At 60.6% G+C, this 57252-nt stretch carries 52 protein-coding genes and 1 pseudogene (2 of these 53 running past the window's edge); 26 read left to right on the forward strand and 27 right to left on the reverse strand.

The annotated features are described in order from the left end of the window. The 5 genes from cobG to FBY04_RS02130 form a co-directional block, all read left to right on the forward strand. A protein-coding gene (gene cobG, locus FBY04_RS02110; RefSeq protein ID WP_256666721.1) for a precorrin-3B synthase crosses the window boundary here: on the forward strand, positions 1–715 show its 3' portion. The gene continues 614 nt to the left of window position 1, outside the view; the window shows 715 of its 1329 coding nt (coding positions 615–1329); its start codon lies off the left edge, out of view; it ends in the stop codon at positions 713–715. Further along, positions 708–1334 (forward strand): precorrin-8X methylmutase, encoded by a 627-nt coding sequence (locus FBY04_RS02115; protein ID WP_084319208.1) that lies wholly within the window; start codon positions 708–710, stop codon positions 1332–1334. The genes cobG and FBY04_RS02115 overlap by 8 nt, the downstream gene beginning before the upstream one ends. Next, complete coding sequence (locus FBY04_RS02120; RefSeq protein WP_084319357.1) at positions 1334–2065, forward strand: precorrin-2 C(20)-methyltransferase; 732 nt, start codon at positions 1334–1336, stop codon at positions 2063–2065. Before FBY04_RS02115 ends, FBY04_RS02120 begins: the two co-directional genes overlap by 1 nt. Continuing rightward, complete coding sequence (cobJ, locus tag FBY04_RS02125; protein WP_145314368.1) at positions 2065–3774, forward strand: precorrin-3B C(17)-methyltransferase; 1710 nt, start codon at positions 2065–2067, stop codon at positions 3772–3774. Before FBY04_RS02120 ends, cobJ begins: the two co-directional genes overlap by 1 nt. Positions 3775–3948: 174 nt before the next feature. Then, complete coding sequence (locus tag FBY04_RS02130; protein WP_235864385.1) at positions 3949–4758, forward strand: hypothetical protein; 810 nt, start codon at positions 3949–3951, stop codon at positions 4756–4758. Positions 4759–4824: 66 nt separating this feature from the next. Here the strand turns inward: FBY04_RS02130 and FBY04_RS02135 are convergent, their stop codons facing one another. The 14 genes from FBY04_RS02135 to gcbA all read right to left on the reverse strand — a co-directional run bounded on the left by FBY04_RS02135 (position 4825) and on the right by gcbA (position 23527). Beyond that, positions 4825–5421, reverse strand: a complete 597-nt coding sequence (locus FBY04_RS02135; RefSeq protein WP_007937197.1) for a MarC family protein — start codon at positions 5419–5421, stop codon at positions 4825–4827. Positions 5422–5485: 64 nt separating this feature from the next. Beyond that, positions 5486–8263, reverse strand: coding sequence for a hybrid sensor histidine kinase/response regulator (locus tag FBY04_RS02140; RefSeq protein ID WP_145314369.1), 2778 nt, complete (start codon positions 8261–8263; stop codon positions 5486–5488). A gap of 99 nt (positions 8264–8362) precedes the next feature. After that, positions 8363–9658 (reverse strand): phosphoribosylamine--glycine ligase, encoded by a 1296-nt coding sequence (gene purD, locus FBY04_RS02145; protein WP_084319205.1) that lies wholly within the window; start codon positions 9656–9658, stop codon positions 8363–8365. A gap of 156 nt (positions 9659–9814) precedes the next feature. Then, the gene (gene purH, locus FBY04_RS02150) at positions 9815–11422 is read right to left on the reverse strand and encodes a bifunctional phosphoribosylaminoimidazolecarboxamide formyltransferase/IMP cyclohydrolase (protein ID WP_145314370.1); all 1608 of its coding nucleotides are present in this window, start codon (positions 11420–11422) and stop codon (positions 9815–9817) included. Between the two features lie 81 nt (positions 11423–11503). Continuing rightward, positions 11504–11824 carry a DNA-binding transcriptional regulator Fis gene (gene fis, locus FBY04_RS02155; protein WP_007907419.1) on the reverse strand — a complete coding sequence of 107 codons (321 nt, stop codon included), beginning with the start codon at positions 11822–11824 and terminating at the stop codon, positions 11504–11506. Next, positions 11821–12831, reverse strand: a complete 1011-nt coding sequence (gene dusB / locus FBY04_RS02160) for a tRNA dihydrouridine synthase DusB (RefSeq protein WP_017336338.1) — start codon at positions 12829–12831, stop codon at positions 11821–11823. Before dusB ends, fis begins: the two co-directional genes overlap by 4 nt. A 185-nt stretch (positions 12832–13016) precedes the next feature. Next, positions 13017–14249, reverse strand: coding sequence for a DUF3426 domain-containing protein (locus tag FBY04_RS02165; RefSeq protein ID WP_084319202.1), 1233 nt, complete (start codon positions 14247–14249; stop codon positions 13017–13019). A 30-nt stretch (positions 14250–14279) separates the two neighbouring features. Next, positions 14280–15158, reverse strand: a complete 879-nt coding sequence (gene prmA, locus FBY04_RS02170) for a 50S ribosomal protein L11 methyltransferase (RefSeq protein WP_145314371.1) — start codon at positions 15156–15158, stop codon at positions 14280–14282. Between the two features lie 323 nt (positions 15159–15481). Continuing rightward, positions 15482–16840: an acetyl-CoA carboxylase biotin carboxylase subunit gene (gene accC / locus FBY04_RS02175; protein WP_084319199.1), complete on the reverse strand. Its 1359-nt coding sequence runs from the start codon at positions 16838–16840 to the stop codon at positions 15482–15484. 17 nt (positions 16841–16857) lie between these two features. Continuing rightward, complete coding sequence (accB, locus tag FBY04_RS02180) at positions 16858–17322, reverse strand: acetyl-CoA carboxylase biotin carboxyl carrier protein (protein WP_084319197.1); 465 nt, start codon at positions 17320–17322, stop codon at positions 16858–16860. A gap of 46 nt (positions 17323–17368) precedes the next feature. Beyond that, positions 17369–17821, reverse strand: coding sequence for a type II 3-dehydroquinate dehydratase (gene aroQ / locus FBY04_RS02185; protein WP_033059577.1), 453 nt, complete (start codon positions 17819–17821; stop codon positions 17369–17371). A gap of 131 nt (positions 17822–17952) precedes the next feature. Next, a complete protein-coding gene (locus FBY04_RS02190) occupies positions 17953–19692 on the reverse strand; it encodes a protein-disulfide reductase DsbD (RefSeq protein WP_145314372.1) in 1740 nt (579 codons plus the stop codon). A gap of 165 nt (positions 19693–19857) precedes the next feature. Next, a complete protein-coding gene (locus FBY04_RS02195; protein WP_084319192.1) occupies positions 19858–21804 on the reverse strand; it encodes a methyl-accepting chemotaxis protein in 1947 nt (648 codons plus the stop codon). A 52-nt stretch (positions 21805–21856) separates the two neighbouring features. Further along, positions 21857–23527, reverse strand: coding sequence for a diguanylate cyclase GcbA (gene gcbA / locus FBY04_RS02200; RefSeq protein WP_084319190.1), 1671 nt, complete (start codon positions 23525–23527; stop codon positions 21857–21859). 325 nt (positions 23528–23852) lie between these two features. On the opposite strand from gcbA, the gene FBY04_RS02205 reads away from it, so the two are divergent. From FBY04_RS02205 to FBY04_RS02250, 10 genes are all read left to right on the forward strand, one after another. Next, complete coding sequence (locus tag FBY04_RS02205; protein WP_145314373.1) at positions 23853–25004, forward strand: DUF2515 family protein; 1152 nt, start codon at positions 23853–23855, stop codon at positions 25002–25004. Further along, positions 25001–25684, forward strand: a complete 684-nt coding sequence (locus tag FBY04_RS02210; protein ID WP_145314374.1) for a hypothetical protein — start codon at positions 25001–25003, stop codon at positions 25682–25684. Before FBY04_RS02205 ends, FBY04_RS02210 begins: the two co-directional genes overlap by 4 nt. 15 nt (positions 25685–25699) lie before the next feature. Next, a complete protein-coding gene (locus tag FBY04_RS02215; protein WP_145314375.1) occupies positions 25700–26206 on the forward strand; it encodes an Hcp family type VI secretion system effector in 507 nt (168 codons plus the stop codon). Continuing rightward, positions 26203–26679: a hypothetical protein gene (locus tag FBY04_RS02220; protein ID WP_145314376.1), complete on the forward strand. Its 477-nt coding sequence runs from the start codon at positions 26203–26205 to the stop codon at positions 26677–26679. Before FBY04_RS02215 ends, FBY04_RS02220 begins: the two co-directional genes overlap by 4 nt. A gap of 153 nt (positions 26680–26832) precedes the next feature. After that, the gene (locus tag FBY04_RS02225) at positions 26833–27900 is read left to right on the forward strand and encodes a DUF2333 family protein (protein ID WP_084319184.1); all 1068 of its coding nucleotides are present in this window, start codon (positions 26833–26835) and stop codon (positions 27898–27900) included. A gap of 3 nt (positions 27901–27903) precedes the next feature. Beyond that, on the forward strand, positions 27904–28461 hold the full coding sequence (locus FBY04_RS02230) for an NUDIX hydrolase (RefSeq protein WP_084319180.1): 558 nt from the start codon (positions 27904–27906) through the stop codon (positions 28459–28461). Between the two features lie 282 nt (positions 28462–28743). Further along, positions 28744–29115 carry a translation initiation factor Sui1 gene (locus FBY04_RS02235; RefSeq protein ID WP_145314377.1) on the forward strand — a complete coding sequence of 124 codons (372 nt, stop codon included), beginning with the start codon at positions 28744–28746 and terminating at the stop codon, positions 29113–29115. Between the two features lie 218 nt (positions 29116–29333). After that, positions 29334–31247 (forward strand): arginine decarboxylase, encoded by a 1914-nt coding sequence (gene speA, locus FBY04_RS02240; RefSeq protein ID WP_084319177.1) that lies wholly within the window; start codon positions 29334–29336, stop codon positions 31245–31247. Positions 31248–31480: 233 nt separating this feature from the next. Next, positions 31481–32797: a type VI secretion system Vgr family protein gene (locus FBY04_RS02245; RefSeq protein ID WP_145314378.1), complete on the forward strand. Its 1317-nt coding sequence runs from the start codon at positions 31481–31483 to the stop codon at positions 32795–32797. Continuing rightward, positions 32794–33579, forward strand: coding sequence for a DUF4123 domain-containing protein (locus FBY04_RS02250; protein WP_145314379.1), 786 nt, complete (start codon positions 32794–32796; stop codon positions 33577–33579). The genes FBY04_RS02245 and FBY04_RS02250 overlap by 4 nt, the downstream gene beginning before the upstream one ends. Here the strand turns inward: FBY04_RS02250 and FBY04_RS02255 are convergent. Then, complete coding sequence (locus tag FBY04_RS02255) at positions 33573–34922, reverse strand: MATE family efflux transporter (RefSeq protein ID WP_145314380.1); 1350 nt, start codon at positions 34920–34922, stop codon at positions 33573–33575. The genes FBY04_RS02250 and FBY04_RS02255 overlap by 7 nt on opposite strands. A 120-nt stretch (positions 34923–35042) precedes the next feature. Continuing rightward, a complete protein-coding gene (locus FBY04_RS02260) occupies positions 35043–35336 on the reverse strand; it encodes a hypothetical protein (RefSeq protein WP_084319164.1) in 294 nt (97 codons plus the stop codon). Positions 35337–35608: 272 nt separating this feature from the next. On the opposite strand from FBY04_RS02260, the gene FBY04_RS02265 reads away from it, so the two are divergent. The 4 genes from FBY04_RS02265 to FBY04_RS02280 are packed head-to-tail and all read left to right on the forward strand — an operon-like array spanning position 35609 to position 37899. Continuing rightward, positions 35609–35911: a MazG-like family protein gene (locus FBY04_RS02265; protein ID WP_145314381.1), complete on the forward strand. Its 303-nt coding sequence runs from the start codon at positions 35609–35611 to the stop codon at positions 35909–35911. Beyond that, positions 35911–36660, forward strand: coding sequence for a methyltransferase domain-containing protein (locus FBY04_RS02270; RefSeq protein ID WP_145314382.1), 750 nt, complete (start codon positions 35911–35913; stop codon positions 36658–36660). The genes FBY04_RS02265 and FBY04_RS02270 overlap by 1 nt, the downstream gene beginning before the upstream one ends. Positions 36661–36672: 12 nt before the next feature. Beyond that, entirely contained in the window at positions 36673–37287 is a 615-nt protein-coding gene (locus FBY04_RS02275; protein WP_084319160.1) for a DUF4136 domain-containing protein, read from the forward strand. A 54-nt stretch (positions 37288–37341) separates the two neighbouring features. Further along, positions 37342–37899 carry a DUF4136 domain-containing protein gene (locus tag FBY04_RS02280; protein ID WP_084319158.1) on the forward strand — a complete coding sequence of 186 codons (558 nt, stop codon included), beginning with the start codon at positions 37342–37344 and terminating at the stop codon, positions 37897–37899. 132 nt (positions 37900–38031) lie between these two features. Here FBY04_RS02280 and FBY04_RS02285 read toward each other — a convergent pair whose 3' ends face one another. From FBY04_RS02285 to FBY04_RS02300, 3 genes are all read right to left on the reverse strand, one after another. Then, entirely contained in the window at positions 38032–40404 is a 2373-nt protein-coding gene (locus tag FBY04_RS02285) for an ATP-binding protein (RefSeq protein ID WP_145314383.1), read from the reverse strand. A 280-nt stretch (positions 40405–40684) separates the two neighbouring features. Continuing rightward, positions 40685–41539, reverse strand: coding sequence for a MaoC family dehydratase (locus FBY04_RS02295; protein WP_145314384.1), 855 nt, complete (start codon positions 41537–41539; stop codon positions 40685–40687). Between the two features lie 2 nt (positions 41540–41541). Then, the gene (locus FBY04_RS02300; RefSeq protein ID WP_145314385.1) at positions 41542–42894 is read right to left on the reverse strand and encodes a 3-oxoacyl-ACP reductase; all 1353 of its coding nucleotides are present in this window, start codon (positions 42892–42894) and stop codon (positions 41542–41544) included. Positions 42895–43139: 245 nt separating this feature from the next. On the opposite strand from FBY04_RS02300, the gene FBY04_RS02305 reads away from it, so the two are divergent. Both FBY04_RS02305 and FBY04_RS02315 read left to right on the forward strand, forming a co-directional pair. Next, complete coding sequence (locus FBY04_RS02305) at positions 43140–44417, forward strand: acetyl-CoA C-acetyltransferase (RefSeq protein ID WP_145314386.1); 1278 nt, start codon at positions 43140–43142, stop codon at positions 44415–44417. Positions 44418–44629: 212 nt separating this feature from the next. Continuing rightward, positions 44630–45421: a helix-turn-helix transcriptional regulator gene (locus FBY04_RS02315; protein ID WP_084319148.1), complete on the forward strand. Its 792-nt coding sequence runs from the start codon at positions 44630–44632 to the stop codon at positions 45419–45421. Between the two features lie 126 nt (positions 45422–45547). On the opposite strand, the gene FBY04_RS33110 is transcribed toward FBY04_RS02315, so the two are convergent. Together FBY04_RS33110 and FBY04_RS33115 are read right to left on the reverse strand one after the other, a co-directional pair. Continuing rightward, complete coding sequence (locus FBY04_RS33110; RefSeq protein WP_371927686.1) at positions 45548–46261, reverse strand: methyl-accepting chemotaxis protein; 714 nt, start codon at positions 46259–46261, stop codon at positions 45548–45550. A gap of 90 nt (positions 46262–46351) precedes the next feature. Further along, positions 46352–47440: pseudogene (locus FBY04_RS33115) on the reverse strand (cache domain-containing protein); the annotation flags it as partial. A gap of 470 nt (positions 47441–47910) precedes the next feature. Here FBY04_RS33115 and FBY04_RS02330 point away from each other — a divergent pair. Further along, the gene (locus FBY04_RS02330; protein WP_084319144.1) at positions 47911–48804 is read left to right on the forward strand and encodes a PA4780 family RIO1-like protein kinase; all 894 of its coding nucleotides are present in this window, start codon (positions 47911–47913) and stop codon (positions 48802–48804) included. Between the two features lie 195 nt (positions 48805–48999). Next, on the forward strand, positions 49000–50217 hold the full coding sequence (locus FBY04_RS02335; protein WP_145314388.1) for an MFS transporter: 1218 nt from the start codon (positions 49000–49002) through the stop codon (positions 50215–50217). Here FBY04_RS02335 and cueR read toward each other — a convergent pair. From cueR to FBY04_RS02350, 3 genes are all read right to left on the reverse strand, one after another. Further along, positions 50171–50584, reverse strand: a complete 414-nt coding sequence (cueR, locus tag FBY04_RS02340) for a Cu(I)-responsive transcriptional regulator (protein WP_084319140.1) — start codon at positions 50582–50584, stop codon at positions 50171–50173. The two genes, FBY04_RS02335 and cueR, sit on opposite strands and share 47 nt — an antisense overlap. Further along, positions 50581–52974 carry a heavy metal translocating P-type ATPase gene (locus FBY04_RS02345; protein ID WP_145314389.1) on the reverse strand — a complete coding sequence of 798 codons (2394 nt, stop codon included), beginning with the start codon at positions 52972–52974 and terminating at the stop codon, positions 50581–50583. Before FBY04_RS02345 ends, cueR begins: the two co-directional genes overlap by 4 nt. A 194-nt stretch (positions 52975–53168) precedes the next feature. After that, positions 53169–53552 (reverse strand): hypothetical protein, encoded by a 384-nt coding sequence (locus FBY04_RS02350; protein ID WP_145314390.1) that lies wholly within the window; start codon positions 53550–53552, stop codon positions 53169–53171. Between the two features lie 147 nt (positions 53553–53699). Between FBY04_RS02350 and FBY04_RS02355 the strand changes: the two genes are divergently transcribed. Beyond that, positions 53700–53897: a heavy-metal-associated domain-containing protein gene (locus FBY04_RS02355; protein ID WP_084319134.1), complete on the forward strand. Its 198-nt coding sequence runs from the start codon at positions 53700–53702 to the stop codon at positions 53895–53897. Positions 53898–54116: 219 nt separating this feature from the next. Then, positions 54117–55313 (forward strand): multidrug effflux MFS transporter, encoded by a 1197-nt coding sequence (locus FBY04_RS02365; protein ID WP_084319132.1) that lies wholly within the window; start codon positions 54117–54119, stop codon positions 55311–55313. Positions 55314–55321: 8 nt separating this feature from the next. Here FBY04_RS02365 and FBY04_RS32280 read toward each other — a convergent pair whose 3' ends face one another. From FBY04_RS32280 to FBY04_RS02375, 3 genes are all read right to left on the reverse strand, one after another. After that, positions 55322–55492, reverse strand: coding sequence for a hypothetical protein (locus FBY04_RS32280; RefSeq protein ID WP_167362912.1), 171 nt, complete (start codon positions 55490–55492; stop codon positions 55322–55324). A 131-nt stretch (positions 55493–55623) separates the two neighbouring features. Beyond that, positions 55624–56637, reverse strand: coding sequence for a zinc-binding alcohol dehydrogenase family protein (locus FBY04_RS02370; protein WP_145314391.1), 1014 nt, complete (start codon positions 56635–56637; stop codon positions 55624–55626). A 32-nt stretch (positions 56638–56669) separates the two neighbouring features. Further along, the gene (locus FBY04_RS02375; RefSeq protein ID WP_145314392.1) at positions 56670–56963 is read right to left on the reverse strand and encodes a putative quinol monooxygenase; all 294 of its coding nucleotides are present in this window, start codon (positions 56961–56963) and stop codon (positions 56670–56672) included. 118 nt (positions 56964–57081) lie between these two features. Between FBY04_RS02375 and FBY04_RS02380 the strand changes: the two genes are divergently transcribed. Next, positions 57082–57252, forward strand: partial view of a LysR family transcriptional regulator gene (locus tag FBY04_RS02380; RefSeq protein WP_145314393.1) — the 5' end (the start) only. The gene runs 759 nt beyond the window's last position; 171 of the gene's 930 nt are visible here — the first part of the coding sequence; its start codon is at positions 57082–57084; the stop codon falls past the right edge of the window.

Below are 57252 nucleotides of genomic sequence, written 5' to 3' on the forward strand. Positions count from 1 at the left end.
TCTGGATCTCGCTCGTCCCGACCAGACTCGAATGCGTCATTTGCTGGCCGAATTGCCGGTCTCGGATTTCATGGCGCAATTGGTCCAGCGCTTGAGTCAGCCACCGGTCGACGTCACAGGTTGGGACCGATCTGCATCTTCAATTGCGCTGCACATTGGCACTTATCCACAACGCCAAAACGGGCTCGTCTACATTGGCGCGGGCGTGCCATTGGGGCGACTGGATTCGGCCATGCTCAGAGGCGTTTCGCAGCTGGCCGGTGCCTACGGTGATGGCAGCTTGCGTTTCACGCCGTGGCAAAGCCTGCTTGTTCCCGGCGTTCAGTTCAAGGATGCGCCGGCGGTGACTGACGCATTGAACCGGCTCGGTTTTATATGCTCAGCCGATCAGTCGCTGGCTCACGTAATTGCCTGTACCGGTTCCACGGGGTGCGCCAAAGGCCTGGCCGACACCAAGGACGATGCCCTGCAACTGGCAGCGCTGTTGCCACACCATGGTCAGCGCTTGAGCGTTCATCTGAGCGGTTGTTCGCGTTCCTGTGCGGCTGCGCATGTTGCGCCGGTCACGCTGCTGGCGATCTCCCCCGGTCACTACGACCTCTATTTTCGCGATGCGGGGCAGCCGGGTTTCGGCGCCCTGCACGCACGCAACCTTACTATTGAAGCGGTCGCAGCCTTGCTCGACGCCCGCTCACGGAGCCCCCTTGATGCTTGATTACATCCGCGACGGTCAGGAGATCTATCGCAACTCCTTCGCGATCATTCGCGCGGAGGCCAACCTCGAACGAATCCCGGCCGATCTGGAAAAACTCGCGGTGCGGGTGATCCACGCCTGCGGCATGGTCGATGCGATTGACGGTCTGCAATTTTCCAAAGGCGCGGGCAAGGCCGGGCGCGATGCACTGGCCGCCGGTGCGCCGATTCTGTGTGATGCGCGGATGGTCTCCGAGGGCGTGACCCGCACGCGTTTGCCGGCGAACAACGAGGTCATTTGCACCCTGCGCGATGATAGCGTTCCTGAACTGGCCCGCGAATTGGGCAACACCCGTTCCGCCGCCGCGCTCGAGTTGTGGCGCCCGCACCTGGAAGGCAGCGTGGTGGTGATCGGCAACGCGCCGACCGCACTGTTTTATCTACTGGAAATGCTCGACGCCGGCGCCCCGAAACCGGCGCTGATCCTCGGTTTCCCGGTGGGTTTCGTCGGCGCCGCCGAATCCAAGGCAGCGCTCGCGGCGGACAGCCGTGGCGTGCCGTTTGTCATCATGCAAGGCCGGCTGGGCGGTAGCGCCATGGCCGCCGCCGCCGTCAATGCCCTCGCCACGGAGATCGAATGATGCAGCAACCTGGACGCTTGATCGGCCTGGGCGTCGGCCCCGGTGATCCGGAACTGATTACCGTCAAGGCCCTGCGCCTGCTGCGCGAATCACCGGTGGTGGCGTACTTCGTCGCCAAGGGGAAAAAGGGCAATGCGTTCGGCATCATCGAAGCGCATTTGCAGGACGCACAAACCTTGCTGCCGCTGGTGTATCCCGTGACGACTGAAGCGTTGCCGGCGCCGCTTTCCTATGAGCAAGTGATCAGCGATTTCTACGATGCGGCCGGCGAAGAACTTGCCGCTCATCTCGATGCCGGACGTGATGTCGCGGTGATCTGCGAGGGCGATCCGTTCTTCTACGGTTCCTACATGTACCTGCACGATCGTCTGTCCGAGCGTTACGAGGCTGAAGTCGTGCCGGGTGTCTGTTCGATGCTCGGCGGTGCTTCGGTGCTCGGTGCGCCGCTGGTGTATCGCAATCAGAGCCTGTCGGTTCTGTCCGGCGTGCTGCCTCACGATGATCTCAAGCGCCGCCTGGCCGACGCCGATGCGGCGGTGATCATGAAACTGGGGCGTAACTTCCCGAAGGTTCGTCAGGTACTGGAAGAGCTCGGCCTCGCCGAACGTGCGCTGTACGTCGAACGCGCAACCATGGCCAATCAGAAAATCGTGCCGCTGGATCAGGTCGAACCGATGTCCTCGCCGTACTTCTCGTTGATCATCGTTCCAGGTGAAAGGTGGCAAGGCTGATGACTCGTCCAGCTCCGGCGATTGTCATTCTCGGCAATGGCAGCCTCGCGACCGCGCGCAAGATTCAGCAGGTATACCCCGGCGCCCTGATCCACGGCCTGGCCGAACGGGTCGATGGCGCGGACCGCGTCTATCACGAATTCGGCGCTACCCTGCGCGAACTCTATCAGCAGGACACACCGATCATTGCCCTGTGCGCCGCCGGCATCGTGATCCGCACGCTGGCGCCGTTGCTGCTGGAGAAAGGCGCCGAGCCGCCGGTACTGGCCGTGGCCGAGGACGGCAGTGCGGTGGTGCCGTTGCTAGGCGGGTTGGGCGGGGTGAACGTGCTGGCGCGGGAAATTGCCGTTGCTCTGGATGTGGCGCCGGCGATCACCACCAGCGGTGAACTGCGCTTTGGCACCTGCCTGCTCAATCCACCCAGCGGTTATGTCCTGGGTGATCTGGAGCTGGGCAAGCGTTTCGTCTCCGATTTGCTTGCCGGTGAAACGCTGCGTATCGAAGGCTCGGCGCCGTGGTTGGGGCAGGCTCAACTGCCGGAGAACCCGCAAGCGCGGCTGGCCGTTCATGTCGGTCATGCCGAGCGAACGCCCGCGGCCAATGAGCTGTTGATCTATCCGCGCAACGTGTTGGTGGCGGTCAGTGCTGACGTGGGCAATTTGCCGAGTGCCGTTCGTGAGGTGCTGCATCAGGCAAAAATCGCGGTGCAATCGGTGGCTTGTCTGCTGGCAGCCGACGGCGACATGGCGAGCGCGGCGCTGCGTGAAGCGGCGCTTGAACTGGGTGTGCCGCTACGTTTTGCCAACGACGTCGGCTCAGTCAGTGAGCTGGCGCGCACCGCCATCGACCAGCCGGTTTCGAACTTTGGTGATGAGCAGGTGGCCGTCGTGGTTGCCGCGCAACCTCTGGACCCTATGTCGATTGGCCGCTCTCGCGGTCGTCTGGCGGTGATCGGTCTCGGCCCTGGCGCTGCCGAACTGATGGTGCCGGCGGTCAAGGCTGAGCTGGCGCGCGCCAATGACGTGCTTGGTTACGAAACATATGTGCGCATGGCCGGGCCATTCCGGGCCGACCAAGTGATGCATTGCACCGACAATCGCGAAGAAATGCAGCGCGCGCGTCACGCGTTCGAGCTCGCGGCGCAGGGGCGTTCGGTGGTGGTGGTTTCATCCGGTGATCCGGGTGTTTTCGCCATGGCTGCGGCAGTGCTGGAAGCGCTGCATGAGTCCTCCGATGCTGCGTGGCACAACGTTGATCTGGAAATTCTGCCTGGAGTTTCTGCATCGCTAGCGACGGCTGCACAGGCGGGCGCGCCGCTGGGGCATGACTTCTGCGTGCTGTCGCTGTCGGATAACCTCAAGCCTTGGGGCATTATCGAGAAGCGCCTGGACCTGGCGGCTCAAGCCGATCTGGCACTGGCTTTCTACAACCCGATTTCACGTTCGCGTCCATGGCAACTGGGCCAGGCGCTGGAGATCGTCGCTCGGCATCGTACGCCCGACACGCCTGTGGTGCTGGGGCGCGATATCGGCCGTCCGGGCCAGACATTGCGAGTGACAACACTCGGTCTGCTGACGCCTGATCAGGTGGACATGCGCACGATGGTACTTGTCGGCTCTTCCACGACGCGCGTTATTCCGCGTCCGGACGGTCGGGTCTGGGTGTACACGCCGCGTAGTTACGGCGATAAGCTTGTGCCTGTTCAATAACAGGTTTCTTTTTCGCCTCTTTTAATTGCCCGATCATCCGCGCCTTAGGCTAAAGATGATCGAGGTGATTTTCTTGTTTACATATGTAGTATCCAATTGAATTTGTAGGGTCGATGTTCTTTGGTTAGTTTGGTTGGCGCCCATGAGGGTAATAACTAACAATGGAATGTACATATGAGTATTGAAAAAAGTCGCGTTACCGTCGCTGAAAGTGTTGATTTTGTACGCGCGTGTATTAAGAAGCGCCAACTGGCTGGCATGATTCGCGCACGCTCGAGTGCCCCCACGATTACTTCGAGCCCGACAAAGGAGCTGGATGCGTTGGTGTTGGGGGATAGCCTTATCGGCTATGGCGGCAATATCAGTCTGGGTAATATGAGGGTTATCGAAGACATTATTACTATGTCGAAAATTGAGGCCAAGTATCAGGTTCCTGATCATAAGGATGCGAAGGGTCGTTATATCGAGTTTATTAATTGCATGGAGGCCTTGGGTTGCTTTGTGCCGGATTCGGGTTATTCCAAATACCGCTCAAGTTCGCTAAGCGTCACTATGGATAATGTGATGGTTGATATTATCCAGGCGGCAGTGGAAGCAGCAAAAGCTGCAATTCCAGGCGCTACGGTGCTTAGCGCTGTCACGAACTCCACGCTGACTGCGCTGAAAAAAGACCCTGAAGCGATCAATCTGTTGAACCTCGAATCGAAAGATGCCGAGGGCGTACGTTTATCCACAATCCCCTGTGAGCAGCTGCCTAACGGCCTGATTGTCGTTGCATTGGCGGCGGTGGATCATCGGGGCGGCAGTGACAATGGCGGTGTTCTTTTTGTTGACTGGAAGACCTCGGCGCTCGATGTATTCCAGGGCAAAGCGTGTTTGACCTTCAATCCTGCTCGCTATGCGGAAGTGAAGGACCTGGTTGAAGAGTATCTTGCCGGCCATCGAAAAACGCTGCTGTCCAAGCGGTTCAGCAGACGTCCATAAGGTTGGCTATCGCCAGAGGCGCAATGTCTCTGGCGTTCTTGAATGCACCTTGCGCAGGCCAATTCCCTAAGGCACCAGATAACCCTTCACGCCGGTAAAAATAATCTGCGCCGCCAACGCACACACGAACAGGCCCATCAACCGGCTGACAATCTGCAAACCCTGGTCACCAAGAATCCGCTCGATACGGTTCGACAGATAGAGCACCACGCCGACGGTGAAACTGGCCAGGGCGATGCTGAGGATGGCGGTGAGTTTGTCGTCCCAGTGCGGCTGGCTCACACCCATGACCAGCAATGCGCCGATGGTGCCGGGGCCGACGGTCAGAGGGATGGTCAGCGGTACGATGGTGACGTCCTGCTGCACGTTGTCGGTCTGCACTGCCGACTTGCCCTGGGCCATGCCCAGCGCCGAGATGAACAGCACGCTGCCGGCACCGATGCGGAACGCGTCCACGGTGATGCCGAAGACACTGAAAATCACTCGCCCGAACAGGTACAGCAAGACGCTGGACACCAGCGTGGCCGTCGCCACTTTCCACGCCAGCCGACGTTGTTCCTTGCGTGAATAACCGCGGGTCAGGCTGATGAAGCAGGACAACACGAAGAACGGGCTATAGAGCACCAGCATCTTCAGGTAAACGCTGAACAACACATGGAGCATGGGGCAAGCTCACTGGCGAGGGAAGTCGTGGGGGAGTCTATCAGGCGTGGTCGGGTCTGTCGGCTCAGGACGTTTGAGCCGTTGCCCGGTTCTGCTGATCGCGCTGGGCTACCCAATGCTCGATCAGTTCGCGCAACTGCGACAGTTCGACCGGCTTTGCCATGTGCCCGTCCATGCCAGCCTGGCGCGCACGCTCTTTATGTTCGGCAAGGATGTGCGCGGTCAACGCCACGACAGGGGTGCGAATCCGCTGGTTGCCGACTTCCCAGGCACGCAATTGCTGGGTGGCCGAGAAACCGTCGAGAATCGGCATTTCGCAATCCATCAGTACCAGGTCGTAACGCTGGGCCTTCATTGCCTGCAAGGCTTCTTCGCCATTGCTGGCGGTGTCCGGTTGCAGGTTGAGTTTGCCCAGCATGCCGCGAATGACCTTGGTCGAAATGCTGTTGTCTTCAGCAACCAGAATGCGGAAGTCGCTGGGCACTTTGACCGGCAGGGTCGGGCCCGCGGGCAGGTGCGGCGAAACGGCGAGGCCCTTGTTGCGCTGGTTCAGTTCATCCGCCAGCGTGGTCTTGAGGGTATAGCCGGCCACTGGTTTGGCGAGGATGCGCTTGATCCCGGAGTTGCGCGCGATGATCTTGCTCGGCGCATTGCTGATGCCTGTGAGCATGATCAGCAGGATGTCGTGGTTGAGGCTCGGGTCTTCCTTGATCTTGGCCGCCAGCTGCATGCCGGTCATGCCGGGCATGTTCTGGTCGAGCAGGACCACGTCGAAATAATCGCGCAGGTGTGCCTTGGTACGCAGCAGTGCCAACGCTTCCTTGCCGGACGGGACTGCACTGACATTCAGCCCCCAGGCGCTGCATTGTTGTACCAGCACTTTGCGACAGGTGTCGTTGTCGTCCACCACCAGTACCCGAGCGCCCTGCAGCGGGCCGTCGAGGTCGTTGGTCGGGTGTTCGAGGCGGTCAGGGTCCAGGGGCAGGGTCAGCCACAAGGTGCTGCCCTGGCTGGCGCCGCTCTTGACGCCGAATTCGCCTTGCATCAAACGAATCAACTGGCGGGCAATCACCAGTCCGAGGTTGCCGCCCAGTCGGGTGGTCGAGAGGAAGTTCTTGCTGTGCAGTTCGGCGTGCATCAGCGCGTCGCGCTCTTCGGCGTCCATCGGCTCGCCGCTGTCCTGCACGGCAATGCGCAGGCGTGGTTTGGCGCTGCGCTCGTCGAGGGCGACAACGATCAGGATCTCGCCTTCGTCGGTTTTCTTCAGGGCATTTTCCAGCAGGCTCAGCAAGGTCTGGCGCAGGCGCGTAGGGTCACCGCTGATGACCCGCGGTACTTGCGGCTGGATAAAGCTGATCAGTTCGACGTTCTGCTGTTCGGCCTTGGCGCGGAAGATGCTCAGGCAATCTTCGATCAGCGCATTGAGATCGAACTGCACATCGTCCAGCTCGATCTGCCCGGATTCGAGTTTGGATATGTCGAGAATCTCGTTGATCAGGGTCAGCAGTTCGTTGCCGGCACTGTGGATGGTTTGCACGTAGTCGCGCTGCTTGACCGACAGTGGTGTACCCAGCAACAGTTCGGTCATGCCCAGCACGCCATTCATCGGGGTGCGGATTTCGTGGCTGATCTTCGCCAGGAATTCGGCCTTGGCGTTGATCTCTGCGTTGCTGGCGGCGAGATCGCGGCTGATGCTGAAACGGTCTTCGGTGATGCTGCGCTGGCGTTCACTCAGGGCAATACTCATCAACAGGCCGCTGATGCAGATGAAAACCAGGAGGGCGATGATCAAGCCTTGCGGTTCAATCAGCGTCAGCCCCAGCAGGGCCGGCAGGATAATCAGCGTGCCGGCGTTGAACACCACCATGGCTGCCACGAATAGCCGCGCCGGGCGATAGCCTTTTTGCCAGTGCCAGGCGCTGACGAACAACATCGTCAGGCCCGCCAGGGCGACCAGCGTATAGGTGATGATGTTCAGCGGCAGCGTATTGACGAACAGTAACAGCAGGCCGCAGACGGTGATGAGCAGGATTTCGCCGAGCAGCAGTTTGTTCAACGGATGCGGGCCGAGCGGGGCGAAGAAGCGGTAGGCAAGCATCAGCCCGCACGGTGCGGTGAGCAGCAAGGCGAGGTAGGCGCCGGGTGTCTGCACTGAATGCCAGTCCGGTAACCATGGCCCCGCGAGGTTCAGCAGCAGCGCCAGGCTGAGCATCAACAATGCTTCACAACCTGCCAGCCACAGGCTGCTGCGTGATCGGGTGTAGGCGTACCGAATCAGGTTGTGCAGGACCAGCATGCCGATGCAGCCGAACAGCAGGCCATAAATCAACGTCTGACTCTGATTGGCGGCGGTCATGATTGCTGATTGCAGGGTGATGTAGGGGCGCATCTGGTGTTCGGAAACCAGGCGCAGGTAAACATCGAGGGGTTTTTCGCTTTGCGGCAACGGAAACATGAAGTCGCTGTTGGGTAATGGCCGTTCACCCTGAGGCTGTTCGGTGCCGGTGTTCAACTGATCAATCAGCTTGTCGCCGTCGAGCACATACAGATTGAGGTGCGACAGGTCGGGTGCAAATACCCGCAGTAATTGCTCGTGCTTGCCAGGTGAAAGCCTGAAGCGCAGCCAGAGCGCACCGCCGGGCTCGGCCGCGGTGAGGCGTTCGAGTTCGGTGGGGCTGAATTGGTTGGTGTAGCGCGCGGAGCGGATGTCGCTCAGTTGCAGGTCGCCCTGTTCGTCGAGCAATACCGCCCAACCACTGCCTTGCGCGGCCTGGGCCGGGAGCATGCAGAGCAAAGTCAGCAACGTGACAGTGAAACCTATGGCAATCCTGAGCCAGCGCACGGCGAAATCCCTTCGTAGGTTGATGCCAGAATATAACTATGCGCGGCGCCGGAATAGTCCGGCAAGGGGCTGAAACCCTTGCCCGACCGAATGGATCGATTATTCCTGATTTTCGCCACGCTCGCGGGCAATGGCGCGGTAGCCAATGTCCTTGCGATAGAAACAGCCTTCCCAGTCAATCTTCGCCGCCAGCTTGTAAGCCTGCTGCTGAGCAGCATCAACGCTGGCGCCCATGGCGGTAGCGCAAAGCACACGACCACCGGCCGTCACCACTTGACCGTCTTTCAGTGCCGTACCGGCGTGGAAGACTTTGCCTTCCAGCGCGGCGGCTGCATCCAGACCGTTGATGGCCACGCCTTTAGCGTAGTCGCCAGGATAGCCGCCTGCCGCCAGCACGATGCCGACGCTCGGACGCGGATCCCACTGGGCTTCGACCTTGTCCAGAGCTTGCGCCAGGGCGGCCTCGACCAGCAACACCAGGCTCGACTGCAAACGCAGCATAACCGGTTGGGTCTCAGGGTCGCCGAAACGGCAGTTGAATTCGATGACTTTTGGGTTACCAGCCTTGTCGATCATCAAGCCAGCATAGAGGAAGCCGGTGTAAACGTTGCCTTCTTCGGCCATGCCGCGCACGGTTGGCCAGATCACCAGGTCCATGACGCGCTTGTGCACTTCGCTGGTCACAACCGGTGCCGGGGAGTAAGCACCCATGCCGCCGGTGTTCGGACCGGTGTCGCCGTCGCCGACGCGTTTGTGGTCCTGGCTGGTGGCCATTGGCAATACGTTCTTGCCGTCGACCATGACGATGAAGCTGGCTTCTTCGCCGTCCAGGAACTCTTCGATGACCACGCGCGAACCGGCGTCGCCGAACGCATTGCCGGCGAGCATGTCGCGTACGGCGTCTTCCGCTTCGGCCAGGGTCATGGCAACGATCACGCCTTTACCGGCGGCCAGGCCGTCGGCCTTGATCACGATCGGTGCGCCTTTCTCACGCAGATAAGCCAGGGCTGGCTCGATCTCGGTGAAGTTCTGATAGTCGGCAGTCGGGATCTTGTGGCGTGCCAGGAAGTCCTTGGTGAACGCTTTCGAGCCTTCCAGCTGGGCAGCGCCCGCGGTCGGACCGAAGCAATCCAGGCCGCGGGAGCGGAACAGATCAACGACGCCAGCCACCAGTGGCACTTCCGGGCCGACGATGGTCAGGGAAACGTTCTTCTCGGCGAAGTCAGCCAGTTGCTCAAGGGCCAGCACGTCGATGGCGACGTTCTCGCACTTGGCTTCAATGGCGGTGCCGGCGTTGCCCGGGGCAACGAAAACTTTCTGCACGCGCGGATCCTGAGCCACTTTCCAGGCCAGGGCGTGTTCACGGCCACCGCTGCCAATGATCAAAACATTCATTTCAAAAACCTCGGATGACGCTAATTCTGGAGGCAGCACTAAGACTGCTTTTCTGTGGGAGCGGGCTTGCTCGCGAAAGCGGAGCGTCAGTCGAAACAAATGTCGCTGACAGATTGCATTCGCGAGCAAGCCCGCTCCCACATTTGAATCGGTTTATCAGTGACGGAAATGACGCATGCCTGTAAAGACCATAGCGATACCGGCTTCGTCGGCAGCAGCAATCACCTCGGCATCACGCATCGAGCCACCTGGCTGGATCACCGCCGTAATACCGACCTTGGCCGCATTGTCCAGACCGTCGCGGAACGGGAAGAACGCGTCCGACGCCATCACCGAACCAGCCACTTGCAGACCGGCATGCTCAGCCTTGATCGCGGCGATACGCGCCGAGTTCACGCGGCTCATCTGACCGGCGCCGACACCGATGGTCTGACGGTTCTTGGCGTAGACGATGGCGTTGGACTTGACGTACTTGGCGACTTTCCAGGCGAAGATCAGGTCGTTGATTTCCTGTTCGGTCGGTGCACGCTTGGTCACGACTTTCAGGTCGTCGGCGCTGATCATGCCGATGTCGCGGCTCTGCACCAGCAGGCCACCGTTGACGCGTTTGTAGTCCCAGGCAGCGGCGCGGTCAGCCGACCACTCGCCGCAGGCCAGCAGGCGCACGTTGGCTTTTGCCGCGACGATCGCGCGGGCTTCTGCGCTGACACTTGGGGCGATGATCACTTCGACGAACTGACGCTCGACGATGGCCTTGGCGGTCTCGGCATCCAGCTCGCGGTTGAAGGCGATGATGCCGCCGAACGCGGATTCGGTATCGGTGGCGTAGGCCAGTTCGTAGGCCTGACGGATGCCGCCTTCGGCGTCCGGGCTCACGGCAACGCCGCACGGGTTGGCGTGCTTGACGATCACGCAGGCCGGCTTGACGAAGCTCTTCACGCATTCCAGTGCGGCGTCGGTGTCGGCCACGTTGTTGTACGACAGCTCTTTGCCTTGCAGTTGGGTCGCGGTGGCGATGCCGACTTCGGCAGGCTTGGCTTCAACGTAGAACGCCGCGCTCTGGTGCGGGTTCTCGCCGTAGCGCATTTCCTGAGCCTTGATGAACTGGCTGTTGAAGGTGCGCGGGAACTCGCTGCGACCTTCAGTGCTGAGGGTGTCAGCGGCCTGGTTCACGGTGCCCATGTAGTTGGCGATCATGCCGTCGTAGGCGGCGGTGTGTTCGAACGCCTTGAGCATCAGGTCGAAACGCTGTGCGTAGGTCAGGCCGCCGGCCTTGAGGCCTTCGAGGACGCTGGCGTAGTCGCTGGTATTCACCACGATGGCCACGTCTTTATGATTTTTTGCTGCCGAACGGACCATGGTCGGGCCGCCGATGTCGATGTTTTCGATCGCGGTCGGCAGGTCGCAGCCTGGCTTGTTGATGGTGGCTTCGAACGGGTACAGGTTGACTGCAACCAGATCGATCGGCTTGATGCCGTGCTCGTTCATGATGGCGTCGTCAATACCGCGACGACCGAGGATCCCGCCGTGGATTTTCGGGTGCAGGGTTTTCACCCGACCGTCCATCATTTCTGCGAAACCGGTGTAATCCGCGACTTCCACTGCGGCAACACCGTTGTCGCGCAGCAGCTTGAACGTTCCGCCGGTGGAGAGGATCTCGACGCCCAGGGCTTCAAGCTCTTTGGCGAATTCGAGGATCCCGGTCTTGTCGGAGACGCTGATCAAGGCGCGGCGGATCGGCAGGCGGGTAGTCTGGTCGGTCATTTCAATTTCCATCAAAAGCAAAGGAGTCAGCAAAAAAGGCGACCGTTTTTACGCGGGCGCCTTTCTGGTTTGATTGAATGCTTACAGCAAATCGTACTGCTTGAGTTTCTTGCGCAGGGTGCCTCGGTTCAGTCCGAGCAGCTCGCTGGCCTTGGTCTGGTTGCCCTTGACGTAGTTCATCACGCACTCGAGCAGGGGCGCCTCGACTTCGGAGAGCACCAGGTTGTACACATCCGTGACGGCAGCGCCCTCAAGGTGGGCGAAATAATTGTGCAGCGCCTTCTCGACACTCCCGCGAAGGGTCTGACCTTCTTCGCTCGGCGTGTTGAGGTGCTGTTTCAAATTCACGTTGTCGCTCACGGGTGTTGTTCCACTCACTAAAGTCTCGGTCATCATCGTCATGCGGCCACCTCTTCTCCGTCCCCTGTCAGGCTCTTGTAACGTTCGGCGAAGAAGCCCTGAACGTTGGCGCATTGTGCTTCCGTATCTTCCAAACGATTGAAGTGGGCGCGAAACTCCCTGGCGCCCGGCAAGGTTGCGAGATACCAGCCCACATGCTTTCGAGCAATGCGTACGCCCATGACATCTCCATAGAAGACGTGCAGCGCAGCCAGATGCTCTAGCAGAATGCGTTCCACCTCGATCAGTTCCAGCGCCGGGAGTTTCTCGCCGGTACGCAGGAAGTGGTCGATCTCGCGAAAAATCCATGGCCGCCCCTGGGCAGCCCGTCCAACCAGCAATCCATCGGCCCCGGTTGCGTCGAGCACGTATCGGGCCTTCTCCGGTGAATCGATGTCGCCATTGGCGAAGACCGGAATCGACACCGCCTGCTTGATCGCGGCAATGGTGTCGTACTCGGCTTCACCGGTGTACAGATCGGCACGGGTGCGGCCATGAACCGCCAGCGCCGTAATGCCTGCCTGCTCGGCGATCTTCGCCACCGTCAGGCCATTCTTGTTGTCCCGGTCCCAGCCGGTACGGATCTTCAAGGTCACCGGCACATCAACCGCAGCCACCACAGCCTGCAGGATCTCGGTCACCAGTGCTTCGTCCTTCAACAGTGCAGAACCGGCAGCCTTGTTGCAGACCTTCTTCGCCGGACAACCCATGTTGATATCAATAATCTGTGCGCCCAGTTCGACGTTGGCCCGGGCCGCATCCGCCAGCATCTGTGCATCTCCACCGGCGATCTGTACCGAGCGTGGCTCGGGATCGCCTTCGTGGATCATGCGCATGCGCGATTTGCGGGTGTTCCACAAACTCATGTCGCTGGTGACCATTTCCGAAACTACAAGTCCTGCGCCCAGTCGCTTGCACAGCTGACGAAAGGGTTGGTCGGTGACACCCGCCATGGGGGCGAGAATCAAGCCGTTGTGCAATGTGTATGGACCGATGCGTACCGCCGACATAGGACTTTCCAGTTGTGGGGCCGGATCATGAGAGTTCGAAAAAGGGTTGGCATGATACCCGCTCTCGATGACTGGATAAAGGCTGAATTGAACAAAATCTGAACAGTTATTCTGTTATCGCCAGCAGTTTGGTCTGAGCGGTCGCTGCCAGAAATGTGCCGTCAAACCCGTAACACTGAACCGTTTCACTCGGGTGAATGAAAGCTCAGGCTGTAGTTCACGGCTTTGGCGCCTGGGTCGAGGATATCCAGGGCGATGTGGATCGGCGTTTGCGGGGGCATTTCCGCCATGCCTTCGAGATCGCCGTTGAGGTACTCGCCGGGCTTGAAGCGACGGCTGGCGATCAGGTGGCCGTTGAGGTCGGCAAAGCGCAACTCCAGCAGCGGGAACGGCTGGGAGAACGGCGCGCGGTTGTAGATGATCGCGTCGACCACCAGCGCACCATTGAAATCCGGGTGGCTGCGCACCACCAGGTTGCTGCTCTTGATTTTCGCGATGTCGACCTTGGACGGCACGGTGCAGCCGATTTGTGGGCACACCTGCTGGAACCACGGACGGTACTGATCCTGGCGCGCCAGTTCGTCGAAGTGGTAGGCGATGTACTGGCCGACGAGCGCGCCGGCACCGAGCAGAATCAGCAGCAACCAGAGAAAGCGTCGACCCCAGGGGGATCGGCGTTTCTGCCAATCGAGTTGCAGCGGGTCGTCGGTCAGGTCTTGCAGAACCTCGGCACGCATCGCCGGCTCGCTGCGTTCGCGACGCTTGCGCAAGGGTTCGATCGAGGGCAGGTCATCGTCGAACTCGTCGACGGTGTCGGCCGCTGACAGGCGTTCGTGATGAAGCGGGGCGTCGAGTGGGTCGTTCAGGCGCAGTTGCGGCGGCAGCGTCTCGTCGTCCAGTTCCAACGGTTCCAGGGACAGCGAGGGTTCGGTGCGCGAGGGGGTGTTCGGCTCGACGGTCGGTTCTGGCGTGGTCGTGGCTTCGGCCGCTTCGGCGCGATCGGCAGCCGATTCGCTGAACAGGCTGTCGGACCAAGGCTCTTCGTCGGGTTCGGTGGTATCCCGACGGGCGCTCAGGCTGTCTTCGCGGTGGCGACCGAACTCGGTGGTCGGCTGGATTTCCCGCTGTTCGAGCCGGGCAAGTTCTTCGTCCAGGTCCAGGCTGTCCAGGTCGAGTTCAGCGGCAGACCACTGCTTCTGACTGATGGCCCGCTGTTGCGGCTCGGCTGTCTCGACGACGGCGGGAGCCGCCGGGGGGATCACGTCCTTTCCTGCCTGCTCAAGCAGCTGCTTGGCGGCGTTGAACACTTGCAGGCACGAGCCGCAACGAACCACCCCACGGGCCACGCTCAATTGAGCATGGCTGACGCGGAAGCTGGTTTGGCAATGCGGGCACTGAGTGACGAAGCTGTCGGTCATGCGGCGATCCGGATTATGCAGGCGCTCATTCTAGCGCCGACGGCCAGTGATGCGCACCCAGCCATCGCGATTGGCGATCGGGTCCAGATCGAAGTCCTGGGCGTAGACGCTGGCAACCTCTTCGCCTTGTTCGGCGAGAATGCCCGACAGCGCCAGACGGCCACCCGGCTTGACCAGGCTGGACAGTTGCGGTGCCAGGGACACCAGCGGGCCGGCGAGAATGTTGGCCACCAGCACGTCGGCCTGAACCTGCGGCAGGTCCTCGGGCAGATACAGCGGGAACAGTTCTTCGGCGATGTTGTTGCGACCGGCGTTGTCGCGAGAGGCTTCCAGCGCTTGTACGTCGATGTCGGTGCCGACGGCTTGTTTGGCACCCAGCAACAGGGCGGCAATCGCCAGGATCCCCGAGCCGCAACCGAAGTCCAGCACGTTGCAGTCTTTCAGGTCCTGACCGTCGAGCCATTCCAGGCACAGCGCGGTGGTCGGGTGTGTGCCGGTGCCGAATGCGAGGCCCGGGTCCAGCAGAATGTTCACGGCGTCGGGTTCAGGGGCGGCGTGCCAGCTTGGAACGATCCACAGGCGTTGACCGAAGCGCATTGGCTGGAAATCGTCCATCCAGGTGCGTTCCCAGTCCTGGTCTTCGATGACTTCGCTGTGATGCTCGGGCAGCGGGCTGCCGGTCAACAGCTCCAGGTGCGCCAGTACGCTGGCCGCTTCGGTGCCACCTTCGAACAGGGCCAGCAGATGGGTGTGCGACCACAACGGCGTGGTGTTGAGTTCCGGTTCGAAGATCGGCTGATCTTCGGCGTCCATGAAGGTCACCGACACGGCGCCCACTTCAAGGAAAGCGTCTTCGTAGGTTTCGGCTTGTTCTGGGCTGATGGCGAGACGGACTTGCAGCCAAGGCATGGCGGGCACCTTTGAAAAATATTGATTGCAGCCTAGCGGGCTGCGAGAAGCGCGCAAGTTTACGCGAGCGCGACGCAGAAGACGACCGGGTAGGCAGGGATCCGGGGTGAACAAATTACCTGTAGCGAGGGGGCTTGCCCCCGTTGGACTGCTAAGCGGTCCCAAAACAGTCGTTCCGGATTTTCCTGATGCGGCTCTGTTGAATGGTTTTGCGTCTGCTACGCAGCCGAACGGGGGCAAGCCCCTCGCCACAGGGATTGTGTGTGGCAATCTCCAGAAACAACAAAGCCGCCCGAAGGCGGCTTTGTTGATCAGGCTAAAGCTTAGTGCTTGTCGCCAGCCAGCTTGTGTTCCAGGTAGTGGATGTTGATCCCACCTTTACAGAAGCCTTCATCGCGGACCAGGTCGCGGTGCAGCGGGATATTGGTCTTGATCCCGTCGACAACGATTTCGTCCAGCGCATTGCGCATGCGCGCCAGCGCTTCGTCACGGGTTGCGCCGTAGGTGATCAGCTTGCCGATCAACGAATCGTAGTTCGGCGGAACCGCATAACCGCTGTACAGGTGCGAATCGACGCGAACGCCGTTACCGCCTGGAGCGTGGAAGTGCTTGACCGTGCCTGGGCTTGGCATGAAGGTTTTCGGGTCTTCGGCGTTGATCCGGCATTCCAGCGCGTGACCGCGGATGACGACGTCATCCTGGGTGTACGACAGCTTGTTGCCGGCGGCGATGCTGAGCATCTCCTTGACGATGTCGATGCCGGTGACCATTTCCGAAACCGGGTGCTCAACCTGAACGCGGGTGTTCATTTCGATGAAATAGAACGCGCCGTTCTCGTACAGGAACTCGAAAGTGCCCGCGCCACGGTAGTTGATGTCGATGCAGGCTTTGACGCAGCGTGCGAGGACTTCAGCCCGTGCTTTCTCGTCGATGCCCGGTGCCGGTGCTTCTTCGAGAACCTTCTGGTGACGACGTTGCAGCGAGCAATCGCGGTCGCCCAGATGGATGGCGTGGCCCTGGCCGTCGGAAAGTACCTGGACTTCCACGTGACGTGGGTTGGTCAGGAATTTTTCCAGGTAGACCATCGGGTTGCCGAACGCCGCGCCGGCTTCGGAGCGGGTCAGTTTTGCCGAGGAGATCAGGTCTTCTTCTTTATGCACGACGCGCATGCCGCGACCACCACCGCCGCCAGCGGCTTTGATGATCACCGGGTAACCGACTTCGCGACCGATGCGCAGTGCGGTTTCTTCGTCTTCCGGCAGCGGGCCGTCGGAACCCGGAACGGTTGGAACACCGGCAGCGATCATGGCGTGCTTGGCCGAAACCTTGTCGCCCATCAGACGAATGGTGTCGGCTTTCGGACCAATGAAGGCGAAGCCGGAGTTCTCGACCTGCTCAGCGAAATCAGCGTTTTCCGCAAGGAAACCGTAGCCTGGGTGAATGGCGGTAGCGCCGGTCACTTCAGCCGCGGCGATGATTGCCGGGATGTGCAGGTAAGAGTGGGCGGCCGAGGCCGGACCGATGCAGACGGATTCGTCTGCCAGGCCCAGGTGCATCAGCTCTTTGTCAGCCTTGGAGTAAACGGCGACGGTCTTGATGCCCATCTCTTTGCAGGCACGCAGAATCCGCAGTGCGATCTCACCGCGGTTGGCGATCAGAACTTTTTCCAACTTCGCAGTCATCAAAGTTTCTCCGCGGTTCAAACGATGGTGAACAGCGGTTGGTCGTACTCAACCGGCTGGCCGTCTTCGACGAGGATGGATTCGATCACACCGCTGGTTTCAGCTTCGATGTGGTTCATCATCTTCATGGCTTCGACGATGCACAGGGTGTCGCCTTTCTTCACGGTCTGGCCGACTTCAACGAAGGACGGCGAGCTTGGCGAAGATTTGCGATAGAAGGTGCCGACCATCGGCGAACGGGCAACGTTGCCGTTCAGGGCAGGGGCGGACGGAGCAGCAGGCGCGGCAGCGGCGGCAACCGGAGCGGCAGCGACAGGTGCCGGAGCCGGAGCGTGCATTGGCGCCGGAGCGTAGTACTGCTGAGCCGGGGTCTTGCTGTGGCGGCTGATGCGTACGGACTCTTCGCCTTCCTTGATCTCGAGCTCGTCGATGCCGGACTCTTCCAGCAATTCGATCAGTTTCTTAACTTTACGGATATCCATGAATCATCAACTCCCAAGGGTCGGTCAGGGGCGTAACGCTTGTTGTTCAAGCTGTTGCCGGTCTTTCAAGCTGCTCTAGGGCGGCCTCCAGGGCCAGTCGATAACCGCTGGCGCCAAGGCCGCAGATCACTCCCACCGCAACGTCGGAGAAGTAAGAGTGATGGCGGAAAGGTTCGCGTTTGTGCACGTTAGACAAATGCACTTCGATGAATGGGATGCTCACCGCCAGCAGCGCGTCACGTAATGCGACACTTGTGTGCGTAAAAGCTGCTGGGTTGATCAGAATGAAGTCCACACCTTCGCTGCGGGCAGCGTGGATGCGGTCGATCAATTCGTACTCGGCATTGCTTTGCAGGTGCAGCAGATGATGGCCGGCTTCACGAGCACGGCGTTCCAGGTCCTGGTTGATCTGCGCCAGTGTCGTAGCGCCATAGGTGCCCGGTTCACGGGTGCCGAGCATGTTCAGGTTGGGGCCGTGCAGAACCAATAGGGTCGCCATCTGCTGTTCCTTGTTATCCGTGTGCATTTGTCAGAACCCGGCGACTATGCCGCAAAGCCTTTGTGACTGTCCAGTTCTATGCAATAGCCAGCACGATGGCCGATGTTTGCGCGAAATATGTGACCGGGTGATTAAATCCGGTCATTTGCTTTGGCGACCCGTTCGGCAAAGTCCTCGGCATTGATCTCGCCGATCACTCGCACATCGGTGCGTTCGACGCCGTCCTTGCCGAAAAACATCAGCGCCGGTGGGCCGAACAGTTTGTAGCGGTCGAGCAGCGCACGTTGTTCAGCGTTGCTGTCGGTGATGTCGAAGCGGATCAGCCGATAGCCCTTGAGGCGTTCGACGACGCGGGTGTCGTTGAGTACTTCATGCTCGATGACTTTGCAGCTGATGCACCAGTCGGCGTACCAGTCGAGCAGCAGTGGGGTGCTGGACGATCTGGCCTCGGCGAGGACGCGATCAAGGTCGGCCGGGGTGGTGACGGTTTGCCAGTCGCTGGTGTATTGCGGCTGCTCGTTGCTGCTGACGATGCGTGGCTGGCCGATGGGGTTGAGCGGATCGGTCTGGCCACTGAAAGCGCCGTACCAACACGCCAGCGCATAAAACAGAAGGAACATGCCGAGCAACTGACCGACACGTTTTCGCGGCGGTTTATAGACGAATTCCAGCGCGCCCATGAACAATCCGACGCCACCGGCCAGCAAGCCGATCAGTAGCAGGGTGATCTGCCCCGGCAAAACCCGACTGAGCAGACCGATCGCCAGGCCCAGCAACAAAACGCCAATCGCGTTTTTCACGTAGACCAGCCATGGACCGCTTTTCGGCAACCAGGCTGCACCGCCCGTGGCCACCAACAATAGCGGCGCGCCCATGCCGAGGCCGAGCATGAACAGCTTCAATCCGCCGCCCAGCGCATCGCCACTGGCGCTGATGTACAGCAGCGCGCCGGCCAGCGGTGCCGAAACGCAGGGCGAAACCAACAGACTGGAAACCACGCCCAGCACCGCCGCCCCCCACAATGAGCCGCCTTCGGTGCGACCCGCGATGCGGTCCAGTCGGCTGCTGATTGCCTGCGGCAACTTGAGTTCGAATACGCCGAACATCGCCAGCGCGAACACGGCAAAAAACATCGCGAACGGCACCAGCACCCACGCCGACTGCAGCCGCGCCTGAAGATTGAGCTGTGCGCCGAACATCCCCATCAGCGCGCCAAGCAATGCAAAGCAGGCGGCCATCGGCAGCACGTAGGCGAGAGACAGATTGAAGCCGCGCAAACCACCGACCTGGCCGCGCAACACCACACCGGACAGGATCGGCAACATGGGCAGCACGCACGGGGTGAACGTCAGGCCGAGGCCGGCGAGGAAGAACAGCGCCAGCTCCCGCCAGTTCCAGCTCGTGATTGCACCGCTGCTGCCCTCGATACTCAGGCGTTCGGTTTCAGGCGGATAGCACAGGCCTTTGTCGGCACAGCCCTGATAGGTCACGGCCAGCGTAAAGGCGCGTTGATCGGTGCGTGGCAGTTCTACATCGAGAATGCCGTGGTAAACCTCGACATCGCCAAAGTATTCATCGTGCTTTTGTTCGCCCTTGGGCAATTGTGCCGTGCCGAGCGCGACATCGGCCGGATCGGCGCGAAACTGAAAGCGATGGCGGTAGAGGTAGTACCCCTCGGTGGCGACAAAGCGCAGTTTGATCGATTGCGGCGTGCTTTCTACCAGACTGAGCTGAAAGGCTTCGCGCACCGGCAGGAAATCGGCGCTGTTGTTGATCGAGCCCAGCGTGGCGCTTGGTCGACTCTCCAGCAACCCGGCGGCGTTGGCCGGCAGGGCGAGGACAAAAAGCAGCAGGCAAAGCAAACGGCGCATGACAATCTCGCGTATCGGAGGTGCGGGAATGATAGCGGAGTCGTCGCGGATGCGTATGTAGGAGCTGTCGAGTGAAACGAGGCTGCGATCTTTTGACGTTGATCCAAAAACCAAAATCAAAGATCGCAGCCTCGTTTCGCTCGACAGCTCCTACAGGGAGTTTGGTCAGACGCGGAAGGCCTGGACGGCAGTATGTAACCGCCCGCCCAGCACCAACAAATGTTCCCCTTGTTCACGCCCCTCACCGATGCGCAGCAGGTTATCCCCACCCAATTGGTGAATCCTCTCGCTGTGATCACGGATCTCGCTGACAGCGCCGCTTTGCTGAGCCGTGACATCGGCGATGCGCACGGCGGTGTCGGAAATGGTCTGGATGGCCCCGACGATTTTATCCAGCGCACCGTCAGCGGCCTGGGCCTGACTGGCCGTTGCTTCTGCATGCTCAACCTGAGCGCGCATGCCTTCCACCGATTGTTGCGCTGCCGTTTGCAGCCCGGCGATCAAGGTCTGAATCTCGGCCGTGGCGCCCGCGGTGCGTTGCGCCAGTGAGCGAACCTCCTCAGCCACGACGGCAAAACCGCGGCCCATTTCCCCGGCGCGGGCCGCTTCAATGGCGGCGTTCAGCGCCAGCAGATTGGTCTGGTCAGCAATCGAGCGAATCACCGTCAGCACGCCGCCGATAGTGGCCGACTCCGAGGCCAGGTGTTCGATCATCTGTGCATTGCCTTGCACTTCATCGACCAGTGCGTGTAGCCCGGTGAGGCTCAGGCCGATGACTTTTTGCCCATGTTCCACCGCCAGCCCGGCATGGCGGCTGGCGTCGGCAGCCTGGCTGGCATCACCGGCCACTTGTTGAATGGTCGCTTCCAGTTCGCCGAGAGAATCACGGATGAGCGCTGTGTCACCCGCCTGATGCTCGGCGCCGCTGTGCAGGTCATTGCTCAATTCGGCCAAGGTACGACTGCTGCCGGCGACCTGTTCGGCGTTAAGGCGAATGGTCCCCACCAGATCGACGAGGTAGGCGCGCAGACGGTTGAGCGAGGCTTGAATGTCATGCAACTCGCGATTGGTCTTGCCCAATTCAATGTCCCGGCTGAAGTCGCCCTCGGCCCAGGTCGAAAGCGCCGGTGCGAGGTTGGTCAGCGTCCGGGCGAGGCGTCGTTGCAGGGTATCGATGAGTAATGCGATCAGCAGGATCAGGCCGATCATTACGCCTTGCATCAGACGCACCTCGCTCTGGATCTGCCCGTGCTGGGCGCGGACCACTGGTTCCAGCCCGGCGATGGCCTGTTGCACATCGGCGATTTTCAAATGCGTGGCGGTGCTGAGGTCGGTGCGTTTCTGGATCTGGTCACGCGTGCGTGAAAGCTCGGCGGGATAGCGCGTCAGCAGGCTGTTGAGTTCGCGTTTGAGCCCGACGCCGGCATCTTCGGTCACGGCTTTTTCGGTGTTCTCCAGGCCCATCATCGCGGCGAAATCGTCGGTGCCTGATTCACTTTTACTGGCAACGCCGAGTAGCGGCAGGGCATTCAGACGTTCTGCTTGAGCGCGGATGTTGGTGACTTCTCGTTCAACATCCGCCGCCAGTTCGCTGCGACCGCTGCTGACCAGTTTGTCCCGGGCCAGCGACAGTTTGCCCAAGTGTTGGGATGCAGTGAGCAGAGGCGTCAGATAGGTTGCGTTATCGCTGGCGTACTGACTGAGCTGATCGAGGCTGGCACCGAGTTCGCGTTCGGCCTGCAACAATAGCGCTTGCGGGTCGCCCGCGAGTTTGCCGGCGGCCAGCAGGTCGGTTTTGCTGAACTCATCGAGGTTCGTCAGGCTGGGGCGCAAGGTGTCGGCCAATGCCGGCGGCAACTCCCCGAGCTCCTTTTGCAATGCGTCGATGGCCTGGCTGGCGCTGCTCAGGCGCAAGGCATCACCGCTGGCGAGGTAATCCTCAACGTTGCGCGCCACTTCATTCTGAAATTGTTGGGACAATCCCAGATAGCGCTCCATCAATAGATAGGGGCGTTCCAGGGCTTTTTGCGACCACCAGAGCGTAGCGCCGAGGGCCACGCACACGGCGACTAAAAGGAGGGTGTTGAGATTGGTCAGCAGCTTCAGGCGCATCGCGGGTCTACCAACGGCAGAATGGTAAGCGTCTGAAGTTATTGCGTTTCTGTTACAGGGTTATGACCGATTGGGTCGATTCCGATGAAAAGGTGGCACTTTGCTGTGACGCCCGCGCCGCCTGCACGCGATTGCGCCCGGCATGCTTGGCACGGTACAGCGCCTCGTCCGCCTGGCTGGCCATCATCAGGCCGTCGGAGTCTGCACCCAGCTCGACCACCCCGGCGCTGAAGGTGCACCAGAGATCCTTCGGCTGCGCGGGGTAATGAATTTCCGCAAAGCGCTGACGGATTTCATCGAGGACGTTGTAGGCCGCTTCGATATCGGTGTCGGGCATGACGATGGCGAACTCTTCGCCGCCGTAACGGCCAATGAAGTCAGTCTTGCGCAGGCGTTGCTTGAGAAACAGCGCCAGGCTCTTGATCACGCGATCGCCCATGGGGTGGCCGTGACCGTCGTTGACTCGTTTGAAATGGTCGATGTCGAGCATCGCGAAGCTCAATGGCTTGCTCTCGCGACGGGCGCGGAACGAGCAGTCTTCGAGCAATTGCAGAATGTGCGTGTGGTTGTACAACCCAGTGAGGCTGTCGCGAACCATGCGCGCTTTGAGATTGCGAGCCCGCGCAGCGCGGTTGCGCACGGTGGTGATCAGGTGGCGCGGCTTGATCGGTTTGGTCAGGAAGTCGTCGCCGCCCTCGCTCATGGCGTCGAGCTGCTTGTCCAGATCGTCTTCGGCGGACAGGTAAATGATCGGCACGCTGACATAGCGGTCGTTGTGGCGAATCACCTTGGCCAGTTCAGTGCCGGTGCAGGTCGGCATGTACATGTCGAGGATGATCAGGTCGGGCTGGAAGTCCGCCAGTTCAGCCATGGCCTGGATCGGCTCGATCAAGGTCCGCGTGACGATCCCGGCGCTATTGAGCAGGCGCTCGGTGTGCAAGGCCTGGGCGCGGGAGTCGTCGATGATCAGTACTTTATAAGGTTCGTATTGCGCAACGCAGGTCAGGACCTCGATCTTTTCCAGCAGGCTCGAGGCTTCCAGTGTGCCGGTCAGGAATTCCTGGCCGCCGGCACGCACTGCCGCGAGGCGGGTCGGTGTGTCGGTTTCGAGCAGGCTGAAGAACAGCAGCGGCAGCGGTTCATCCAGACCGACCTGGGCTTCGGCAGCCAGTTTCAGGCCGATGCCGGGACCGCTGAAGTCCACATCCATGACGATTGCGGCAGGCAAGCGTTCGACCATTGACGAGCGAAAGGCCGCCACGCTGTCGAGGGATTGGGCGCTGAGCCCAAAGAATTCAAGCTGCTTGGCCAGGCGCTCGGCACGGTCGTGATCTTGCAGCATCACGTAGATCGGCTTGCGCAGCGGCGGCAGAAAGGTTTGTTCGAGTTGATCGCCATGGCGCAGGCCGGTGCGCGACAAGCGCTGCATCAGGCGATTGAGGTCAGTGATCAATCCGCTGCTCAGGCGTCCGCGATTGGCATCGACGGCTTCCAGCGACTGACCGATGTGGCGCGCCAGCTGGATGTGTTCCGGTTGTTCGAAACGCTCGGCGAAACGCAGCAGGCGCAGGTTGGCCTCGCTCAGTTCCGATAAATCGGTGGTGGACCACTCACTGCGTTGCAGGCGCTGCCAGATCTCAAGAATTTGACGTGCCTGATGAATTACCCGCTGGGCAAAGTGGTGCTTGAGGCGCTCACGGCTGGGGTCTTCTGGCTCGGTCATATCCTGACTACTAGTTAGGGTGCATGCTGAGATCGACTGGTGGCTCTATGCTAGCACCTCTTTTCGTTTGGATGAGTGTCGTACGTCAATAATCTGCAAAGCGACGTCATTCAGTTTCTGACTGGCGGGTCTGAAAATGCCGGAAGGTTATTTGGAAAGGCCCGTGGGGTGGGTGTATCAGGGGCTTTTTGTGTTTTTGTGCGAAGCGTCTGTAGGCTCAGCGAGAGATATTTGTCAGGGGGTTCTGGTTTTTAGCTTGCTGGATTCGAGCCGGCTTTTCGGCGTGTAGGGTGTCAGGGAAACCCTTAGATGCCATCCGCGAATCATGACCCAGTGTTTCAAAGACCAACCCAGCGATCAGCAGCGCCTCAACCACAACAGCACACCTGTCGCTGAATGTGAATGCAAAGAGGAGCTGCTTTACGGCAGCAAGTCGCTCATTACCGACGTGCCGATTCTGACTTGCGCCTGCCTATGGCGACACTACCAGCGCGAGGCGGAAGAGATTGTCGCGCCCGATGGTGTACTGATTGCCGACCCGGTAGAGCGCAACCGCGTGATCAACGCAGCCTACGCTCGCCTGTGGCTGCACGATTCAAGGTTTCAGTGGGCCGGGCTGGCGGCATTTGCCTCCAAGCAGGTCGGCTGCGGATTACTGCATGCGGCGGACAGTATCGACCTCATTCGCAAGGAGTACGAGGCGCGGCAGCGTGTGCGCGATAGCCGCAGCGAGTTCGGGTTGCTGACGCCGGACAAGATGGCCGAGCAGGCGGATGAGTTGCGTGGCTATAAGGAAGCGGATGCGCGTAATCCTGTGCCCTCTGTGGATTTTCGTTCAACGGGTGAGGACTTGTCGCTGGTGCAGCAGCAGTTCCGACATGTGCACGACATGATGGCGCTGGGGAATACCACGCTGTTTCTGGATGTTTTTCCGTTGCATGAGTTTTATGCGAAACGTGGGTTCCGAGAGTTGAAAAAGTGTTTGGGAGCACGTGCGGGAATATTTGGGCATCCGAAGTTTCCGGTGCTGTGGCCAGTGGGGAAGGAAAAGCTCGAATTCGGGCTGGATTACCCCGAGACTTTGCTGGGTTTTGAGGCAATAGAGGACGGAGATATTGTCGCAAGTGTTAAGCATTTGGCGTGGCATGAGCAGAAGAATATCCTCCAGCCAACGATTTACCAGGACCGCCAACTGGTGTCTTTGCTGCGTGCCAATCACGCATCCTACGTCACGGGGTTTCCTTCAGGCGTTGCCCAGGCGATTGAGTTGACCCTTACCAGCCAGTGCCAGCGTATCGGGGACGGGCGCACCATCGATTTTGGCGGCAGCCCGTTGGCGGACTTGTCCGACATCAAGCAGCGAATGGCATTCGTGCTGCAGGCCGCCGCACGTTTTGACCAGATGCTCGGTGACCACAACCGTAATGCATTGGAGCAGTCGATCAACGAGATCGCAGCAAGCGGTAGTAGTCAATGACTCTTCGATCACATTGGTTCGGCTGGCGCTGCGGCGCCTATCTTCTTGTCCTGGCTGGCCTGACGTGGGCCGTCATACACCGCCTGACGCAACCTCTCTGGGATGAACCCGAAATCGTCGTGGAAATGGGGGGGACGTATGAAAACCTGCTCAGAAACTCTTCAGCTCCCTTTAGTCCGGAGATCCGTGACCGTATCTGGTTCGGCATTCCCATGACCGACGCACGATTGCGATTTGTTGATCCACAGTTCGGATTCACCACGCCGGAGGCGCGCTTTTTCACTGTCAATTTTGACGACTATGTCATTTCCGGTATCCGCATGTCCCCGCAGGTCGAACCGCTGCTAATCGATGATGCCCTCAACGTAGTTCTCGATCTGCAAGACCAATGGCGCGAAAAAGGCTGGGTGGCAAAGGGGCTACGAAACAATCCCACGATCGCGGATACCCCTGAGTGGCGCGAATGGCTTCGCAAAGGAATTCTTTCCGGACGGTCCTATTGGCTGGCGGGGGATAAGTATCAGGCCATGCTGATATTGGGACGTTTCGAGGATTACCGAAATCCTGCAGAAGAGCGCTACCTCATCACTCTCGCACTCGCCAAACCCTGGACGCCCTTCGACGAAATCGAAGACATGTCCGACGAACCCAGTCACTTCCCCGCCCCACAACCCAAATAAAAAAGGAGCCCCACCATGCCAACCCCCGCCTTCATGACCCTGCGCGGCGAACGCCAAGGCCTGATCAGCGAAGGTGCATTCACCGAGGCATCGGTGGGTAACACTTATCAAAAGGGACGCGAGGACCAGATCATGATCCAGGCCCTGAGCCACGGCATTTTCGTGCCGAAAGGGGCGGATGGAGGTCGTCGGATGCACAAGCCCCTGATCATCACCAAGACCATCGACAAAGCGACACCGCTGATCAACAACGCTTTATGTTCGGGAGAGTTACTCAAAGAGTGTCGCGTCGAGTGGTATCGCACCTCGGCTCAAGGAACTCAGGAGCATTTCTACACGATGGAGCTGGAAGACGCGGTCATCATCGGTGCAGAAGTGCTCATGCCCCATTGCCAGGATCCCGGCACTGCGCATCTCACTCAGTTGGAGAAGGTCCACTTCAGTTACCGGCGAATTAATTGGCGGCATGAAATCAGCCGAACCATGGGTTCCGATGAGTGGAACACCGAGGTGCAGGGATGAGGTTGGTCAATGACATTCATCTGTCCGAATGGGAGCATCAACATGCCTGGCCCACTGAGAAGGCGCGGGAGCTTGTTCACCAGGCCCTGCTGGATCGGCAACCCATTGATGGCCTGGACCAGTTGCGCGCCGGCCTGTCGATCGATCTCGACACCGAGGTGCTTGACCAGATCGAGCGGGGAGAATGGCGATTGGTCAGGCCTGAAGCCGACTACGCTGACTGGAAAATGCCCGATCGCACCTTTGATCCAAGAGTGATCGAGCTCATGCAAAACCCGCCCGTCCAGCCCTCAAGATCCCAAAGACTCTTTCGCCTCGTAGACAGCGTAACGGGTGAGCCGCTGGCTCAGCGTCACTACATCGCGACGGTGGATGGGGGCACCGCTCCACGCAGAACCGACGGCAGGGGCATTGCGCATCTATTTACATCAACTGAGGTGCGGCAAATTTCAATGACGCTGATGGGCGTTTAATCCGGGCAGGGCGACTGAGTTCATGCGTACACGGTGATCACAAATCCCGGAGGTAATTTATCCGGATAACCCGACGACGGGTGCCGGGCAAAGGCACGTTGTTGTATGGTTGTGGTCGAACCGATGAACTCAAGTGATTGAAAGGATATCGCCATGCTGGACTGGAAGAACCGCGCGGGCAGCGCGCCTGAACGTGCCGCTGAACCGAAATCGGCCACCCGCAGTTACATCGGTGGCCTGTTGTTCAGCCGGGCGCTGGCCACGTTGATCGGCCTCTACCTGATTGTGGCCATCGCGCTTGGCTGGTACTGGAGCCAGGAGCCGGCACTGTTCCCGGTTCAACAGAATGCTCAGGTGGCTGCCGAGAAAGAAGGCAAGCAGATGGTCATCGGCTACACCACGGTGGAAACCCTCAAGACCGTCGCCGACACCTTGCTGACCAAACCGGGCGGCTACATTTCCAACGACCGTTTTCCGCCGGGCCTGTGGATGGATAACACGCCAAGCTGGGAATACGGCGTGCTGGTCCAGGTCCGTGACCTGACGCGTGCCTTGCGTAAAGACTTTGCCCGCTCGCAATCGCAGTCGGCCGAAGATTCCGATCTGGCGAAAGCCGAGCCGCGTTTCAACTTCGACAATAAAAGCTGGGTGCTGCCGTCCAGTGAGTCCGAGTACCTGGAAGGCATCAATTCCCTGAGCCGCTATCAGGCACGCCTGTCCGACCCCTTGCAGAAAAATGCACTGTTTTATGCTCGCGCCGACAACCTGAACAACTGGCTGGGCGATGTGGGCACCCGCTTGGGGTCGCTGTCGCAACGTCTGTCGGCCAGCGTTGGCCGGGTCAAACTGAACACTGCGTTGAAAACCGAAGTAGTCGTTCCGGGTCAAGTGCCACAGGTGGACGAAGAAGTTGTCGAAACCCCGTGGATGCAGATCGACAACGTGTTCTACGAAGCTCGCGGTCAGGCCTGGGCGCTGTCCCACCTGCTGCGCGCCATCGAGGTCGACTTCGCCGATGTGCTGGCGAAGAAGAACGCGACGGTCAGCGTGCGTCAGATCATTCGTGAGCTGGAAGCCTCGCAAGAACCGGTCTGGAGCCCGATGATCCTTAACGGCAGCGGCTTCGGCGTGCTGGCCAACCACTCGCTGGTCATGGCCAACTACATCTCCCGCGCCAACGCAGCGGTGATCGATCTCCGTCAACTGCTCAATCAGGGCTGAGTCATGGTCGATAGCGCCAAAGAGGCCGCCCATCGCGCGGCCTCGGATGCCGAACAGATCGCCTGGGTCGACGAGCAGGACAACCTGCTCGGCGCTCTGGTCCGTTCCGACCTGCGTGAACGCGGGCTGATCGGCCGCGGCACGTACATCATGCTGTTCAATTCCGCCGGTGAACTCTGTGTGCATCGGCGCACCTTGAGCAAGGCGATTTATCCCGGTTATTGGGACGTGGCGGCAGGCGGGATGGTGCTGGCCACCGAAACCTACGCCGAATCGGCCGCCCGTGAACTGGAAGAGGAACTGGGCGTGAGCGGCGTAGAACTGACCGCCCATGACCATTTTTTCTTCGAAGACACCGGTAATCGCCTCTGGTGTTCGGCGTTTTCCGCGGTGTGGGACGGCCCGTTGATCCTGCAACCGGAGGAAGTGCTCGAAGCGCGCTTTATTCCCATCGAACAGGTCATGCTGGAAATCCAGCAAAAGCCTTACTGCCCGGACTCTTTGGCCGCCTTGAAGCGCTATCTGCGGGCCCGTGGGGAAGACGTCGCAAAAGAGGCATAAATTGGCGCCGATTGGCTCTTAGCAATCGGCGTTTTTGCCGTTACACTGCGCGACCTTTTCAAACTGAACCGGCATGGCCTGTTGTAGGAGCTGCCGCAGGCTGCGATCTTTTGATTTTGCTTTTGAGTCGACATCAAAAGATCGCAGCCTCGTTGCACTCGACAGCTCCTACACGTGATTATTCAGGTTCAGTAGCGCTGCCCCTGCCTGAGTGGGGCTTCGCGGTCGATGGCACTTGCCCAAGTGCCGCGACCAGTCTTTGTCCTCCCAAGAGGATTGCCGGTGGCCAAAAAAGCCGCATCCTTCGCCGCCCTTGGTGGCCTGGTATTTTCCACCGACGCAGGTCGTCATTGCCCGGATTGCAGTAAACCGGTGGACGCCTGCATCTGCAAACAGACCGTTATCCCGGCCGGCGACGGCATCGCTCGCGTGCGTCGCGAAAGCAAGGGGCGTGGCGGCAAGACGGTGACCACCATCACCGGCGTGCCGCTGGCCGAAGACGCGCTCAAGGACCTGGCCACCACGTTGAAGAAACGCTGTGGCACCGGTGGAGCGTTGAAAGACGGAGTCATTGAAATCCAGGGCGATCATGTCGAGCTGCTGTTGGGCGAGCTGATCAAACTCGGTTTCAAGGCGAAGAAGTCCGGCGGCTAGCAGCCTCTGTGAAAACCACCCCCGGCTTGATCCGGGCCTGATTCAACCCGGGTCCGGCGTCGCCTACATGGTTTTCACAGAGCCTGTTCTGACCGGTTTCTAAACTCACTGCGGTCAACGAGGTCTATCCCCTCGTTGACGAACCGTCATTTTCATCCTTTAGACTGCGCCGGCCTGAACTCAGGCGACGCTCTATGACTTCTTTATAGGGGACTTCAATGTCCGTACGACGCACACGCAAAGACGATGGCAGCCAATGGACAGTTGCGGACAGCCGCAGTGTTTACGGGATTCGCCATTGGGGGGCCGGGTATTTCGCGATCAATGACGCCGGTCGCGTCGAGGTTCGTCCAAACGGTCCGGCCAGTTCGCCTATCGACCTGTTCGAACAAGTCGACCAGCTGCGCAAGAGCGGCCTGTCCTTGCCGTTGCTGGTACGTTTCCCGGACATTCTGCAAGACCGCGTGCGTCAGCTGACCGGCGCGTTCGACGCCAACATCGAGCGCCTGGAATACCAGAGCAAATACACCGCGCTTTACCCTATCAAGGTCAACCAGCAAGAAGCGGTGATCGAAAACATCATCGCCACCCAGAACGTGTCCATCGGCCTGGAAGCCGGCTCCAAGCCTGAGCTGCTGGCCGTGCTGGCACTGGCGCCGAAGGGCGGCACCATCGTGTGCAACGGATACAAGGACCGCGAGTTCATCCGTCTGGCGCTGATGGGCCAGAAACTTGGCCACAACGTGTTCATCGTGATCGAGAAAGAATCCGAAGTCGGCCTTGTGATCGAAGAAGCCGCTTCCCTGAAGGTCAAGCCTCAGGTCGGTCTGCGCGTACGTCTGTCGTCCCTGGCCTCGAGCAAATGGGCGGACACCGGCGGTGAGAAATCCAAGTTCGGCCTGTCTGCGGCGCAACTGCTGTCGGTGGTCGAGCGTTTCCGCGCGGCCGGTCTGGACCAGGGCATTCGCCTGCTGCACTTCCACATGGGTTCGCAGATCGCCAACCTGGCGGACTACCAGCATGGCTTCAAGGAAGCGATTCGTTACTACGGCGAGCTGCGCAACCTCGGCCTGCCGGTTGATCACATCGACGTCGGTGGCGGTCTGGGCGTCGACTACGACGGCACGCACTCGCGCAACGCCAGCTCGATCAACTACGACATGGACGATTACGCCGGTGTCGTGGTCGGGATGCTCAAGGAATTCTGCGACGCGCAGAGTTTGCCGCACCCGAACATCTTCTCCGAAAGCGGCCGTTCCCTGACCGCTCACCACGCCATGCTGGTGGTGCAGGTCACCGACGTCGAGAAACACAACGACGACGTGCCGCAGATCGAAAACAAGGAAACGCTGCCGGAAACCGTGCAGTGGCTGGTTGACCTGCTCGGCCCGACCGACATCGAAATGGTCACCGAAACCTACTGGCGCGCCACGCACTACATGAGCGACGTGGCCACCCAGTACGCCGATGGCAAGCTGACCCTGGCTGAAAAAGCCCTGGCCGAGCAATGCTACTTCGCGGTCTGCCGTCGCCTGCACAACTCGTTGAAAGCGCGTCAGCGTTCCCACCGTCAGGTACTCGACGAACTCAACGACAAGCTGGCCGACAAGTACATCTGCAACTTCTCGGTGTTCCAGAGCCTGCCGGACACCTGGGCCATTGGCCAGGTCCTGCCGATCCTGCCGCTGCACCGTCTCGACGAAGAACCGCTGCGTCGCGCCGTATTGCAGGATCTGACCTGCGACTCCGACGGCAAGATCAAGCAATACGTCGACGAGCAGAGCATCGAAACCAGCCTGCCGGTGCACGCACTGAACGAAGGTGAAGACTACTTGCTGGGCATCTTCCTGGTTGGCGCCTATCAGGAAATTCTGGGCGACATGCACAACCTGTTCGGTGACACCGACTCGGTGAACATCTACCAGAATGCCGACGGCAGCGTGTACCACGCGGGTATCGAAACCCACGACACCATCGAAGACATGCTGCGCTACGTGCATTTGTCGCCGGAAGAGCTGATGACTCACTACCGCGACAAGTGCGCCAGTGCGCGCATCACCGCCGCCGAACGTACCCAGTTCCTCGACGCATTGCGCCTGGGCCTGACCCGTTCGTCTTACCTGTCTTCTTGAGGTAAGTCGCCGCGCTCATCAGGTTGTCTGAAAATGTTCCGCTCATTGCGGAAATTTCAGATGACCTGGTGCGACGGTTCTCTTTTTTTCCGCGAAATTGCCCACACTCCCGGCTATCCAAGCCATATGGTCTTCTTTTCGCGTAGGCCATTTCCTAAGTTGTACTTCGGCACTCTACTCAGCCATGGCTCTCGGCGAGAATCCCCGGCCGCCCCTCCTGTAGAGAATCGCCGATGTTCGATCCAGTCAACGAGCCTTCATTTCGTCTGGACGTAGCCGGTCTGCCCGACCCTTTCGAAGTCCTGGCCTTTACCGGTAGAGAAGCGATCAGCGAGCCCTTTGTGTTCGACGTGGACCTGCTGATCGATGACCCGACGCTCGACCTTGCGAGCTTGCTGTACCGCCCGGCCGTTTTACATTTCGGGCCCGAGGGCAGCACATTGCATGGACTGTTGCATGAACTCGTCCAGCGTGACCATGGCTCGACGGTCAGGCTTTGCCATGTGCGTCTGGGGCCCAGGCTGGCTTGCCTTTCCCAGCGTTTCAGTCGGCGCATTTTCAGCAATGTCTCGGTGCCGGAGATTCTCGGCCAGATGCTCAAGGAACACGGCATCACGGGCAAGGATCGACGCTTTGAACTGAGTGGCGATTACCCGCCCCGTGATTTCTGCACGCAGTATCGAGAGTCGGATTTGCAGTTTCTCCAGCGCCTGTGCGCCCAGGAATGCCTGCATTACCACTTCGAGCACCATGCGCGCGGGCACTGTGTGGTGTTTGGTGATGGTCGCGGCCGTTTCCAGCTCGGCGCGTGTGCGCAGTATCAGGTCGATGGCGAGCCACCGGCGGTGCGGCAGTTTCAGCTTCAGGCGGGTCAGCGTACTGCGCCAGGTGCCGAAGGTCGGACCGACTTGCCGACGTTGCGCAGTGGTCAGTTGATGCCGTTGTCCGGTCATCCGGTCGCCGACTGGAATCAGCTATGGCTGCTGACCCATGTCGAACATCAGGGCAGTCAGGATCCACTGGCCCCCTACAGCAATCAGATCCGTGCGATTCATGGGGAGGCCTTCTTCGTCCCGCCCACTTGCCTGGTGAAACCGCGGATGCACAGCCTGCAACGAGCCTGGGTGGTCGATGTCGATGAACCTCGGCCGGACCCCTCCCGACCGGTGGCTGTGCAGTTTGACTGGCTCTATCAGGGCGAAGGCGCGACCCCCAGCCATTGTTGGCTACCGTTGGCCGCTGAGCTGGAAGATCCGAGCGTCTGGCCATTGAGCGAGGGTACAGAGGTGGTGGTGAGCTTCATTGAGGGCGATCCGGATCAGCCGTTGATCTGCGGATTTTTGCCTACGCTGTCGACAGTCGAAGATACCGAGGTGGCCGGCCCGACAGAAAACAGCTCGCCCGAGGAAGGGTTGCTGGAACTCCTGCGCTCGGGCGAGCCTTTGGTGCTGTTGTGTCTGTTGCCCGGCGGCGGCAGTTTCAGCCACTGCGTGCAGGCGTTGTGTACCTGTCGGGCGGCGACGGGGTTTGGCCAGAGCGGTGCGGCATGATCGGCGCGACCCCGCAATGGCTGTTGCTGGATGCACCGAGTGCGCCTCAGTCGAGGGGATTGCTGCAACAGGCATTCGCGCAGGCCCGATGGTTCTGGTTATTCGAGGGCACGGAATTGCATGCGTTGCGCAAGGACGGACCGATCCTGATCGACCTTCGGAGCTGCCCGGTACTGGCGGAATCGTGCTACAGCCAAACACAGGTCTGGCGTGGTTTGCTGGTGGTCAGCGAAGCGTCGTCGTCACAGCTGCTGGAACATTTGCGGCGCATGCTCACCGTCACCATCGGGCTGCATCACCGGGCCTTGTTGAGTTATTACAATCCCAACACGGCCAGTTACTTTTTCGATGCCTGCGATGCCCTGGAACTGAGTCGCTGGCTGGGCCCGATCAGTCAGTTGCATTGGTTCGGCGGGACCTGGGCAGACCGCGCAATCGGCAGCCAGGGCTGGCAGCAGTTGCTCAATCCAGAGCTCGCCGTCAGCCCGTTGGCGGTCGAGGAAAGCCTCAGTGCTCGTCAGCGGGAAAAGCTGCAGACCTGCCTGCTGGAGCAGCATGCCTGGCACTGGAGCCAATCCACCGGAACCGATTACCACCGCTTGTGGGCTCATGTGCAGGAAGGGCTGATGCTGGGCTTCAGCGAACGGCCGGTACTCGATGGCTGGTTATGGCTGCGCTTGCAGAACCCCCGGGCTTTGCTGGTACAGCCGTTGTCGGGGCTCACGCAGCAGGAGCGTCTCGATAGCCTGCGCAAACGCTGGCAGAACGATCAGCCTCAGTGAGCCCTGCCCGCGAACCAGCCATCGTTGCTGCGCAGCGCCCAGGCGATTGCGCCGAGGGTCGCACTGCGCAGCACCATGAACAGCAGGAAGGTTATCCACAGTCCGTGGTTGCCCAGACTTTGCAACGCCCAGCCAAACGGCAGTAGCAGAATCACGGTCAACAGCATGCCGTTGCGCATTTCACGGGCGCGGGTCGCGCCGATGAACAGCCCGTCGAGCAAGTAGCTCCAGACCGCGATCAAGGGCAGGGCGGCGAGGTAGGGCAGGTAGATGAACGCCGTGTCGCGCACGCTCTGAATGTCGGTCTGCATCTCGATGAACAAGTGTCCGGCGAACAGGAACAGCACGGCAAACCCCAGGCTCGCCAGCAACGACCAGCCACAGGCAACGACCAGTGAGCGGCGCAGGGCATCACGGTCGCGAGCGCCAATCGCATGCCCGCACAAGGCTTCCACCGCGTGGGCCAGGCCATCGAGCGCATGGGCGGTCAGCAGCAATCCGTTGAGCAGCAAGGCGTTGGCAGCGACGGTGGCGTCGCCCAGACGTGCGCCTTGTACGGTGATCAGGAAAAACACCGATTGCAGCAACAGACTGCGGATGAAGATGTCGCGGTTGACCGCCAGCAACGGTCGCCAACTCTGCCACAGCGCCAGTGCGGCCCAGGTGATGTGGCCGGGGTAGGCGCGCAAGGCTTTGCGGGTCATCAGCAGACCGATCAGCGCGCCGGTCCATTCGGCGATCACCGAGGCCCGGGCTGCGCCGACCACGCCCCATTCCAGACCGAGGACAAACCACAGGTTCAGCGCAATGTTGACCAGGTTGGTGCTCAGTAAAATCGCCAGCGGCGCACGGGCGTTTTGAGTGCCGAGGAACCAGCCGACCAGCGCATAACTGGCCAGTGCGGCCGGCAGGCCGAACAGTCGCGTGTGAAAGAATTCGCGGGTCAGTTGATCCAGCTCTGCCGAGGGTTGCATGAAGTGCAACGCGACTCCGCTCAACGGGATGCCCAGCGCGCCCAATGCAATGGCCAACGCCATGGCCAGCAACAGACCCTGCAACAGAATCTGCCGCAACGCCGCGCCATCCCCGCGTCCGGCGGCCTGGGCGGCAAAACCGGTGGAGCCCATGCGCAGAAAGCCCATGGCCCAGGCGAGAAAGGTATACAGGCTGGCCCCGACCGCGACGGCGCCCAGTTGATGGGCGTGAGGCAAGTGGCCGATGACCGCGCTGTCGACCAGCGCCACCAGCGGCACGGAAATGTTCGAGAGGATCATGGGCGCGGCGAGCGCCCAGACTCGGCGATGGGTCGGTCGGTCGCGCCAGTCGGCAATCAGGTTGGACATGCAGGCTCCTTGGAGAGCCGGCATTGTAGCGACACATTTGGACTCTGCGCCGATCCATTGTGGGAGCGGGCTTGCTCGCGAATCGTCGCACCGCCGCTCCCACATTTTATTGGGGGGGCTCTAGTGAATAATCCAGCTCAACAACCACAACCCCAGCAGCAACCAGATGATCCCCATGAAGATCGACGCATTCATGAACGCCCGGATCGCCGACCACAACAGCATCAGCCCCAGGATCAACGCGATGATGCTGATGATCGACGTGTCCATGCCCAGCGCGCGGGACAACCCTTCGACAAAATTGCTGCCGGCATGGCTCAACAGGTTGAACAGGCCGCTGAGGGCGTCAACGATAAAGCGGATGACTGAACCGATTGCCTGGCCGAGCCATTCGAAAAAACTTTCTACCTGCATGTCGTTAACGTCCTGATGTAAGTTGGTTGAGCCTTGGGCCAGCAATCGCAGCGCCGAGTTCCCCGATACGGGGATCGTTTGAGTATGACGCAAGATGCTGTCCCGCTGATGAACCTTGTAGGAGCCGAGCTTGCTCGCGAAAACGGTGGTACATCCAATATAAATGTTGCCATTTTCACCGCCATCGCGAGCAAGCTCGATTCCAACAGGGGTTAACGCCCCTTGCCATCCCCGGCCATCCCCCCGAAGCTATACGCCTTCAGGAGAGCCCGATGAACCTTGTTGAACTGACCGAACGCCTGCACGCCATCCGTGACCGCAATGACTGGCGGCAATTTCACAGCCCGAAAAACCTGGTCATGGCCGCGAGCGTGGAAATGTCCGAGCTGGTGGAAATCTTCCAGTGGCTGAGCGAAGACCAGTCCCGCCAGTTGCCGGCGGACAAACTGGCCCATGCCGGGCAGGAAGTCGGCGACATCGTGCTCTATCTACTGCTGCTGTGCAGCGAGTTAGGGCTGGACATGAATGAAGTGGTGCGCAGCAAACTCGCGGACAGTGAACGGAGGTTCAGCTGATGAGCGACCGTCATTTCGATCAACTGGCGACCCGTTTCGCCGAAAAGATCTACGGCGGCGCCAAAGGCGCGATCCGTCTGGCGGTGCTGCAGGCCGACCTGGCCGAAACCCTGCCGGACCGCCCGCTGCGTGTGCTCGACATCGGTGCCGGCCTGGGCCATATGTCGTTGTGGCTGGCCCAGCGCGGTCATGACGTAACGCTGGCCGAGCCCGCCGAGCCGATGCTCGAGGGCGCCCGCCAGCGTTTTGCCGATGCCGGCCAGACGGCCACTTTCATTCAGGCACCGTGGCAGGATTTGCTCGGCCAGCTCACCGAACCCTACGATCTGGTGCTGTGCCACGCGGTGCTGGAATGGCTGGCGGAACCCCATGCGATCCTGCCGGTGCTGCATCAATTGACCAAGCCGGACGGCTGGTTGTCCCTGGCCTTCTACAACCGCGATGCGCTGATCTACCGCAACCTGCTCAAGGGCCACTTCCGCAAAATGCGCAAGAACGACATGGCCGGTGAAAAGCAGAGCCTGACCCCGCAGCAGCCGCTTGATCCGCGTGAATTGGCGGCGCAACTTGAAGGCCTGTGGCAGGTCGAAACCCAGAGCGGGGTGCGGGTTTTCCATGACTACATGCCGTTGGAATTCCAGGCCCGCGCCGAACTGGTGGACTTGCTGGAAATGGAGCTGGCCCACCGGCGTCACCCAAGCTTTGCCGGGCTTGGGCGCTACTTGCACTGGATCTGTCGGCCGATCTGATCGGAGCGTGAAATGAAAAGTCGTTCAGGGTTACTGGTGATCTGTCTGGGGTTGGCGGCCTGCCAGGGCACCAATCCGTACGTGGCAAGTTCCAAACCCTTGCCGCCGGCGCCGCCCGAGGCGGCCACCACCTTCGATCGCAGCGCCTACCCGGCTGCGCCGCGTGACTACGGTCGCTACCGCAGTTGGGCCTGGCTCGACGGGCACATGCCTGCGGGGTCGGCCTGGGCGGATTCGGCGCAAGTCGCCGAGGCCGTGAGCAATGCCCTCGATCAGCGAGGTTTGCGGCCGCTGCATGACAATCGCCCGGCGGACCTGTTCGTCAGCGCCAACCTGCATCTGGAAACCCGCTTGCGTCAGGTTCAGGACGATTATGGTTATTACGGCGGCGGTTATGGCGGGTACAACCGTTACGGCAGTGGTTATGGCGTGTACAACACCGTGCCGATCGTTCGGACGTATTCGGAACAGGTGGTCGTGGTGCGGGTGGACATGTTCGATGCTCAAACCGGCCAACCGGTCTGGAGTTCGAGCGCCGAAACCAGCAACAAAGGCAGCCAGAGTGCACGCGCCGATGCGATTCGGGAGGCTGTGGAAAAGGCCATGTCGGCGTATCCTCCCAGTTAGCTTCTGCAATAAGGAAGCGTTCCGCAGGTTCATGTCTTCACTCGGAGAATCATCATGTTCCGCCGTCTCGCTTTACTGGCAGTGGCCGCGCTCCTGACAGCCTGCGCCGCCAACCAGGTCAATCATGACTTCGACGCCAGCCGCGACTTCGCCGCGTATCGCAGCTGGAGCTGGAAAGACCCCGCCTTGCAATATCGCCCCGATGACCCACGGATCAAGAGCGATTTGACCGAACAGCGCATCCGCCAATCGGTGGCCGATCAGCTGGATCAGCGAGGCCTGCGCCCGGCCGCTGCGGGCAAGAACGGCGATGTGAACGTGCAAACCTACCTGATCGTCGAAGACCGCCAGCAACAAGTGACCACCAACTACGGCGGCGCTTGGGGTAACCCGTGGAATGGCTACTGGGGCGGGCCGATGTACAACGAAACCCGCAACATCAGCTACAAAGTGGCGATCATCCAGATCGACCTGCTCGACGGCAAGGACGGCAAACTGGTGTGGCGCGGCAGTGACGAACAAATCCTCAGCCGCTCGCCAAATCCGTCGGACCGCAGCACGGCGATACGCGAAACGGTCGGGCGGATCCTCGCCAACTACCCACCCAAATAAACACAGTTGACCCTTGTAGGAGTCCGCTTGCTGGCGATGGCGGTGCCAAATTCAACATAGATGTTGGGCGTTGAACCGCGATCGCCAGCAAGCCGGCTCCTACAGGGTTTCTTGTTGTCTGGGTTGGCGGATTTAAGCCAATCGAATGATCTGATCGTCCACGACAATCGGCAACTCGATACAGAACCGCGCGCCCTCGCCCGAGTTGCTCGCACGCAGTGTTCCATTCATTTTCTCGACGATGTCATGGCTCACTGACAACCCCAACCCGGTGCCCGCACCCACCGGTTTGGTGGTGAAAAATGGCTCGAAGATCCGTTCCAGCAACCGCGGATCGATACCGCCACCGTTGTCCTCGACCCACAGCCGCACCGAATGCTCGTCACGCTCGGCGTGCACCGAAATCCACGGTTTGAAATCGTGATCCGCTCCGCGCTTGCTCATCAATGCGTCCCGAGCGTTGACCATCAGGTTGATCAGCACCTGTTCCAGCTGATCGACATGACCGCGCACCTTAACCTCGAAACGGCTTTCGCCGACCCTGAGCTCGACGCCTGTGCCTCGCAAGCCTTCGGCCAGCAGCGACAGGGTGCCCTCGATGGCGTCAAACGGATTGAACGGATGCTGCTCGACCTCCGAGCGGCGGCCGAACACCCGCATGTGATCCACCACCCGCGCCGCACGCTGGACCTGGGTATCGATGCGGTTGAGTGTGTCGGTCAGGTAGTCGACCTGCATCTCACCGTTGTTCAAGCGCTTGAGCACACTGACGATCGCCATGCGCATCACGTTCAGCCGCTGGGTGATTTCATGGGCCAGGCCCGTGGCCATTTCGCCGAGGGTGGCCATTTTCGCGCTCTGGGCCAGTTGCTCCTCGGCGGCCAGTGTCGCGTCGGTCACGTCCAGCCACAGACCAAAGGCTTCGACCGGCAGGCCAAGGTCGTCGCGCACAAGCCTGGCCTCGTCAAGCAGCCAGTGGTAATCGCCGCGACTGTCGCGCAGCCGATAGCGCGCACGCACCGATCCTTCGCGGAGCAATTGCCGGGTACGCTCGAAATAGCGTTCGCGGTCCTCGGGGTGGACCCGTTCCGCCAGCGCTCCGACGGTGCAATCGGCGAGGGTCCAGCCCAGCAGCTGCAACAGGCTGTCGCTGAAGAAAGTTGGCAGAAGCGCGCCTTCGACATAGCGCTGCACGTAGATCACCGCCGGTGAATGAGCGATCAGGTTGTTCAGTCGCGCATGGGCTGCCGCAGCGTCCTGTTGCTGGTTTTTGATGTCGCTGATGTCGAGCATGAAGCCCACCAAGCGCCGGTCTTTGCCGACGCCCATGGCCTGGCCTTGCAGGCGATACCAGGTCGGCGTCTCGGGGTGATGCAGGCGTACGCAGAGCAATAAAGGCGTGCCCTCAGCCTGCAAGTCTTGCAGGCGACTGCTCAGCGCTTCGCGGTCGGCGGGGTGGATGTGCTCAAGCCAGTCGTGCAGGGACATGCGTGTGGCGGTCAGGTTCAGGGTGCTGGCCAGCGACCACGCCAACTGCACCTCGGCGCTGTCGCTGAACATCTCCCACCATCCGCTGCCGAGCAGGGTTTGCAACGACTCCAGTCGCTCCAGTTGCAGATGGTGCTGATGCTCGCGCAAGCGCTCCAGCAATGGCCCGGCGAGCGCGGCGGCGAGCTGCAGCCAATCACGCTCAGCGACGTCGGGTGCACGTTGCTGCGCCGGGTAAAAACCACAGAGCAACCACGCGACTACGCCTTGCGCATCGTGATAAGGCACTGCAAACCCTTCGGTACTGCCGAAGATGCTGTGCAGGCGCGGGTGCTCGCCATGGGTCAAATACTGAGGGGCGGAGCCGTTCAAACTGTCGAGCCCGGTGCCCAGGCGCTGACCGTTTTGCCACAGTCGGGGGGCGTCCAAGGCCGCGTAATGTTGGTGGATCTGCCAGCCGTCTTCCTGTTCATCCAGCAACGCCACGGCCAGACACGGAATCTGAAAACGCTGCGCCAGATGTTGCAGTTGCTCCACCAGTACTTCGGGGAGGCGTGACAGGCTGCACAGGCGCAACTGGTCGCCGATCCGGGTGGCGAGCAACTGGCATTGTTCGCGGCTGCGCGCTTGCCGACGCTCTTGCAACAAGTCGCCGATGTCCAGCAACTGCAACAGCCAGGCGTCGGCCATCGGCTGCACCCAGCCGCGCAGGTGCAGGGGTTGCCCGCTGAGGCTGTAAAAATCCAGGTCCAGACTTTGTCCTTGCCAGTCGGCCGGCGAGCCTGTGATGGCGAGGCTGCTGTGCGGCATCAGGAAGTCTTGTAGAAGCGGCGCCTGCGCGGCGGGATGCTGCTGGGCCAGGCCATGGCGCAGTGGGCCGGCCAGATGAATCACTCGGCCTTCGGCGTCCAGGTGCATCTGCAAACCGACGCCTGTCATGCTCAGGGCACTGGGGATTTCCGGTGGTGGCGGATGGCGGTTGAGCAGCCGCCCGAATAGCTTGTCACCGGAACTCAAGATTTCACGCTCGAACGGGCGGTGGCGTCGGTGGCGACATTGAAATTCAGTACGGCGGGAATCCTCGCCAGTTGCCGGCTCCGCTCCATGGTGGCTACGGCACTTTTTCGCTTGCGGGGGAGGTCTGTCTTCATGAGTGCGTCTACCCTGACTATCACTATGTAATGTCAGCATAGAATCATTCAGCCGAAACGGACGTTTTTTACCGGATGCAGAACGTTGTCCTACAAATCTGGCTGATACGGACCGGCACCACCTGACTCGATCTTCTGCCGAGTGATCAGGCAACCGGTCGCCAATGTCCGACCATGTGTTCCAGATCTCCGGCACCCACCAGCTGAAAATCTCCACTGGACCCCGCCGCACTGGCGAGCAACGTCACCTCTCCGGGCAACCGCACCGGCTTGCGAAACTGCACGGCGATCTCGACGTTGGCAGTCGGTAATTGATCGCTTAGTGCCGCGAGTGTCCGCGCTTTGTTCCACAGCCCATGGGCAATGGCGGTCGGGAAGCCGAACAGTCTGGCGCTCACCGTACTCAGGTGAATCGGGTTGTAGTCCCCGGATACCTTGGCGTACTGCCGGCCGATGTCCGCCGGCGCTTTCCAGCGGGTGACCTCGGTCAGCGGCAACGTCGAGGTCAGTACGTCCTCGACCGGTTCGCCTTCGAGCTTGACCCCGCGACAGAGCATCCGGCTTTCGGCTTCCCACAACGCCCCCAACTGATCGTCGAGCGTCGTCACCAGGTCGAATGTCGCTCCCTTGGCGTGCGGCTGCAGATTCTGCACCTGTACGCCGACCCGCACGCGGTTGATGCCGCCCATGGGCCTGAAGACGCGAATGCGATTGCTCAGATGGATCAGCCCCAGCAACGGAAACGGAAAATTCTTGGCCGTGAGCAATTGCATCTGCAGCGCAAAGGCCAGGATGTGTGGATAAGTCGGCGGCAACAAACTGTTGTCGGCAAACCCGCAGACAGTGCGGTAGGCCGCCAGGCGTTTTGGATCGACATCGACCCAGCAACGCAATCCCGAATCGGGCAGTGTGGTCCCGGTGATCTTGCGGCGCGTCGCGGCCTGCACATACAACCCTGGCAGGCTCGGTTCGCGGTTGAGTGTGTGCCAATCGGTGATCATCACTAAGCCCCCAAAACACTTTGTCCACAGACTCGCAGTGCTTGCCCGGTGAATGCGCCGGTGCCCGGTTGTGCCAGCCAGGCCACCGCTTCGGCGACGTCTTGCGGCAAGCCGCCCTGACCCAGCGAGCTCATGCGGCGCCCGGCTTCACGCAAACCGAAGGGGATGCGTGCGGTCATTTGCGTTTCGATGAATCCCGGCGCCACCGCGTTGATGCTGATGCCGCGCTCATTGAGCAGCGGCGCCCAGGCTTGGGCCAGACCGATCAAACCAGCCTTGCTTGCGGCGTAGTTGGTTTGCCCGCGATTGCCGGCGATGCCGCTGATGGACGCCAGCAAAATCACCCGGCCGTTATCCCGCAAGGTGCCGCTGTCGAGCAGTGCCTTGGTCAGCACTTGCGGGGCATTGAGATTGACTGCGAGCACCGCGTCCCAGAATTCAGGGGTCATGTTGGCCAGGGTTTTATCCCGCGTGATGCCAGCGTTGTGCACCACGATGTCGATCCCGTCAGGCAGCTGTTCGACCAACTGCGTGGCGGCGTCTTCCGCGCAAATGTCCAGAGTGATGCTGCGTCCGCCGAGGCGTGCGGCAAGGGCTTCAAGATCGGTTTTGGCGGGTGGCACATCGAGCAGAATCACCTCGGCACCGTCCCGGGCCAGGGTTTCGGCGATCGATGCACCGATGCCACGCGCCGCACCCGTGACCAGCGCCTTGCGGCCCGCCAGCGGGCGAGTCCAGTCTGTGACTGGCGTGTCGCAGGCGTCCAGGCGGATCACTTGCCCGGACACGAATGCACTTTTTGGCGAAAGGAAAAACCGCAGCGGACCTTCCAGTTGATCCTCGGCGCCCTCGCCGACCTGGATCAATTGCAAGGTGCCGCCGCTGCGCAGCTCCTTGGCCAGCGAGCGACTGAAACCTTCGATGGCACGTTGAGCGCTGGCGGCGAACGGGTCGCTCAAAGTCTGCGGCGCGCGCCCGAGAATCACCAGGTGTGCACAGTGATCAAGGTTTTTTATCAGCGGCTGGAAGAATTCGCGCAGTTGCTTGAGCTGATCGGTTTGCACCAGGTCGCTGGCGTCGAACACCACGGCTTTGAGTTTGGGGCCGTGGCCGGGGATCCATGCCGTGGCGATCGAAGGTTCGCTGCCGTAGCTGTAGATCGCATCGGTCAGGCGATTGGCGAAGGCGCTGACTTTTTCCGCCAGCGGCCCGCCGCCGATCAGCAGCGCGCCTTCGATCGGACGCAGCCGGCCCGCTTGCCAGCGCTCCAGCCGCACCGGCGACGGCAGACCCAGGGCCCCGACCAGACGATGGCCGATGGATGAATTGGCGAAGTCAATATAGCGGTCAGACATGGAACGCGCTCCAGCAGCTGGGGTTCAAAGTGTGGACCATGAATCGCAATCAGTCGTTCGATTCACGAGATAAGGCCTACGCTTGGACATTGCGGATTGGTTTTGTCCCGGATTTGCAGGAGCCGGCTTGCTGGCGATGGCGGTGGGTCTGTCGACATCAATGTAACTGACACACCGCCATCGCCAGCAAGCCGGCTCCTACAGGGTTTGGTGTTCGCATTTGGATATTTCATCAGGAGCTTTTCATGACTCAGCTGCGCCGTGTCGCGATTATCGGCGGTAACCGGATTCCCTTCGCCCGCTCCAACGGGCCGTACGCCACCGCGAGCAACCAGGCGATGCTCACCGCAGCGCTCGAAGGCCTGATCGAGCGTTTCAACCTGCACGGTTTGCGCATGGGAGAAGTGGCGGCGGGCGCAGTGCTCAAGCATTCCCGGGACTTCAACCTGACCCGTGAATGCGTGCTCGGCTCGCGGCTGTCGCCGACCACCCCGGCGTATGACATTCAGCAGGCTTGCGGCACCGGCCTGGAAGCGGCGTTGCTGGTGGCCAATAAAATCGCCCTGGGCCAGATCGAGTGCGGCATTGCCGGCGGCGTCGACACCACGTCCGATGCACCGATCGGCATCAACGAAGGCCTGCGCAAAATCCTCCTGCAAGCCAATCGCGCGAAGACCACCGCCGACAAACTGAAAACGTTTTTGCAACTGCGACCGGGGCACCTCATCCCGGAATTTCCCCGCAACGGCGAGCCGCGCACGGGCTTGTCGATGGGCGAGCACTGCGAGTTGATGGCGCAAACCTGGAACATTCCGCGCGCGGAGCAGGATCAACTCGCGCTGGAAAGTCATCAGAAAATGGCGGCGTCCTATACCGAAGGTTGGCATAACGACCTGATGACGTCGTTCCTCGGCCTGACCCGCGATAACAACTTGCGCCCGGACCTGACCCTGGAAAAACTCGCCTCGCTCAAACCCGCCTTCGAGAAAAGCGCCAAAGGCACACTGACCGCCGGCAACTCGACGCCGCTCACCGACGGTGCGTCGCTGGTGCTGTTGGGCAGTGAAGAATGGGCGAAGGAACGCGGCTTGCCGATCCTTGCGTATTTACGCGATGGCGAGGCAGCGGCGGTGGATTTCGTCAACGGTGCCGAAGGGCTGTTGATGGCGCCGGCGTATGCAGTGCCGCGTCTGCTGGCACGCAATGGCCTGACCTTGCAGGACTTCGATTACTACGAAATCCACGAAGCGTTCGCCGCGCAAGTGCTCTGCACCTTGAAGGCCTGGGAAGACCCTGAGTATTGCAAAACCCGCCTCGGCCTCGACGCGCCACTGGGCTCCATCGACCGCAGCCGGCTCAACGTCAAAGGCAGTTCACTGGCGGCGGGGCATCCGTTTGCGGCCACTGGCGGACGTATTGTGGCCAATCTGGCCAAGCTGCTCGATGCCGCCGGAAAGGGCCGGGGGTTGATTTCGATTTGTGCGGCGGGCGGTCAAGGCGTCACCGCAATAGTCGAGCGCTGATGATTTCACTGAATAAAACCGGGAACCTGTGGGCGCGGCGGTGCGACGATTCGACTTGCTCGCGAAGGCGGTGGGTCAGTCGATACATTAGTTGACTGACACTCCGCCTTCGCGAGCAAGCCCGCTCCCACAGGGAATCATCGATATTGAATACATAAGTGACATGGCCTAACGTCCGTCTTATTAGCCACCTCGCGACACAAGGCCAGTCAATGGCGACTAACGGACAACAATCCCTGGAAAGGACGATCCCGACCCTGACCGTGCTGCCGCGTCCACTGTATGCGCGGGCGGAAAGCCTGAACGCCGGTTCGTGGACGCCGTCTCACCGCCACGACTGGGTGCAGTTTTCCTACGCGATCAGCGGCGTTCTCGGCGTGCACACCGCCGAAGGCAGTTTCTTTGCGCCGCCGCAGTGGGGGATCTGGATTCCGGCGGGTTTCGAGCATCAGGTCGTGACCTCGATGCGCGCCGAGATGCGCAGTCTTTATGTGCGCCGTGAGGATTGCCCATGGGCGGACGACCGGTGCCGGGTGCTGGAGGTGACGCCGCTGGCCCGGGAGTTGATCAAGAGTTTTTGCCTGCTGCCCGTGGAGTATCCACAGGGCGACAGCCCGCAAGCACGGTTGGTGAGTGTGTTGCTCGACCAGTTGGCGAATCTGCCCGAAGTCGGTTTCTCGCTGCCGTTACCGCGCCATGAACGTTTGCTGGGCCTGTGCAATGAGCTGATCGAGAGTCCGGAGCGGAACGTGACCTTGCAGGAATGGGCGGAGCGACTGGGCACGTCGGAGAAAACCCTGATGCGCCTGTTCCAGCGTGAAACCGGGCTGAGTTTTCGCGGCTGGCGTCAGCGGATGCGACTGCTGTCGTCGTTGAGTTTGCTGGAGGAGGGGGACAGCGTGACGAATACCGCGTTGTCTTGTGGATACGACTCGACGTCAGCGTTTATTGCCGCGTTCAAGGGGTTGTTCGGGTTTACGCCCGGAGAATTGTTTCGGCAGTAACACCGCAGGTCAATTGTGGGAGCGGGCTTGCTCGCGAGGCGGTGTGTCAGGCAACGAAGATGTCGACTGACACACCGCTTCGCGAGCAAGCCCGCTCCCACATTTCAACCGGCAGTGTTCCCGATGTCAGGTTCTGAAACGACGAACCAACCCGTCCAGCTCATTTGACAATCCGGCCAGACTCTGGGAATCCAGCCGCGCCGAATTCGCCAGTTCCGCCACCTGGTGCTGTTGTTCCGCCGCCGTAGCGATCTGAGTGTTCATGTCGCGAATCACGTCCACCGATTCACGAATCTGCCCGAAGCTGCTGCGCGCCTCGCCGATGCGGGTCACCGACTGCTGGGACACCTCCAGGCTCGCGTGCATCTGCTGAGTCACCTGGCTGGTGCGCTTGGCGAGGTTACCCAGTAACCCGTCGATTTCCGCCGTGGAATCGGCCGTGCGTTTGGCCAAGGCCCGCACTTCGTCCGCCACCACCGCAAAACCGCGACCTTGTTCACCGGCCCGTGCAGCCTCGATGGCAGCGTTCAGCGCCAGCAGGTTGGTCTGTTCGGCGATTGAACGGATAGTCCCGAGAATCGACTGAATGTCATTGCTGTCGCGTTCCAGCTGTTGCATCGATTGCGCCGACTGTTCGATTTCCTGGCTCAGTCGATCAACGCTGGTGACCGCCGCATCAATCTGCTGCTGACCTTCACGCGCCTGGCGCTGGCCGCTGTCGGCCGATTCGGCGGCCTGACTGCAGGAGCGTGCGACTTCGTTGGCGGTGGCGACCATTTCGTGGAACGCGGTGGACACCATGTCCACGGCTTCACGCTGGCGCCCGGCCGCTTCAGCCATGTCGCTGGAGACCTGGGTCGAGCTCTTGGAGGTGGCGAGGATTTTGGTCGCTGCGCCGCCGATGCTTTGGATCAGGTTACGAATCGCCGCCAGGAACTGGTTGAACCAGTTGGCCAGTTGCGCGGTTTCGTCGCTGCCACGGATTTGCAGGTTTTTGGTCAGGTCGCCCTCACCCTGGGCGATGCCTTCCAGGCCATCGGCCACGCTACGGATCGGACGCACGATGACGCTGGCGAAACTGGCGCCGACGATGGCGAAGACCACTGCCAGCACGGCTGCGATGATTGCGATCAACCAGGTCAGTTGGGTCGCGGTGCTCATCACGTCGCTTTGCTTGATCAGGCCGATGAAAGTCCAGCCCAGTTGCTCGGACGGCCAGACGTTGGCCATGTAGCGCTCGCCATTGAGTTCGACTTCGACCAGGCCTTTACCGGCCTTGGCCAGTTGCGCATAACCCTCGCCGAGGCTGCCCAGGGCCTTGAAGTTGTGTTCCGGTTGTTTCGGATCGACCAGTACGGTGCCGGAGTTTTCCAGCAGCATCAGGTAACCGGTTTCGCCGAGCTTGATCTGCTTGACCAGTTCGGTGAGCTGTTTGAGCGACACGTCGATGCTGACCACGCCGCCGTTGGTGCCCAGCTTGTTGTCGATGGTGCGTACGGTGCTGACGTAGGACGTATCGTTTTCGGCCCAGTAATAGGCCTCGGTACGGAACGGCTTGCCCGGTTTGGCCTGGGCCGCCTTGTACCACGGACGTTGGCGCGGGTCGTAGTTGGCCAGCTTGGCATCGTCCGGCCACGACACGTAACCGCCAGCCGCAGTGCCGAGGATGGCGTAGGCGTAAGACGGATGGGCGTTACCCAGGTCCTGCAGGAAGCCGAAGACTTTTTTGTCCATCTCGCCCTGGGGAATGCTGGCGGCGTTGGCATTCATGTAGGTCTTGAGGCTGTCGTCGGAGTTCGTGATCAGCGGTTGCTTGGCCAGGTACTCGACGTTCTGGCTGATGCCGTCGAAGAACAGTTGCATGGCATTGCTGACCTGACGGATTTCGCGACCGCTGTTGTCGACGAATTCGTCCTTGGCATCACTGCGCAGGTTCAGCACAACAAGGGTGGCGACCAGCACTACGGGCAAGCAGGCGATGATTGCAAACGCCCACGTCAACTTCTGTTTGATGTTCATCCGCGCTCCAGATTTTCTTGTAGGCCCACGCAGTGCAGATGACTCGCGGTTTTTGGCAGCCGAAAACGTTAGGGTTCAACTCGGGTCCGTGAGTGCGCATCCGTTTTTTCTGTAGGAACGATTGTCGGACAAATACTTTTGTCACTGATAACTTCGGCTGACGTAGGCGAAAATTGAGGCCTATTGAGAAAATTCCTACGAAAGGGGGTAATGCCGAGGAGCCTGTAGGAGCGAGCTTGCTCGCGAAAGACTTAAGAGCACCGCGTTTATCCAGTAAATAAGCGTTATCGTTAACGACCATCGCGAGCAAGCTCGCTCCTACCGTTTTGCTGGGTAATCCGGCACATTGTGTGCATCTTGAGATCCACAGTAACGTTCATAGGTCGGCAACCCCTCCCCCGAACGAGTGGATTGCCGTATAACGAATGACTTTCGCGTGTTTGGTAATAAAGGACCCACAATAAAAGCTGATGAAGACTCCAAAACGCATTGAACCCCTGATCGAGGACGGTCTGGTCGACGAGGTGCTGCGCCCACTCATGAGTGGTAAAGAAGCAGCTGTTTATGTGGTGCGCTGCGGCAACCAGTTACGTTGCGCGAAGGTCTACAAGGAGGCGAATAAACGCAGTTTCCGTCAGGCGGCCGAGTACCAGGAAGGCCGCAAGGTGCGCAACAGCCGTCAGGCCCGTGCGATGGCCAAAGGCTCCAAGTTCGGCAAGAAAGAAACCGAAGACGCCTGGCAGAACGCCGAAGTGGCGGCGTTGTTCCGTCTGGCCGGTGCCGGTGTTCGAGTCCCTCAGCCTTACGACTTCCTTGAAGGCGTGCTGTTGATGGAGCTGGTGGCCGACGAGTACGGCGATGCCGCACCGCGTCTGAACGACGTGGTGCTGGAGCCGGACCAGGCACGCGAATATCACGCGTTCCTGATTTCGCAGATCGTGCTGATGTTGTGTACCGGCCTGGTGCACGGTGACCTGTCCGAGTTCAACGTACTGTTGACCCCGACCGGCCCGGTCATCATCGACTTGCCGCAAGCGGTGGACGCGGCGGGCAACAACCACGCGTTCAGCATGCTGGAGCGCGACGTGGGCAACATGGCGTCCTACTTCGGACGGTTTGCCCCGGAGCTGAAAAAGACCAGGTACGCCAAGGAAATGTGGGCGTTGTACGAAGCCGGCACCTTGCACCCGGCCAGTGTCTTGACCGGCGAGTTCGACGAACCGGAAGAGTTGGCCGACGTCGGCGGGATCATGCGCGAAATCGAGGCCGCACGCCTGGATGAAGAGCGCAAGCAAGCGGTCCGCGCGGCAGATGACGCGCCACCGAACAAGTCCGAAGAACCGCCTCCGCCCTGGATGCAGTGATCGGTTGACGAAAAACCCGGCCTCGGCCGGGTTTTTTGCAACACCACAACTCCCCCTGCAGGAGCCGGCTTGCTGCGGGCGGCGTTCCGACGATGAGGCCATCACATCCAACATCGATGTTGAACATTAGCCCGCCATCGCCAGTAAGCCGGCGCCTACAAGGTTTGTGTAGACCACCACACTCAAGGATTGAATGTGAGCACCTCCACCCGCAATGCCCAACTGATCATCGCCGCCCGTCTGATCTCGGACTTCGGCGCATTCCTCAACATGGTCGCCCTAGCCACCTACGTCTATCTGCTCAGCAACAGCGCCATGAGCGTCGGCGTCTTCCTCGCCAGCCGTGTGGGCGGAGGGGTTTTCGCCAGCCTCATCGGCACCCGGTTCTATCGTCGCTGGGCCGGGCGTCTGCCGTTGATTGCCTTCGACCTGTTGCGCGCCGGATTGCTGGGCCTGCTGCTGGTGTTGCCGGTTACCCAACAAGCGTTGCTGCTGCCGGTCATTGCGTTCGGTCTTGGTTTCGGCAACTCGATGTTCGCGATCGGCCTCAACAGTCAGTTGCCGCACTTGATTGAAGGCGATCAACTGCTCAAGACCAACGCCTGGATCACTTCGGCGTCGTCGGCAGCAATGGTCGGCGGAAGTCTGGTGGCGGGGTTATTGGTGGCAGCGTTTGGCTTTGAAACGGTCTTCGCGCTGAACGTGGTCACTTACCTGCTGGCCGCGTTGTTCATCCTGCCGCTGCGATTTGCCCGACCGTCTCCCGGTGCCGAGGCCGATCACGAACGAGGCGAATGGTCAGCTTTGCGCCAAGGTCTGCGGACTACGCCGGTGGTGGCGGCGATGCTCGCGGTTGCCATGGCCGATACCCTGGGCAGCGCCGCACACAACGTGGGTTTGCCGATCATTTCAAAATGGCTGACACCCGAATCCGCCAGCACCACGCTGGGCTTGATGCTGGCGGTGTGGGCCTGCGGAAAACTCATCGGCGCACGCATCGCCAGCCGCCTCAAAGGCTCGGACAACGTGAACCTGGAGCGACGGTTTTTCTTCGGCGTGCTGCTGATGTCCTGCGGCTTCATCCTGATGTTCCAGCAGCAGACCCTCTACGGTTTGCTGCTGTTCTCACTGCCGGCAGGGTTGGGCGACGGCTTCTCTGAAGTCGGCCTGATGTCGCGCCTGCAACGGGAACCGGACAGCCTGCGCCTGCCGATCTTCAGTTTCCTGACGTTGTTACAGATGACCGGGTTCGGTGTCGGCATGCTGATCGCCGCACCGTTCTACGCCTGGTGGGCGCCCGGAGCGGTGGTGCTGTTGTTCCACGGCATTCCCCTCGCCACATTGCTGGTGGTGAAGGGTTTGGCGATCAGGGGCGAGCGGGTGCGGCGCAGCAACCCGACTCGAGATTTTTGAGGATCGGGCAATCCGGACGGTGATCGCCGTGGCAGTGCTCGACCAGGTCCTGCAAGGTGTCGCGCAACTGGCCGAGTTCGAGGATTTTCTGGTTGAGCTCGTCGATGTGCTGACGAGCCAGGGCCTTTACGTCGGCACTGGCGCGCTGACGGTCCTGCCAGAGGGTCAGCAGTTTGCCGACCTCTTCCAGTGAAAACCCCAGGTCCCGCGAACGTTTGATAAACGCCAGCGTGTGCAAGTCGTCATCGCCGTACACCCGGTAACCGCTGTCGGTGCGATGAGCCGCCTTGAGCAAGCCGATGGACTCGTAATAGCGGATCATCTTCGCGCTCAGGCCACTTTTGCGGGCTGCTTGGCCGATGTTCATCGGTTGTCCTCCAGATCCTCGGGTTTCCAGGTTTTCAACAGTAGCGCATTGCTCACCACGCTGACGCTCGACAACGCCATCGCCGCGCCCGCCAGCACCGGGTTGAGGAAACCGAAGGCCGCCAACGGAATGCCGATCAGGTTATAGACGAAGGCCCAGAACAGATTCTGACGAATCTTTGCGTAGGTCTTGCGGCTGATTTCCAGCGCTGCCGGCACCAGTCGTGGATCGCCGCGCATCAGCGTGATGCCGGCAGCGTGCATGGCGACGTCGGTGCCGCCCCCCATGGCGATGCCAATGTCCGCGGCGGCCAGGGCCGGAGCGTCGTTGATCCCGTCGCCGACCATCGCCACCACACCGGTTTTCTTCAGTTCAGCGACGGTGGCGGCTTTGTCGGCCGGCAGCACTTCGGCGTGGACATCCTTGATGCCGAGCGCCTCGGCCACCACTTTGGCGCTGCCGCGATTGTCGCCGGTCAGCAAGTGGCTGCTGATGTGACGGGCGCTGAGTTGTTGCACCGCCTGCAGCGCGCCGGGTTTGAGCGTGTCACCGAAGGCGAACAGGCCCAGAACGGTCGGTTGCGGACTTTGCTCGATCAGCCAGGACAGGGTCCGGCCTTCGGCTTCCCACGCAGTGGCCGAGTCAGCCAAAGGACCGGCGCTTAATCCGCTTTCTTCCAGCAAGCGCCGATTGCCCAACGCCAGGCGCCGACCCTCGAGCGTGCCCGCGATGCCGCGACCTGTCAGCGATTGACTGGCGCTGACGTCTGCCACGGTCAAACCGCGCTCGACGCACGCATCAAGCACCGCCTTGGCCAGTGGGTGTTCACTGCCGCGTTGCAGGGCGCCGGCCAATTTCAGCAGGGCGGCTTCATCACCATCGATGGCACTTAAATGAGCGATACGTGGCGCACCCGAAGTCAGCGTGCCGGTCTTGTCGAACACCACGGCGCTGACTTCATGGGCACGCTCGAGTGCTTCGGCGTCCTTGATCAGAATGCCATAGCGCGCGGCGACGCCAGTGCCGGCCATGATCGCGGTTGGCGTGGCCAGACCAAGCGCACAAGGGCAGGCGATCACCAATACCGCGACGGCATTGATCAGCGCCGTTTCGATGGGCGCGCCGTACAGCCACCAACCGATCAGGGTTGCCAATGCAATCAGCAGAACCGTTGGCACAAATACCTGACTGACTTTATCCACCAGTTTCTGGATCGGCGCTTTCGCGGCTTGCGCGTCTTCCACCAGGCGGATGATCCGCGCCAACACCGTTTCTGCGCCCAAGGCCAAGGTGCGCACCAGCAACCGACCCTCACCATTGATGGCGCCGCCGGTGACCTTGTCGCCGGGCTGTTTCGGCACGGGCAGACTCTCGCCGCTGATCAGCGCTTCGTCGGCGTGGCTCTGGCCTTCCACCACTTCGCCGTCCACGGGAAAGCGTTCGCCGGGTTTGACCAGCACCAGATCATTGAGACGCAAGGCGCTGATGGCGACATCCTGTTCGCGGCCGTCGATCACTTGAATGGCCCGCTCCGGACGCAAGGCTTCGAGGGCGCGGATGGCGCTGGCGGTCTGGCGTTTGGCGCGGCTTTCGAGGTATTTGCCCAGCAAGATCAAGGCGATCACGACGGCCGAGGCTTCGAAATACAGATGCGGCATGCGCCCGGCAGCGGTGGCCCATTCGTAGAGGCTCAAGCCATAACCGGCGCTGGTGCCGAGGGCGACCAGCAAGTCCATATTGCCGGCGCCGGCGCGCACCGCTTTCCATGCGGCCACATAAAAGCGGGCGCCGAAGATGAATTGCACTGGCGTGGCCAACGCGAACTGCACCCACGCCGGGAGCATCCAGTGCACGCCGAACGGTTGCAGCACCATCGGCAACACCAGCGGCAAGGCGAGGGCGATCGCCATGATCAAGACCCAGCGCTCACGGTGCAGGCGCTGTTGCTGAGTGTCGGTGGTCGGGTGTTCGACTTCCCAGACGCTGGCGTTGTAGCCAGCCTTGGTCACGGCAGCGATCAAGTGTTGTGGATCGATCTGACCGAGCAGTTCGAGGTGGGCGCGTTCATTGGCCAGGTTGACGCTGACACTTTTGACCCCCGGCACTTTGGCCAGTGCCCGTTCCACCCGACCGACGCACGACGCGCAGGTCATGCCGTCGATGCTCAACTCCAGACTCTGCTGCGGCACGCTGTAACCGGCCTGATGCACCGCGTCCATCAACGCCGGCAGGCTGTCGCTGGGTGCTTGAACGCGGGCATGTTCGGTGGCGAGATTGACGCTGATCGCTGAGGCGCCGATGACTTTGCTCAAGGCACGCTCGACACGCCCGGCGCAACTGGCGCAGGTCATGCCGGCAATCGGCAGATCGAAAGTGGTGGTTTCGGACATCGGTCGCGCTCCCTGTAAAAGATGCCTACAGGATCAACCTTGCCATGTTGGCAAGGTCAAGCGCCATGATTCAGATCAACACTGCGCTTTTGCAGGAGCAAGCTTGCTCGCGATGCAGGCGGCGCAATGTTTCAGATAAACCGCGTCATCGTTCATCGCGAGCAAGCTTGCTCCTGCAAAAGGGCGCTGGCGACTCAATAACCGAGGTCAGTAGGCTTCAGATACATCCCTTCCTGCGTCATCGCAATCCGGAACTTCAACACATCCCCGGCCTTGAGCGTGATGTTCTGCGACCCCGGCGCCAACATTCCCGGGTTGCAACCCGGCGCCTGGCCCGGCAGCAGTTTCAGGCGCAGGGAAACATTGCCCGGCGGCAGGTTGAACGAGGTGCTTTGTTCCTGAAACAGCCGCGCCGAGAGTTGATCCTGGATGTACACGCCGATTTCGCAGTTGGTCGAGACTTCCAGGCGCTCGCGGGAAATGATCAGCACGCCGTAATCCTCCCCGGCAGCATTGACCGAGGGCACGGCGGCGAAAAGGCTGAGGAAGCCAAACAGGCTGAGAGCTGACCAGCGCATGGCTGAATCTCCTGAGATCGAGTCATAGATGCACGCAGCTTGGCCGAGCGCGACGCCGATTGCCAGCCCGGCAGATCACTTCAGAACTTGACCTTGCCATGGTGGCAAGCTCGAGACTGCTCGCAATCTCACTAAAGGAGTCATTCCATGCAAGTGTTCAACGTTCAAGGCATGTCCTGCGGTCACTGCGTCAAAGCCATCACTCAAGCGCTGCAAGCGAAGGATCCCGCGGCCAGCGTGCGGATTGATCTGGCGGCAAAGGAAGTCGGCGTCGAGAGTACGTTGACTGCGGATGAAGTGATCGCAGCGATCACTGAAGAAGGCTACGAAGTGAAAGTCGCCTGAAGCTACACGCAAATCCCCTGTGGGAGCGGGCTTGCTCGCGAATGCGGTGGGTCATTCAGCAGTGATGTTGACTGACACACCGCATTCGCGAGCAAGCCCGCTCCCACATTGGTATTGCATTCATCCTGAGGTATTTAATAGTTAGCGAGCTATCGGAATGTTCAAGGCGCCCCCACGCAGCTAGACTGTGGAGCTGCCGACCTCAGTCCTGGATGCCTGATGAACTTGCGTACCATTTTGATACTTGGCGCCCTGACCGCTTTTGGGCCGCTTGCAATCGACTTTTATCTGCCGGCGTTCCCGGCCATGGCGCTGGCGTTCGGCACCGATGAACAACACGTTCAGCTGACACTGGCCGCGTATTTCCTGGGTTTGTCCATTGGTCAGCTTATGTACGGGCCCGTGGCGGATCGGTTTGGCCGGCGCATTCCATTGTTGACGGGCGTCGGTCTGTTCACCGCCGCTTCCTTGGCGTGCGCCTATGCGCCGAACCTTGAATGGCTGCTCGGCGCGCGTTTTGTCCAGGCGCTGGGCGGCTGCGCGGGGATGGTGATTTCCCGTGCGATCGTCAGCGACAAATGCGACGCGGTGGGTTCGGCCAAAGTCTTTTCCCAACTGATGCTGGTCATGGGCCTGGCGCCGATTCTCGCGCCGATGCTCGGCGGGTTGCTGGTCAATACCACGGGCTGGCAGTCGATCTTCCTGGTGCTGAGCGGTTTCAGTGCCTTGGCGGCACTGGCCGTGGCGCTAGGCTTGCCGGAAAGCATGCCTGCGCATGTGCCACGTCAACCGCTGTCAGGCGCGCTGCGTCAGTACGGTCGCCTGCTGTCAGACCCAGTGTACCTCGGCCACGCCCTGACCGGTGGCATTGCCATCGCCGGGATGTTTGCCTACATCGCCGGTTCGCCGTTCGTCTTCATCAAACTCTACGGCATACCGGCCGAGCATTTCGGCTGGTTGTTCGGCACCAATGCGGCGGGTTTCATTCTGGTTGCACAGATCAACGCTCGGCTGCTGGCCAAGCGTGGCCCCGCATTTTTGCTGGCGCGTACGGTGTGGATTTACCTGGCGGCGGGCCTGACGCTGCTGGTCGTCAGTTCGCTGCACACCGAGCAATTGTGGCCGCTGCTGGTTCCGCTGTTCATCTGCATCGCCAGCCTCGGTTGCATCCTCCCCAACGCTTCGGCCTGTGCCATGAACGGGCAGGGCGCCCGCGCCGGGAGTGCGTCAGCGATGCTCGGGTGCCTGCAATTCAGCGTCGCCGCCGGGGCTGCGTCGCTGGTGGGTATTTTGTACGACGGCAGCGCTGTGCCGATGGCCATGGTCATCAGCCTGTGCGCAATTCTGGTGGTGAGCGTGGCGATGCTCACCCGGCGTTTGCAAAATGCCCGGGCGTTGGCGCAAGCCCAGGTGTGAGGAAGGTCTCAGCCGGCAGCGCGTTGCTGCGGGACGGGAATCTGATGAGGGGCGTGCAATCGTGCTTCGAGGGTTCGGGTGAACGCACGCGCTTCAGCTTCGCTACGGAACGTCACCGCGTGTTGGTCCAGGCGGACCTGCCACTGGGATTTTGCCAATTCTTTTATCAGGATCTTCATTGCTGACCTCCTCGGTTAAAAGATTGCATCGCAGAGCGGATTGTAGACCTGAATACGATCGCAATTATGACAACGGTCAACCTTCGGACTGACGGTGTCGTCCATGCAGACGACACTTGTATCAATCTGTTTCAGAAGCCCTCGAGCACAATCTTGCCCTTGGACTTGCCGCTCTCCAGCAGCTCATGCGCACGTCGCAGATTCGCCGCGTTGATGGTCCCGAAGTGCTCGCCCACCGTGGTTTTCAGTGTCCCGGCATCGATCAGCCCGGCCACGCGGTTGAGCAGTTTGTGCTGCTCGATCATGTCCGCCGTTTCGAACAGCGAGCGGGTGTACATGAACTCCCAGTGCAGCGACAGGCTCTTGCGTTTGAGCTTGGTCACGTCCAGCGCTTTCGGATCATCGATCAGCGCGAGTTTGCCTTGTGGCGCCAGGGTCTCGACCAATTGATCGAAATGCTGATCGGTCTGGGTCAGGCTGGCGACGTGGGTCACCTGCGCAACGCCTGCGCGTTTCAGTTCTTCGCTGAGCGGCTGGCTGTGGTCGATCACCAGGTCGGCGCCCGACTCACGCACCCAGCTCTGGGTTTGCGCTCGGGACGCGGTGCCGATGACTTTCAAACCGGTGAGTTGACTCGCCAGTTGCGTCAGGATCGAACCGACACCGCCGGCGGCCCCGACGATCAGCAGGCTCTGGCCTTCATCCGTGTTGCCTTCGCGCACTTGCAGGCGTTCGAAAAGCAATTCCCACGCGGTGATGGCGGTCAGAGGCAGCGCGGCCGCTTCGGCGAAACCGAGGGTTTTCGGCATATGGCCGACGATCCGCTCGTCCACCACGTGCAGTTCGCTGTTGCCGCCGGCACGGGCAATCGAGCCGGCATAGAACACTTTGTCGCCGGCCTTGAACAACGTCACTTCACTGCCGACGGCCTTGACCACGCCGGCCACGTCCCAGCCCAGCACTTTTGCCAAGCCGCCTTCGGGCTGGACGTTCTGGCGGACCTTGGTGTCCACCGGGTTGACCGAGATGGCTTTGACTTCCACCAGCAGGTCACGCGGGCCGGCGACCGGTTCCGGCAGTTCGATGTCTTGCAGGGATTTTTCGTCGCTGATGGGCAGCGAGGCGTAGTAGGCAATGGCTTTCATGAGCGATTCCGGAACAGTAATAGAGGAAGGGATCAAGCCACGGAGCGCAGGCGCTTGAGCTCGAAGTGTTCGAGAAAGTCGCCGGCCTTGGCGCGAAAGTTCTGGATGTGCGCGCTGGCGTCATGGGCTTGCAGGGCTTCGTCGCTGCTCCAGTGTTCAATCATGTAGAAGGCCAGCGGATTGGCGAGGTCCTGATGCAGGTCGTATTGACCGCAACCGGCTTCGGCGCGGGTCGGTTCCAGCAGTACACGCAGGTGTTGTTCGAGCGCGTCCTGTTGGCCGGCTTTGGCGATCAGGGTGGCAATGGCGGTGAAGGGCTGGGACATGGTCGGCTCCAGGAGCGGTATGTTTTCGATGCGACAAATGATTAGCTATTTCTCTGCAAGATAAAACCCGCTAAAAGAGCAGTCTCTTTCAATGTTTTTTTGATAATAGAGGCTGAAGATGCTGCGTTTCGATGACTTGCAGTTGTTCGTCCGGGCGGCGGACCTGGGCAGCCTGTCAGCGGCGGCGCGGGGCATGGACATGTCGGCGGCGGTGGCCAGTGCGGCGTTGAAGCGCATCGAACAGCAACTCGGCGCCCGGTTGCTCGCCCGTTCCACGCGCAGCCTGCGC

This window comes from Pseudomonas sp. SJZ080 (assembly GCF_007828295.1).
GTDB classification, from domain to species: domain Bacteria; phylum Pseudomonadota; class Gammaproteobacteria; order Pseudomonadales; family Pseudomonadaceae; genus Aquipseudomonas; species Aquipseudomonas migulae_A.

What these genes read in the sequence shown, in the direction of transcription:
- FBY04_RS02115 (WP_084319208.1), top strand. Translation starts at nt 708, where the DNA reads ATGCTTGATTACATCCGCGACGGTCAGGAGATCTATCGCAACTCCTTC.
- FBY04_RS02120 (WP_084319357.1), top strand. Translation starts at nt 1,334, where the DNA reads ATGCAGCAACCTGGACGCTTGATCGGCCTGGGCGTCGGCCCCGGTGAT.
- cobJ (WP_145314368.1), top strand. Translation starts at nt 2,065, where the DNA reads ATGACTCGTCCAGCTCCGGCGATTGTCATTCTCGGCAATGGCAGCCTC.
- FBY04_RS02130 (WP_235864385.1), top strand. Translation starts at nt 3,949, where the DNA reads ATGAGTATTGAAAAAAGTCGCGTTACCGTCGCTGAAAGTGTTGATTTT.
- FBY04_RS02135 (WP_007937197.1), bottom strand. Translation starts at nt 5,421, where the DNA reads ATGCTCCATGTGTTGTTCAGCGTTTACCTGAAGATGCTGGTGCTCTAT.
- purD (WP_084319205.1), bottom strand. Translation starts at nt 9,658, where the DNA reads ATGAATGTTTTGATCATTGGCAGCGGTGGCCGTGAACACGCCCTGGCC.
- purH (WP_145314370.1), bottom strand. Translation starts at nt 11,422, where the DNA reads ATGACCGACCAGACTACCCGCCTGCCGATCCGCCGCGCCTTGATCAGC.
- fis (WP_007907419.1), bottom strand. Translation starts at nt 11,824, where the DNA reads ATGACGATGATGACCGAGACTTTAGTGAGTGGAACAACACCCGTGAGC.
- dusB (WP_017336338.1), bottom strand. Translation starts at nt 12,831, where the DNA reads ATGTCGGCGGTACGCATCGGTCCATACACATTGCACAACGGCTTGATT.
- FBY04_RS02165 (WP_084319202.1), bottom strand. Translation starts at nt 14,249, where the DNA reads ATGACCGACAGCTTCGTCACTCAGTGCCCGCATTGCCAAACCAGCTTC.
- prmA (WP_145314371.1), bottom strand. Translation starts at nt 15,158, where the DNA reads ATGCCTTGGCTGCAAGTCCGTCTCGCCATCAGCCCAGAACAAGCCGAA.
- accC (WP_084319199.1), bottom strand. Translation starts at nt 16,840, where the DNA reads ATGACTGCGAAGTTGGAAAAAGTTCTGATCGCCAACCGCGGTGAGATC.
- accB (WP_084319197.1), bottom strand. Translation starts at nt 17,322, where the DNA reads ATGGATATCCGTAAAGTTAAGAAACTGATCGAATTGCTGGAAGAGTCC.
- aroQ (WP_033059577.1), bottom strand. Translation starts at nt 17,821, where the DNA reads ATGGCGACCCTATTGGTTCTGCACGGCCCCAACCTGAACATGCTCGGC.
- FBY04_RS02190 (WP_145314372.1), bottom strand. Translation starts at nt 19,692, where the DNA reads ATGCGCCGTTTGCTTTGCCTGCTGCTTTTTGTCCTCGCCCTGCCGGCC.
- FBY04_RS02195 (WP_084319192.1), bottom strand. Translation starts at nt 21,804, where the DNA reads ATGCGCCTGAAGCTGCTGACCAATCTCAACACCCTCCTTTTAGTCGCC.
- gcbA (WP_084319190.1), bottom strand. Translation starts at nt 23,527, where the DNA reads ATGACCGAGCCAGAAGACCCCAGCCGTGAGCGCCTCAAGCACCACTTT.
- FBY04_RS02205 (WP_145314373.1), top strand. Translation starts at nt 23,853, where the DNA reads ATGACCCAGTGTTTCAAAGACCAACCCAGCGATCAGCAGCGCCTCAAC.
- FBY04_RS02210 (WP_145314374.1), top strand. Translation starts at nt 25,001, where the DNA reads ATGACTCTTCGATCACATTGGTTCGGCTGGCGCTGCGGCGCCTATCTT.
- FBY04_RS02215 (WP_145314375.1), top strand. Translation starts at nt 25,700, where the DNA reads ATGCCAACCCCCGCCTTCATGACCCTGCGCGGCGAACGCCAAGGCCTG.
- FBY04_RS02220 (WP_145314376.1), top strand. Translation starts at nt 26,203, where the DNA reads ATGAGGTTGGTCAATGACATTCATCTGTCCGAATGGGAGCATCAACAT.
- FBY04_RS02225 (WP_084319184.1), top strand. Translation starts at nt 26,833, where the DNA reads ATGCTGGACTGGAAGAACCGCGCGGGCAGCGCGCCTGAACGTGCCGCT.
- FBY04_RS02230 (WP_084319180.1), top strand. Translation starts at nt 27,904, where the DNA reads ATGGTCGATAGCGCCAAAGAGGCCGCCCATCGCGCGGCCTCGGATGCC.
- speA (WP_084319177.1), top strand. Translation starts at nt 29,334, where the DNA reads ATGTCCGTACGACGCACACGCAAAGACGATGGCAGCCAATGGACAGTT.
- FBY04_RS02245 (WP_145314378.1), top strand. Translation starts at nt 31,481, where the DNA reads ATGTTCGATCCAGTCAACGAGCCTTCATTTCGTCTGGACGTAGCCGGT.
- FBY04_RS02250 (WP_145314379.1), top strand. Translation starts at nt 32,794, where the DNA reads ATGATCGGCGCGACCCCGCAATGGCTGTTGCTGGATGCACCGAGTGCG.
- FBY04_RS02255 (WP_145314380.1), bottom strand. Translation starts at nt 34,922, where the DNA reads ATGTCCAACCTGATTGCCGACTGGCGCGACCGACCGACCCATCGCCGA.
- FBY04_RS02260 (WP_084319164.1), bottom strand. Translation starts at nt 35,336, where the DNA reads ATGCAGGTAGAAAGTTTTTTCGAATGGCTCGGCCAGGCAATCGGTTCA.
- FBY04_RS02265 (WP_145314381.1), top strand. Translation starts at nt 35,609, where the DNA reads ATGAACCTTGTTGAACTGACCGAACGCCTGCACGCCATCCGTGACCGC.
- FBY04_RS02270 (WP_145314382.1), top strand. Translation starts at nt 35,911, where the DNA reads ATGAGCGACCGTCATTTCGATCAACTGGCGACCCGTTTCGCCGAAAAG.
- FBY04_RS02275 (WP_084319160.1), top strand. Translation starts at nt 36,673, where the DNA reads ATGAAAAGTCGTTCAGGGTTACTGGTGATCTGTCTGGGGTTGGCGGCC.
- FBY04_RS02280 (WP_084319158.1), top strand. Translation starts at nt 37,342, where the DNA reads ATGTTCCGCCGTCTCGCTTTACTGGCAGTGGCCGCGCTCCTGACAGCC.
- FBY04_RS02295 (WP_145314384.1), bottom strand. Translation starts at nt 41,539, where the DNA reads ATGATCACCGATTGGCACACACTCAACCGCGAACCGAGCCTGCCAGGG.
- FBY04_RS02300 (WP_145314385.1), bottom strand. Translation starts at nt 42,894, where the DNA reads ATGTCTGACCGCTATATTGACTTCGCCAATTCATCCATCGGCCATCGT.
- FBY04_RS02305 (WP_145314386.1), top strand. Translation starts at nt 43,140, where the DNA reads ATGACTCAGCTGCGCCGTGTCGCGATTATCGGCGGTAACCGGATTCCC.
- FBY04_RS02315 (WP_084319148.1), top strand. Translation starts at nt 44,630, where the DNA reads ATGGCGACTAACGGACAACAATCCCTGGAAAGGACGATCCCGACCCTG.
- FBY04_RS33110 (WP_371927686.1), bottom strand. Translation starts at nt 46,261, where the DNA reads ATGGCTGAAGCGGCCGGGCGCCAGCGTGAAGCCGTGGACATGGTGTCC.
- FBY04_RS02330 (WP_084319144.1), top strand. Translation starts at nt 47,911, where the DNA reads ATGAAGACTCCAAAACGCATTGAACCCCTGATCGAGGACGGTCTGGTC.
- cueR (WP_084319140.1), bottom strand. Translation starts at nt 50,584, where the DNA reads ATGAACATCGGCCAAGCAGCCCGCAAAAGTGGCCTGAGCGCGAAGATG.
- FBY04_RS02345 (WP_145314389.1), bottom strand. Translation starts at nt 52,974, where the DNA reads ATGTCCGAAACCACCACTTTCGATCTGCCGATTGCCGGCATGACCTGC.
- FBY04_RS02350 (WP_145314390.1), bottom strand. Translation starts at nt 53,552, where the DNA reads ATGCGCTGGTCAGCTCTCAGCCTGTTTGGCTTCCTCAGCCTTTTCGCC.
- FBY04_RS02355 (WP_084319134.1), top strand. Translation starts at nt 53,700, where the DNA reads ATGCAAGTGTTCAACGTTCAAGGCATGTCCTGCGGTCACTGCGTCAAA.
- FBY04_RS02365 (WP_084319132.1), top strand. Translation starts at nt 54,117, where the DNA reads ATGAACTTGCGTACCATTTTGATACTTGGCGCCCTGACCGCTTTTGGG.
- FBY04_RS32280 (WP_167362912.1), bottom strand. Translation starts at nt 55,492, where the DNA reads ATGAAGATCCTGATAAAAGAATTGGCAAAATCCCAGTGGCAGGTCCGC.
- FBY04_RS02370 (WP_145314391.1), bottom strand. Translation starts at nt 56,637, where the DNA reads ATGAAAGCCATTGCCTACTACGCCTCGCTGCCCATCAGCGACGAAAAA.
- FBY04_RS02375 (WP_145314392.1), bottom strand. Translation starts at nt 56,963, where the DNA reads ATGTCCCAGCCCTTCACCGCCATTGCCACCCTGATCGCCAAAGCCGGC.